This window comes from Bradyrhizobium sp. KBS0727, from assembly GCF_005937885.2.
Lineage (GTDB): Bacteria > Pseudomonadota > Alphaproteobacteria > Rhizobiales > Xanthobacteraceae > Bradyrhizobium.
In genome coordinates, this window is the sequence record NZ_CP042176.1 from 5021730 (window position 1) to 5079400 (window position 57671).

Consider the following 57671-nt stretch of genomic DNA (forward strand, 5'->3'; position numbering starts at 1 on the left):
GTGTTGCCGAGCGTCACGGCCTCGCCATCGGCGATCCCGAGCGCTGCAGCATCCGCGGGATGAATCATCACCGACGGGTTCCCCTCACGCGCGATCGACGACGGCGTTTCATTGAAACTGGTGTTGAGGAAGCTGCGCGACGGGCTGGTCGCGAGCCGGAACGGATGCGCCTCGTCCGCCTCCTCGATGATCCTCCAGTGGTCCGGCAGCGCGGGCATTTCCGCCCAGGGGCCCATGCCGGGCATACCGAAGGGCGGATGCGCCCAGTCGGCCTTGAAGTGGAATTTTTTGTCGGCATGCGCGAAGCCGTCGAGATAATGCGAGGTGCGAAAATCCGGCTGGATGTCGCGCCACAAATCCTTCTCCAGGCTTTCGATATCGCCGTGGCCGCTCTGCTTCAGCGTCGCGTCGATCAGTTCGCGCGGCGTCATCTCGAAGCCGGGATGCACCGCCTTGAGGCGGCGACCGAGACCTTGCAAAACCTCGTGGTTGGAGCGGCACTCGCCGGGCGGATCGATCAGCTTGGCGCCGACCGAAATATGCTGATGGCCGCCGCCGTAATAGAGATCGTCGTGCTCCATGAACATGGTGGCGGGCAGCACGATGTCGGCCATTTGGGCGGTCTCGGTCATGAACTGCTCGTGCACCACCATGAACAGGTCCTCGCGCGCAAAGCCCTGGCGTACCAGCGCCTGCTCCGGCGCCACCGTCATCGGGTTGGTGTTCTGGATCAGCATCGCCTTGACCGGCGGGCCATTTTTCAACGCCACGGCATCGCCGGTCAGGATGCGTCCGATCCTGGACTGGTCGAGCACCCGGACGGAGCTGTCGCGCGCGTCATGACCCTCGATGATGGACTCGTTGAACTTCCAGATCGCGAAATTGTTGAAGAACGCGCCGCCGCCCTCGTACTGCCAGGCACCGGTCACCGCCGGGATGCACAGCGCAGCGTGCATCTGCGCGGCGCCATTGCGGCTGCGGGTAAAGCCATAGCCGAGGCGGAAGAACGTACGCTGGGTCTGGCCGACCGCGCGCGCAAACGCCTCGATCTCCTCGACCGGCACGCCCGAGATCGCCGACGCCCATTCCGGCGTGCGGGTCGCCAGATGCGCCTCCAGTTCGTCGGGACAGTCGGTATACTCTGCGAGATAGGCCCGGTCGGCATAGCCCTCGCGGAACAGCACATGCATGACGGCGCAGGCGAAGGCGCCGTCGGTACCGGGCTTGAGCAGGATCTTGATATCGGCCTGCTTCATGGTTTCGTTGTTATAGACGTCGATCGCCGCGATCTTCGCGCCGCGCTCCTTGCGGGCGCGCATCGCATGCGTCATCACGTTGACCTGGGTGTTGACGGGATTGGTGCCCCAGATCACGATCAGGTCGGAGACACCCATCTCGCGCGGATCGACGCCGGCGATCTTGCCGGTGCCGATGGCAAATCCGACGCGCGCAATGTTGGCGCAGATGGTAGAGTAGAAGCGCGAATATTTCTTCACGTTGGCGAGGCGGTTGATGCCGTCGCGCATCACCAGTCCCATGGTGCCGGCGTAATAATACGGCCAGACCGATTCAGCGCCGAATTCGCGCTCGGCGGAATCGAAGCGGGCGGCGATTTCGTCCAGCGCCTCGTCCCAGGAAATTCGCGCGAACTGGCCCGAGCCCTTCGGTCCGGTGCGGCGCATCGGATAGAGCAGCCGGTCGGGATGATGAATGCGCTCGGCATAGCGCGCGACCTTGGCGCAGACCACGCCCGCGGTATAGGTCTGCTGCTTGGAGCCCCGCACCCGGCCAATGCTGCGGCCTTCGATCACCTCGATGTCGAGCGCGCAGGCCGACGGGCAATCGTGCGGACAGGTGGAATGGCGGATGTCGACCTTGGCGTGCTGGTTCATGTCACCATAGGTAACATCAAATGTTTCGGCCGCCGAAGGACTTTCTCAAGGAAGATTAAAAATCCTTCCGTATCAATATGTTAGACAAGTTTTGAGCCCCAAAATGATGCATTGAAACACAACGGGTATTTTCACGATTGGCAAACCTTCGCACGCTCAGTCGATCCAATCCATCATGGGGAAGTTTGAGCTAGGTCCAGCCAATGAAGGCCAACGAAATCTAAGTCGCACATCCCAACGGCAGCTTTGCGCCGATACTGTTCTCTAATTCCGGGTCTGGGTGTCAAGCTCTCTAGCGATCATCCTTGCCGGGCCCACTGTTCTCTCCGCGGTAGGGGTAAGCCCTCCGCATGATGGCGTAAGGTGACGCTGGCGGTTCAATGTTGAAATCGCGGTCGGCCTTTCGGATGCACGCAAAGAATCGGGCGAACTCACCATCGCCATCGTCCCGGCAGGGACGTCTTTTCCCGCCCGTTCGGCAGGATCTCGGTAATGCCTTCGCTAGGCAGCAATCTCCTTCGACCAGTTGAATTCGGTTCCATCGATCCACATGCGATGCAGAATGACCGCGAGCTTACGTGCGACTGCAACCTTAGCCTTGCGGAGCCCGTTGCGCTTGGCGAGCCTTACTCCCCAGGCCTTCACGGCGGACCACTTCGGGACGCGCGTCAGCAGAACCCCGGCTGCTTCAAACAGGTAACTTCGCAGCATGGCGTCACCGCATTTAGAGATTCGGCCCGACCAATCGACCTCCCCGGAGGCGTGGCGTCTACTGGTCAGCCCGACATAAGCACCGACGCTTCTCGACCGCGCAAAACGTGCCGGATCGTCAATCGTTGCCTTGAAGGCGAGCGCGGTGATCGGACCGATCCCAGGCACCGTCATGAACCGGCGGACCTGCGCATCATGGCGAGCCAGCTTCATAACCTTGCGGTCAAGTTCGCTGACCTGCTGCCCGACGGCATTGCGCGCTTCGAGCAGCGGTCTGATCGCAGCTATCAGCTCAGGACGGCCCTCGATCAACTCCTCGGCTCGCACGGCAAAGACATTGAACTTGGCACGGCCGATGACGAGACCGAGGTTCTTCAGAAGGCCGCGAACATGGTTCTCGAGATCACGCTTGATCTTGACCAGCAGCGCCCGGCTGGCCAGTAGCGCCCTGACCGAGTGGCTGTCGATATCCTTGACGTGCACCTCTTTGAACCAGCCGGTCTGCATGATGCGGGCGATCCCGATTGCATCGTTGCGGTCGCTTTTGTTGATCTGCATCTTGAGCACCGCCTTGGCATGGCGCGCGTCGATACAGATCACTGGGAGGCCAAGCTGCTTAAGCTCGGTCCATAGCCAGGTTGACGTCGGTCCGGTCTCGAGGCCGATGCGTACTGCATCCGGCGCCTTTGACCTCACGTAAACTGCGATCGCCTCAGGATCTGACTCGACCACGCCCTCTCGCACGACCGCCCCCGTCTGGTCCACCACGCAGATCGATGTCTGCTTCAACGATACGTCCAGTCCGACATAGTATTCCATTGCTGCCCTCCATCGTTGCGAGGCCACATGAGGCTGGCCTCATACGTTCCTGGAGAGCTGATTCCCTTGCCTTTGTCTGGCTCGATCCCGGAATTACCCCATGTTGAAAAAGTCGAAAGTTGCGTCAGTACGAATTTGTGATGCAATCCTAAAACGCGAAGCAATTGACGATTCGGGTATCTCCAGTCGCGCTACGGAAGTCGCCTATGAGTTTTGCGTCCTGCGATGAGGTCCCTCAAATCTCTACACGAAAACCGCGCCTGAACGACGCAGGCGCGACCGACTAGCCGGTAGTCGGCCATCGGTGTATAGGTATCTGCCATGAGTTGGGATGCAAAAGACCTCGCAACGCTGAAACAACTCTGGACCGCAGGACAGAGCGCCGCGCAAATCGCGCATCGCCTCGGATATAGCCGTAACGCTGTCTGCGCCAAGTTGCTGCGCATGGGTCTGAAGCGCGGTCACAAGCCGCCGACCGCCAATCCCAAGATCATAGCGAGGCCATCGTTGGCGGCATGTCACCGCCCGGTGGAAAAGGTGATGTCTTCACACAAGCCAAAGCCTAAGGAATTCACCAAGCGCCAGCTCTGCGAGATGCTGGCTGAGGCCGCCGCTAACACTGCGCGACTGCTTCGATGATGCCTTGCCTTGGGAGGAGCAAACAACATGACCCCACGCGTCCCCGAGGAATTTTCCACCAGGTTGATCGACTGGAGTCCCTTTGTGATCATGGGCAACACGATGCCGCCCCGAGATCATCCTGATGAAGACGACGAGGACGACGAGGATGAAGAGGAAGAGGACCGCGCCGACGAACCGCCGGTCGTGCGCGAGCCGGACGAAGACTAGAGCATGATTCCACACGCAAAAAGCCGCCAAGGTCTCCCTCGACGGCTCGTGCCGTTGCGTTTACGTAGAGGTACTGTGTCGAGCGGTACTCGAACGCAGCCCGTGCTCGCTCTTGTTTGGACGCACGCGACCTTCAATGAGGCGGTGGGTGCGTTGCCAGTGTGTCGGGCCAACGATCCCCGATCCTTATGACGTGTGACTGGGGGCGACGCTCTTCAAGCCAGCACTGCTGTCCCATTCGATGAAATGGCAAAGCGGGTTTTCAATTGAGCGCCCCGCGATCATGATCAGCGATCAAGATCACCAGCCGATCTGCCACGGCCTGCACGCGACCCTTGAATACCTTGTCCGGCCTGACATCGCCGCGCTCGACGGCCATTGCCAGGTCGCCGACAAGCCGCTCGATCTGATTGTTGCGCGGGGGACTGACAAGGAAGACCAGGCGGCGGCCTAAAACGCCCGTCATGCTCTTCGGGCCTGAATTATATTTCGGCTAGGCGGTTCCGGCGAATGATGGTTAGAATGTCGCTCCGGGGCTGAGAGTTCTCTGTTGTTTCGGAAACTATTTTGAGCCCGATCGGGCCGCTGTTGGCGGCCCTTTTCATGGCCGCACATCAACGGGCAAAGCTGCTTCATTTTAAAAGCGGCCGAAAACAATACCGCGCCGCGACAGCGTCGGCCTCTTTCATTCGTCGAAATCGTCGTCATCGTTCCTCGGCGCCATCGTGGTCGCATGCTGCAGAGAATGCGGCGTGTGATGGCGCGGTTCGCGCGGGGCCGGGCGCTCGGGCGGATCGCGGGCGATCTTCGACTGTAATTCCGCGAGGTCGGTGAAGACATCGGCCTGCCGCCGCAGTTCGTCGGCAATCATCGGCGGCTGGCTGGAAATGGTCGAGACCACGGTGACGAGGACGCCGCGGCGCTGCATCGCCTCTACCAGCGAGCGGAAGTTGCCGTCGCCGGAGAACAGCACCATCTGGTCGATGTGTTCGGCGAGTTCCATGGCGTCGACCGCAAGCTCGATGTCCATGTTACCCTTCACCTTGCGCCGGCCGCTAGCGTCGATGAATTCCTTGGTCGCCTTGGTGATGACGGTGTAGCCGTTGTAGTCCAGCCAGTCGATCAAGGGGCGGATCGACGAGAATTCCTGATCTTCGATGATTGCTGTGTAGTAGAACGCGCGCAACAGCGTTCCGCGACTTTGGAATTCCTTGAGCAGACGCTTGTAATCGATGTCGAAACCGAGCGCCTTGGATGTCGCGTAGAGATTGGCGCCATCGATGAACAATGCAATCTTGCTGGAGGAAGATGGCATACTGACCTTTTACAAGTAGATACCAGACAAGCCCCGCTAATTCAAACTCTGCTTGGATATTGGGAGAGACAAGAAAGTCGCGATTGAGGCGGTCTCTCAAGTGATGCTCGACAATCAAATCGCAAGTGAAGATTAAAGCATCCCAAATACGAACGAGCGAAGGCAAAAGCGCTCAAGCCCATTCTTCCGGGGTAACTCCAATTTGACCCCAGGCCCGGTTTCAAGATTGGAATCGGTCTACATCTAGATATTTTAAGTTTCAATTAGTCTTTGTATAAAGAAAAAGAGATGCTTGTATCTCGACGTCCATCAATACAAGTTCATCTGGTACATTTTGGCGCGCTTGCCGGTGCGATCCTGCCACCGCCGGATGGTGACGATTGCCACCAGCGCCGACCTTTCGATCGATACGGGGCGGACATCAGCAGCAGGAAGAGAGCCCTGTCAGCTTTGTATTTGGCAGCGGCTCGGCTGCTTTCCGAACCCAGCATGACGACATCCCCTTCGGTTGTGCACACGCGCCAGCTCCATGTTCGGCCGCGCCGATTCAAGACCACTTCAAAAACTTGAAATTGGTCAGACATCGCGATCGTGACTTCCGAAGCACTTACAAGGGTGTCTCGCTCGGGTCGTTTGGGACCCGAGTGATGCGAATGAAGGCAATATGTACTCTACAAAAGTTGCATGACGGCGATCTTGATGTAGCGCAAGCGGCCCTGCTCCCGGTCCTGCCTTCCGGCCCTGTGGCTTGTCCCGGCCCAAAGCCGTCCCAGTCGCCCAGAGCTGGCCGTCCAGCGCTGTTGGCCGGGCAAGGGGTCTTGTGACGTCGTAGACGAGGATGTACTCGAAATCGACTTGGTGAGAGCTAACATCGTCAAGGGGTTGGGCCAGACCAGCCCTGTTTTTCAGCTTCAGGCCGCTCTCGCCTTCGTCGCGGTAGGTGCAGACGATCGACAGATCGCGCAATTGCGCATAAGCCGCTATCGCAGCCGCCTGGTTTTCGATCGAGTAGCGCTGATAGTCCGTTGACATACGGACGTACTGCGCGGCGGGAAGGGCCTTTTGGGACGTTGGTAGTTGATTTTTTCGGACTACGAGCGCATTGGCCGCCATCGGTCTCGCTCCCGAGTGACGCAAAGGTGACGCGCTGGAGTTTTACTTGCCGAACCACCGGCCACGGTGACCGAATTGCGTTTGCCTACCCTTAGGAAATCTGAGCGACATTGCCCAAAATAATGCGATAGCTTTGCTCAATATTGGAGAGGCATCATGTCGGCCAACGCGATAGAAATTTTGATTACGAACGCAATTCACACGGCCTTTATCAAATACCCTGAGGGCGACGGCGGCCCGAACCTCGATTATGAGTGGATTGCGCCGGACCAAAGCACCCACATCGCCAAGGCCATCCCGCTGGATCTGGCGGCTAACGGATATCAGATCGTGAAGAAGGGCGGCACCTAAGTCGCTCGAAATCGACTGCGCTGACTACAGCGAGCCCGGTTCGCGACACGGTGCTCAGAAGTCGCGAATTCATAAACCATCAGCTTCTGTCAGCTTTGGTTTACCAGGCCCCTTAAGCTTTCACGGCGGAGCCCATGACATGGTGGCTCCCAGATCGGGGACGAACCTCGACAGGGAACGCGTCAGGGTCAGGCTGCCAAGCGGCCTGACCCGCCATCCTTCGGGGAATGCAATGGGTGCGAAGACAAGGCCACAAAAGGCGAAGCGCAAGAAATCCAGGAACAGCCCGGCGCCGGCCCACGCAGCATCAATGGCATCGGTGGCAACGCAAAATCTGATCAATATGGTCGCGGTCAGTGCAACCTCGGGCGCGGTTCTGCTCGCCCTTCTGGCCACAAGGCATTTTTAGGCCGGGCGGATTCGCGGATGCGTTGTTATGGAAGAAGTCGGCCAATGGGCTGCAAAACCGCTGGCGGTCGGGCCTGCCCGCCAGCGGCCAAAACTTCTTAAGATTTCCTTTAGTCCTAGGCATGATCATCGATGACCGCAGAGGGTCACGATCATGCAGGTCCAGCCATCGAACAGTATTGAACATATCGGTTCGCTTGAAGAAGAGACGAGCTGTCAACCACCGTCACCCCCCGCGGACGCGGATTTGTCGGACTACCTCAGTCCTATTCGGGCGGACGCGTTGCACCTTTTGAGGCCCAATGCCGGCCCGGTATACGTTCTTTGCTCTGCGGTTGCGGGCGCGCTTGCGCTGGGGTTTGGACTGGGATGGGCGAGCGGCTCGACTTGGTATGGCACGCCAACCGTCATCGCCTCTATAGCACAACCAAATACGTCTCCCCCTCGAACCGAAATGAAGTCAGCTCCCAAGTCTGAAAGCGCTCGAAAGCAGGCGGCGCTTGGTACGGCGTCCAATAGTTCGACCAAGGCTCCAAATTTATCGACAGGCTCCATGCTCCGCACTGATGGACAGGCTTCCAGAACGGCCGCTACGTCTCTTCCACTAGATCTGCCCACCGGCTCGATTTCCCCCCGCGAACCACTTTACCCGGCACCGGAGACGCGCCCGGCTACGATTGCGGGCTGGACAGTTCGCGACGTTCGAGGTGGAACAGCCATCCTCGAGGGACCGGATGGAATCCGGTCAGCAATGGTTGGTGACACCGTGCCGGGTGTTGGCCAAATTGAATCGATCGTGCGCTGGGGCAACCGCTGGATCGTCGCCACGGCCAATGGGCTGATCGCCACACCCTAGCCATACAGGCCAAATGTATTCCATTAACCTTGCTCAAAAGCCTTACGCGAGTGCATGATATTCTTAGCCCCATCGCCGCGAAGCTGCCTCACTGCATTGGAGAATTCATCAACTGGCGCTAGTCCTATGCGGGAGGACATCATGCTGAGAATGATTTTGTTAGGCATGCTGATCCCGTTGAGTGTAGGAGTCCTGGCGGCAATGGAACTCAGAACTCCGCCGCGCCGTGGAGCGGCGGTCAGTGAGCCCGGTATCGAGACAGTCGCCATTCCCGATTCACTTGGGGCGCTGGCGAAGACTGATCGACTTAACGTTGCCTATGCGAGCACCGACACACCGGCACCGCCCCCTCAAGTCGATGACCGCATTTCTACATCGCAGACCGCCACTAGCAATGCTCCTAAGACTTTGAAGCCAATCAGTCGCCATCCACCTGTTCAAAAATTGACGAAAGTTCCTGCCGCTGCTCTACCCAAGCCGAGGCCAACAACCCCCAATATTGGGCGAGCTGCCATCACCGAACGTCAAAAGGTTGGCACCGACACCATACCTTGCCGGCTGAGTGCGTTTGGGGGTCTGCGTAAGGCCCTAGACTTGTCCGGCTGCGAGATTTGATTCGGCGAGCCGCGACGACAATGTCTCTTTTCTTTCTGGGCGCGAAGCACCAGCGGATCTCTGCGCTGGAACTGGATCGGAAGACGGAGGAGTACTTGCAACCAAACAACTCCTGTACCCGGAACATCTACGAACGCTCTGACAGGAGCAGTTTCCTGAAAGCAGGATAGCCTCGTTCCAATCTCCAACTTTGACACATTTAGCAGCGAAGCTTTCTGTCGAATCATCGAACGATGGTGCGATAAGATGCCCCAAAATGAGCCCAATACATCCACTCCTGAACTGGTCAAGGATGAAAAGCCGGTCGACGATTTCTTTGCGTCCAAACTCGCTGATCGAATCCGAATAGACAGTTGGCGCAGGAGACTGACTTACATTCGGCAAGAAATTCTCGACATCGCCGAGCAAGGCTCGCAACAAGGTTTTGTGGGCTTGAAACGGGAAACCGTGAAGCTCGCTAAATCAATTGAGCGATTAGAGGCCTTACTGGGCCTAAAAACGATTCAGTAAGGCGCTTATCGCACTTCTTCTGTTGTAGCGCCGACGAACCAGATTGGTCGAGCTTCATTCGGACGGTACGAACTCCCATTGCGCCGCAAGATCTCGGATCTGCTCGAACTTGAGGATCGTCGGCTCGTTCTACCGAGCCGACGAGAAAAGCGAAGCTTTAACCGGGATGAATCTCCCGAAGCCTTTGCGGACTACCGGGAATGTCGATGACCGAATTCTAAAAAGAGAGGTTACGGAACAAGTCGGCCAATGACCGACCACCCTCACCACAAGGCAAAACGCTCTCGGAACTTTTCGATCGCCGACCGTCAGACTTTTACAAATTAGCATATGTGTATTTCAAGCTTTACTGTACCCGCATCAGATGAGCGTCTGCGACGTAGCCGATGGTTTTCCCGTCCTTGGCAACCAACGTCCAGCCTTGCTCTGCTGTGACGAGTGACAGCAGCGTGCCGGCGGGCAACTGCTGAAGCTTCGCGCCTTGTCCAGCGAGCCTTTCGAACACATCCGTCGGCGCGATCACGACGTGGGTCGGCTTGGTCGGGATAGGTCCAGCTGATGACGTCTTGTCCGGGGTGGACTTTTCAGCGGATTTTCGAGGCCAGACCCTCGCGGCATAATTGCGCGCTCAGCGCCGCTGACCGACGCCCGATGAATTTCGACATCGGCTTGTGATGGCTCGCGCCAGGAGAACGAACCCAGCAACGGCAGAGAAAAGGCGGATTGCCGGAACAACGACTGGCGACGGGAGGCGTGGACCGATCAGAAGACCGAACAGGCTTCCGATCACGGTCGCGGCGACCAACGGCACCGTTTGTGGCGCTGTTGCGATGGCGCTCCATACAGTTCGGCCCAGTAGGCCAAGCGCTATGCAGTAGGCGGCGAGCGAACCGGCCATAATGAGACCGAGCGCCATCACCGGACCCGGGGTGGCCGTCCACGACGTCGCTATTCCTGACGTCGCCCCCATCCCCGCGATGGTCTTCCAGCCCTCGTATCTCTGCGATGTCCATCCAGGTAACGAACTGACAAGCAATATGAGGCCATCGCGGCCGTTACAAATGATTCAGAGAGGTAAGGGAACGTCACGACTCCAATCAAAATTCCGACCAAGGTAGCCCCGATCGATTGACCGATCACCGCCCCCCATTTTCCACCCGAAAGCCAGACATGCCGATGCATGACACCACGACATTGAGCGCAAGCAGCGTTGGCACGGCGGCTTTCGCTCCAGACGTAAAGACCAGCATGGGACCGGCTACGACACTGAAGCCGACACCAATCGCGACTTGAATCAAGGCGCCCGCAAACGTTGCCAGCAAGGTAGCGGTGTCTGTCACGAAATCATGTCCTATCACACAGGCCTCCAACGCGGGCCGGCGAACCGGCGTCGGGGCACGGGGCCGGCGACCGTCTGACTGTTCACCTGTTCGCACCCGTGATGTCGAATCCGCGCTTGCGGTTATGATCTGCCGAGCCGACTCACCTTGCGGACTCCCCCGTGGGGCTGGGGCGCTTCGTGCTTCCGATATGTCGGCGGCGTCATTCCATAATCGCCCATTCCGCGAGTTAGACCCTCGGTAATTGGTCGGCGCGAATTCGCGGTTTACCGAATGAGATCATTCCGCTCCGGACATAGGCCCGTCGCGTCAACGAACTCCTGAAAGGAATGCTCTATCTTTCTCATCTCTTGTGCTCAATCTACTCAACCCTTCCAGGGGCGAGCCGGCCGAGATGTCCCGCGTCGAAGGCAGATCCAGCCGGTGTGTATCCGGGGCAGAAAGCTACTCAGCGGTCACCGGCTCCAGACAATAACGCTGCCGAGCAATCCACTACCGATGGCGGGACAGGCTCGCGGACGGAAACGACTATTCCACCAGAACGATTTCATCACCGCCGTGCACCGCTCCTTCAACCAAAACGGCTGCATAGATTCCTGCTTCCCTCGTGATTTTGTGTCACGCATTGGAGTATCTCGGGATTAGGTTCAGGGCTTCGGCGTCAACCGGTGTGAACTGGGTATCGACCACGGTCACTGGATTGGTGGAATTTCATGAGGCAATTCCTGTCTGTGTTGAAAGCGTCAACACCCCAGGATAGGCATGAGAACCGACTTGCTTGCCGAAGTCCGTTTTAGAATCGTAGGCTTCGCTATCACGGTCAAGCAGCGAGAACATCCGCGATACGGGCCCGAATGAGTTCTCGCTCCTTGGCGCTGGTCTCGGTCGTAAAGCTCACGTCATATGCAATCATTGCCGGACGCCTGAGAACGGCGATGCGATCGCCGATCTCCAGCGCTTCACTGATTGAATGCGTGATAAAAACAGCCGTTTTTCCATTCTCCTTGACGAGTTTCACGAATTCGGCGCGCAACCGTCCCGCAGTCATTTCGTCCAATGCCGAAAACGGCTCATCGCAAAGAAGGATACTTGAATTCGTCGCGAAAGCCCGGGCGATAGAAACGCGCTGACGCATGCCACCAGAGAGCGCGTGAGGAAAGTCATTCTCGTGACCGCCTAGCCCGAGTTTCGTCAGCCACATCTGCGCCGTCGCGCGCCGCTCGCCCGCCGGCGTATCGAGCATTTCGAGTCCCAGCTCGACGTTTTCAATCGCCGTTCGCCATGGAAGGAGCCGGTCGTTCTGGAAAACGATCGCGATCTTCCCGCGGAAAGAATCGAAATCAGCGAATGGATTGCGTCCACTGACGCGAACTTCGCCACTGCTGGGTTCGGTCAGGCCGGCGATCATGTTGAAGATCGTCGATTTTCCGCAGCCGGTCTTGCCGAGGATAGCCAGCATCTCCCCTTGGCGCACCTCGAGATTAATGTTGTCCACGGCCCGGTATGACCCGGCCGCCCCCGGCTTTCCGAAGACTTTCGACACACGATCCAGCTGAATTGCGGTTCCGACAGTCGGACCGTCGCTCATATCGCCCGCTCCGAAACTGCCCGATAGCGAAAGGCCACGGTCTCGATGAGAGTCAACGTCGCCTGGACGAGCAGCACGAAGAATACCAGTTGAAGCGTCCATGCGAGTGCACCTGCCATATCGAACAGCTGTTGCTGCTGCAGAAGTTGATAACCAACGCCGCCAGTAGCGCCGACGAGTTCCGCCACGACCACGACGCGCGATGCGTTTCCGAGATTCACTTTCCAGGCCGTTAGAATGTCCGGAAGGATTGCCGGTGCAATCATCACCCGGAACAGCTTCATTCGCGTGGGACGGAAGCTGAACACCATCTCGACCAGGTCCTTGGACATGCCGCGAAGCGCGCCAAGCACCTGAAAGGCGAATGCCGGCAGTGTCGTCATCACCATGATGAAGAAGATGCGGAATTCGACACCATGAAACCAGATGATGGCGAACACGACCCAAGAGAGCGCGGGAATGCCCTGGAACAGCGTGAGGATCGGCGACAGGAATTTATCCATCGCCTGCGAGCGCGCCATGAGCAGCGCAAGGGCACCGCCGACGACAAAGGCTCCCGCCAGCCCTACGAGAATCCGCAGTACCGTCGCGAGAACGTCAGCAAACAATACACCACTCGAGAGAATTTCCAGACAGCGCCAGAACACGTCGACGAGCGAAGGAAACAGGAAACGCGGAAAGAACAGCGACGCGAACTGCCACAGCGCGATGACGACGACGAACGGCAAGACAGACATGCCCAGCCGCTTTGCCGCCGAAAGTATCCGCGACGCGGGCGTCAAGGCGTCCGAGTTTAGAACCTGCTCGCTCACTTTTCCGGCCTCTTGTAGATGGTTGATGCCGCCGGATCGGCACCCAGGAAGGCGATCGACTTGCCGGCCGCATAGACCGAATTGATTTCCTTCTCGACGTCGAAGGCCCACTTGACGTTCATTCCGAGACGATCATTGGCGCGGATCAGTTCGCCAATCGCCGTTTGGTCCTCAGGCGTACCCTTGGCTGCGATCAGCTTGGCGGCCTCGCCCGGATGCCCCGCAACCCATTCGGCTGCCTCCTTATAGGCCGCGAACAGCTTCTTCACGAGTTCCGGATTCTTCTCTGCCCAGGCAACGTGCGCGGCGACGCCGAGATACGGAATATTGCGGCTGCCCGTGAATTTCTTCCAGCTCTCGGTGATGCCGATGTCGATGGTTTGAATACCGGGCTTCTTGGAGTGCAATGTGGTGTAAGCCGGCTCCCACAACTGAATAGCGGTCGCTCGATCGGCGAGCGCATATCCAATGAGACCGGGGGTGGCCGTGTTGACCACCGAGAATTTCGACGTGTCGGCACCGAGCTGGCGCGCAAACCAGTCGAACATCACATAATTGGTCGTGCCCTTGGCCGCAGCCAGATCCTTGCCTTCCAAGTCCTTCAACGTCTTGATGCCCGGGCGGGATGTTACGACCGCGCCCCAGAAATCGAACAGATTGAAAAGATACGTAACCCTCACGCCGCGCGTATCGGCAAGGCCGACGGTCAGCAGCGCGGCACTGCCGCCAAGCTGGAATTCGCCCGAATTGAACTGCGCCGTGTAAGCGTCTGGCGTCCGCTCTTCGAACTTGATCAGAAGGCCGTTCTTCTCATCCAGCTTCTGCGCCTTGATGACCGGTGGAAGAAATGCACCAAGTGACGGAGCGCCAAAGACCACAATGGAAAGCTCCACCGGCGCTTGCGCACGGACAGGGGCGGCAACAAGCAGCGTGGAGATGCACGCGACACTCGCGAGAATTCTGATCATCGTCATGATTGTCCCTCCCGACATTATCTCTTGATCTTTTGAACCTTACGAGCCGTCTTGGATAAGCGGTAAAAAGTCGCGCACAGCCGCAGCGAATTCGTTCGCCGCTTCGACTGCGGAAATATGGGCGGCATCCAGCGTGACGAGTCGCGCGCCCGGTATGACCGAAACAATTTCTTCACTTCGCGCCGGCGGCGTCGATGGATCGTGCCGTCCCGCAATGACGAGGGCGGGACATGCGACGCGCGGAAGCACCGGCAAGACGTCCGTCGCCGCCAAAACCTCGCAGCACCCCGCGTATCCGGCCGGAGACGTGCCCGCGATCATGGCGGCCAGTCCGTCAACCCGCGATGCGTGTTTTTCGCGGAAACCAGATGTCACCCAGCGTTCCAAGGATGGCTGCACAAAAGATCCGACGCCGCGGGTCCGTGCCGTCGCGGCGCGATCGTGCCACATGGTTTCGGGCGGGAAGTTCGCAGCAGTGTTGGCAAGAACCAGTCCGCTCATGCGGTCGGATGCATGAATCCCGAGCCACATCGCCGTCAGGCCGCCGAGCGAAACGCCGCATACAGCAGCGCGCGAGATCTTGAGCGCGTCCAGAACGGCGAGAACGTCTCCGCCCAGTCTTTCGATCGTGTAGAGACTTTCCGGCGCGTCGGACTGGCCATGTCCGCGGGTATCGTAGCGCACCAGATGGGCATGAGGCGCAAGCCGTTCTGCAACTTCGTCCCACATGCCAAACGAAGCCGCGAGCGAATTGCTGAAGACAATAGCTGGCTTGTCGGGCGTACCGGATACGCTGACGGCCAGGCGAACGCCGGGCTCGACTTCGATACGCTGCGCTCCGCGAACGGCGATTTTCATGTTGCTTATTCCGCCGCGCCCTGAACGCGCCCTTCGAATTGCTTACGGAGCACGGTGAAGAATTTGCCGACGAGATGCTTTGACACGCTGCCCAGAATGCGCTGCCCGACGCCTGCGACAAGGCCGCCGATTTCGCCAACGCCTTGATAGGTGAGTTTGGACACGCCAGGACCTTCCGGCGTAATTTGGAACCGCGCCGTGCCGTTTCCGTGGCCCAGCGTGCCGGCGCCCGACACTTTTATGTTACAGGTCTTCGGCGGCTCTTTGTCGGAAAGCGAAATCTCGCCCTCGAAAGACCCACCCACCGCAGCAACGCGCAACTGCATCTCGACCTTGTAAGTATCCGGCGAGATTTCAGTCATGGTTTTGCAGCCGGGAATGCAGCGCGTCAGCACCACGGGATCGTTCAACGCGTCCCAAAGCGTCTCAACGGAAGCCTGGATCGTTTCAGCGCCGCCAATATCGAGCTTCATAATGTGCCCTCACAATCCGAAGAGACGTTGCGCAAGTCCGCCATTGATGGCGGTTCGTTCAGCGTCCGAAAACGAGGTCTCGGCGACAATCTTGAGCGGGGCGAGATCGCCGATTGGGAACGGCATGTCCGATCCCATCATGACGTGGTCGGCGCCGACCACGTCAGCGAGAAAACGCAGCGTGCGCGGATCCTGGACGATGGTGTCGTAGTAAAGTGCAGCCAGCGCGGCATCCGGATCGCCGAGCTTGTCCTTATCGAGGGAATAGTTGCGCCGGAGGCGACCAATCACATAGGGCAACGCCGCGCCGCCGATCCCTGCAACGATCTTGGCCTTCGGATAGCGCGTCACCGCGCCCGAATAGATCAGCCGGGACATTGCAATCAACGTATCTGTGATGCGGCCGATCGCATTGGCCATGCCGTAATCATGGACGCGGTCATCGCCGCTCTCGAACACGGGATGAATGAAGATCACCGAGCCCAATTCATTCGCGGCTTCCCAGAACGGCACGAGATTCGCATCGTCGAGAACGCCGCCCTTCCCCTTCGGCTGCGTGCCGATCAGTGCGCCCTTGAACCCGGCCGAATGCGCTTCCCTCAAGACCGCCGCTGCGTGCGTTCCGTCCTGAAGCGGGACTGTCGCCAACGGGACAAACCGTGACTCATCCTTTGCTGTCAGCGCCAGATGCGTATTGATGAGCCGCGACCAGCGGGCACCTTCCTCGGCCGGAACTTCATAAGCGAACATATCGAGCCAGCCGCCAACCACCTGGCGCTCCACCTTCTGCGCGTCCATCCACTGCAGACGGGCCGGCAGATCGCTGAGCGGCTTGGAGACTGGACGCGTCGGCTTGCCGCCCGCGAATGAAAAGCCAAAGCTCCCACCCTCTTCGATCAAACGGATCGACGGAAAACTTGCCGCCTGCAACCGGATAGCGTCGAGCAGGCTTGGGGGAACGAGATGTGCGTGGCAATCGATAATCATCGAGTCTATCCTTGTTGTTGATTTTGCTTGGCCGACGCAACGGCGTCGCTGATGGCAGAGATGCGAATGGGCAACTTGGAGAACGAGATGCCGAGGCTGCGCACGGCATCATTGATGGCATTGGAAATAGCCGCGGGCGCGCCCAGATAACCGCTTTCGCCGGAGCCTTTTTGTCCAAACACCGTGTAGGGAGACGGCGTGCAGTGATGCACGATCTCGACCTTCGGCACCTCATGCGACGATGGAAGGAGGTAGTCCATGAAGCTTTGGGTCAGCATCTGTCCCTCGCCGTCATAGACGAACTCTTCGAGCAACGCTGCGCCGATTCCGTGAGCAATGCCGCCCAAGGTCATGCCCTTGACGATGTGCGGATTAATGACGGTGCCGCAGTCATGGCCGATGACGTAGCGGCGAATCTCCGGCTTTCCGAGAATGGGATCTAACGCGATCAGGACCACATGAAATTCGAACGAGTGGCACGGGTACATCTGGACCCGTCCATTTTCCGGCAGCTTGTCCCCGGTCGGCACTTGCATCACATGCGTGGTCTCAAGCCCCGGCTCCATGCCGGTTGGAAGCAGATGAAAATTGCGGTGAGCAATATTGACGAGTTCGCCCCATCCCAAATGATCGCGGCTCTGTCGAGCGGTCGTGCCACCGCCTGCGTATTCAACCTCATCTTCGCCACAGCCGAACTGGTGCGCGGCAATCTTGACCAGTTTGGCTTTGAGCTTCTGCGCGGCGTGAAACGCTGCGCCACCGAGCATGATCGCCATCCGGCTTCCGACCGGCGTATTAGACGGCAGGCATGCCAGCGAATCCGGCCGAACAATGCGAATAATGTCGGGATCGATTTCCAGAACTTCCCCGATCACCGTTGCGACCAGCGTCTCGTGCCCCTGCCCCGCCGACGTCGTATGGATTGCGACCGTGACGTACCCGGGTCCGTCCACATTGATGCGGCAGGAATCCATCCACGTGGTCGTGTTGTTCTTCTCGTTCAGCAAAGGCTCGAACGACGAGTTGCCTCCGCTGGGCTCCAGACACGCGGCAATGCCTATACCGGCGAGCATCCCGGACGCGCGTAAGCGGTCACGCTCCTTCTCCATCGCCGGGTAATCGATGTGGGCGAGAACCTTTTCGACGACCGTGTGATAGTCGCCGCTATCGTAGCGTGTGCCGCTCGGGATCAGATACGGAAATTCTTCCTTGCGGATGAAATTACGCCGGCGGATTTCGATCGGATCCAGCCTGACCGCGACCGCGACTTTATCGATCGCCGTCTCGATCGCATAATTCGTCGGCGACTGGCCGAAACCGCGCACCGCTTCCTGGACGGCCTTGTTCGACGTCACGGATTGCGCGCGATATTGCACGCTATTGATCTTGTACGGCCCGACGATCGCGCCGATTGGCTTGCCCAGTTGGAAAGGCGCGCGGCCGGCGTATCCGCCGGCATTGTCTAGCGCGCGCATTTTCATCGATCTGACGATGCCGTCATCGTTGAAGGCGATCTCAACATCGAAAATGCGCTCGGGACCGTGCGCGTCGCCGCCGCGCATGTTCTCGAGCCGATCCTCGATCAATCGCACGGGGCGGCACAGCCGTCGCGAAAGATGCGACACAAGAACCGTATGCTTGATACCGCGCTTGACGCCGTAGCTCCCGCCGACATCGACATCCTGATGCACACGAACATTGTTGGCGGGCAGACGCAGAGCGCGGGCAATCTGGTCGGGATATTTCGGCATCTGAATAGACGCCCAGACATCCAGCATCTCGCCCCACGCGTCCCAGGAGGCCGTGACACCGAACGTCTCGATCGGCACAGTCGAATTGCGCCCCCAAACGACGCGGAATGAAAGATGGCGCGGGCTCTCGGCAAAGTCCTTCTCGACCTCGCCCCAGACGAAAGTCTTGTCGAGCAGAACATTCGAGCCGTGAGCAGGATGGACTGGCGGGCTACTCGGCTGGAAGGCCTCTTCGGCGTCCGTGACAAACGGCAGCGGCTCATAATTGACGCGCAGCTTTTCGGTCGCGTCCTCGGCTTGCGCGCGCGTTTCAGCTACGACGGCGGCCACCCATTCACCCGCATACCGGGTCTGACCGACAGCGAGCGGATAGCGCTTCACATTCGGCGTATCGAGGCCGTTCATCAGGGGATCGACCGCGGCCGCCAGCTCCTCACCGGTGAGAACGTAGTGCACGCCCGGCATCGCCAAAGCAGCCGAACTGTCGATCGAGATGATGCGGGCAGACGGATGCTGCGACGGCAGGATCGCCACGTGAAGCATGCCCTCAAGGGCGATGTCGGCAATATATTTGCCACGTCCTGCAACGAAACGACGATCCTCGCGGACGCGCCGGTTGGCAGATACGAAACGGAGGGTGGATGGATCGGCGCTCATTTCGAGTTCTCCGCTGCCACCCTGAGGCCTCGCGGCGCATTCGATCTCTTTAGGCGATCAGCGGCAAACTCGATCGCTTCGACGATCTGCCCGTAGCCGGTACAACGGCAGATATTTCCCGAGATGGCTTCGACGATGTCCTCGCGGCTCGGCTCGTGCGTACGCTCGAGAAGCGCATGCGCGCTGAGAATCATGCCCGGCGTGCAATACCCGCATTGCAGCCCGTGAGTTTCGCAGAAGGCGTCCTGTATAACGCTCATTTCACCGGGCGCAGCCGCCAAGCCCTCGATGGTCGTGATCTCGTAGCCGTCGGCCTGAACTGCGAACATCAGGCACGAGCGCACCGGTTCGCCGTCGAGCAGCACCGTGCAGGCGCCACAAACGCCGTGCTCGCAGCCAGCATGCGTTCCGGTGAGAAGGAAGTCGTCGCGCAGCGCATCCAGCAACGTCTTGCGCGGCTCGACATCGCCGGCGCGACGTAACCCATTGACACTGAGTTCGATTTTCATCGGGCCTCTCCCCGGGATTTGCTACCGTTCGCACGATCTCGCGCATCTTCCAGCGCCCGCGTGCAAAGTGTAACGGCGACACGACGGCGGTAGTCCGCGCTCGCATGCAGATCATCCATCGCATCGAGATTAACAGCCGCCGCGCTTACAGCGCCTGACAATGATTTGGTTTCGAGACGGCTTCCGATCAGCGAAGACATCTCCAGCTTGAGAGCCCGATCGCCGACACCGCCAACACCGAGCGCGACTTCGAGGCAGCGGCCTTCATCGTCGATTGCAACCTGAGCCGCCGCGGCCACGAAGGCAAAATCGGAACGGCGCGCGCTGATTTCATGAAAGCCGACCCCAACCCGCTTGTGTGCCCAAACCGGGAAGCGAACCGCGCTGAGGCATTCGCCCTGGCCGATGGTGGTCAGCATGGGTCCGATGAAAAAGTCGTCCGCCGGTGTCGACATCGGGCCGTCCGGGGTTGCTGCTTCGATTTCAGCGCCGAGTGTCACCGCGACCAACGGAATTTCGGCGGAAGGATCGGCGTTCGCGATCGAGCCCCCGACAGTCCCGCGATTCCGGGTGGGGGGATGCCCAACCCAGGGCAGCGCGAGCGCGAGCAACGGAACTGATTTTCGGATGACTGGGTTGTCCAGCGCGAACGCCTGTCGCGTTGTCGCACCGATCACGACTGAGCCGTTGTCTTCGTGAATGCCTGCAAGCTCGGGCAGCCGCAGAATATCGATCAATCTGGCCGGCCGCGCGAGACGCATGGCGAGCATTGGAACGAGCGTCTGGCCGCCCGCGATCACACGTGCGTCTTCGTCTGCTGCGAGCAACGCGCACGCTTCGGCAAGCGAACCCGGTCTGACATAATCGAAGGGAGCAGGTTTCATGGTGCGTCAGCCGAGCAAAAGGCCAGCGATCGCTGGCGAGAGCACCGAGACGGTTTGATTCTTGAGCAAGGGTCCGTTGACCTCACTTGCCTTCTTGACCGCGGCCCATTCGCTGTCGGCTCCGAAGGCAGCCCATGCGGCCTTGCACGCCTCGTCGCTCGGAAAGCGGGTCACATATGTGAGGCGGCCGTCTTCCTCAGCGGCAACAAATGCGCCGACCAGTTCGATACCATGGCGCGGAAAGAACTTCGCAGCGACCTCGTCCTTGAAGCGCTTGCGCATCGCCACTGCGCAACCATCCGCAGCCTCATACACCCGAATTTCGTAAACCAAGACGCTCTCCCCGTGGTCGGTGGCCTGGATCCCACCGCCGTTTTGTGACGGTTCCGAAATAAGAATGCGCAGCGGCGATTGTCAAATACAAAATAAATCAATCATCGAATTTTTGCTCATATGAACTGATACAATTATTACATTGTTATATTTTGCGGCGAAATTCTCCAATAGTTTCGATATCAACACCAAAGATTTGCCTTCGTCAGGGAGGGATTGAAACGATTTCGGAATTGTACTATTCGACAATACCGCGACGATTTGTCGTTTAATAAGCTCGGCACGGGGGACAAAATGAGCGATTGGGTACCGATCCTCCCGTCGAACGGCGGGCCGCGTTATCTCGCATTCGTCGACTCCCTGGAGGAGGACATCGCGAGCGGGCAGATCAAGCCGGGCATGCGGCTGCTGCCCCAGCGTGAAATGGCGCAGAGACTCGGCCTCAGCATCGGAACGATCTCGAAGGCGTACGCCGAAGCGGAACAACGCGGCCTCATCTCCGGCGAGGTCGGGCGCGGCACCTTCGTGCAACGTCGCAAACCGGAGCAGCGTGGCGGCTACGGCTCATCCGATACCACGATCAATCTCGCACTGAACGTCCCCCCCTACACGGGCGAAGACGAAGTCATCGCATCGGCACTGACCGAGATCGCCACGCAAGGCGAGATGCCGAACCTGTTGGGCTATTTGCCGCATCAGGGAATGCGACGCCATCGGGAGGCGATGGTGATCTGGCTCTCAACGCTGGGCGTAAAGGCCCACCCGGATGAACTGTTCATCACCCACGGCGGTCAACACGCTCTCTCCGTCGCGCTCAATATGGTGACATCACCCGGCGACGTGGTGCTCACCGAGAGATTCACGTATTCCGGAATGACCGCCCTGTCTGCGCAGAACGGTTACCGGCTGCACGGCGTAGCGACCGACACCCACGGCCTGGTCCCTGAGGCGCTTGATCGAGCTTTCAGTGAAACCGGCGCCAAAGCCCTTTTCTGCATGCCAACCTTGCAGACCCCAACCGGCGTCGTGATGCCCGAAGACCGCCGCGATGCTATCGCAGAAATTGTGCGCGAGCACGGCGCCTATTTGCTTGAAGACGACGCCTACGCATTCCTTTTCGAGTACCCGCTCCGCCCGATCGCTGCGCGCATTCCCGACCGTAGCTTCTATGTCGTGAGCTTTGCAAAGTGTTTGGCGCCCGGCTTGCGCATCGCGGCGATGATCGCACCGCCGTCGTTCCGCGACAGATGCAACAACGCCATTCGTGCAACAGGCTGGATGGCTACGCCCGTCATGGCCGAAGTTGTCGCAAGGCTTATTCATAACGGCGACCTGCTCCGTCAGGTCAAGCGCAAGCGCGAGAAGGCCACGGTGAGGAATGAAATCGCAAGCAGGGTTCTCAGCACCTGGCTGCCGCCGATTTCATCCCCTCCAGGATTTCATCGTTGGCTCCCGCTTCCCGCAGGCCGCACCCTGAATGCACTCGTCACGCAGGCTGCCCACGCAGGAATCACGCTCGCGCCGCCCGGTGCCTTGCAGCAGGTCGATCGCGGAACGCTCGGAATTCGAATTTGCCTCGGGCACCCTTCTACAGAGGCAGAGCTTGAGAAAGCGATGGTCGAGATCAAGCGGATTCTTGAAATGACGGAAGCAATATCCTTTGTCTGACGCGCCGTGCGCCGTCCAAACGCAAACGGGTCAGAGTTCGCATCAGCCTAGAAGAAAAGTCGGCGAGTCCGGTGGACGCTGATCAGGAACACAAACCAATGGAACCGTTCGCTCCTGTCACGCTTGTGATGGCGGCGTTTCTTCTAGCGGGCCTCGTCAAGGGCATCATCGGGATGGGCTGCCAAACTTTTTAACAAAGCGAGATTGTGAAATGGGCGGCACCGATCAAATTCAGCGGCATTGCCGTTGATTGACGATCGCACTTCAAAAAATGCTTCTGCCGTGGAGCCCCACGGCAGGACGCATTCAATCGAGGAACCAGGCGATTTTATGATCCGTAAAGGCAAGGGACGGTGATTTCCTGCATTCCCTGCTCGAATGTCTATCAAACTCACGGGGCGGATATCACATGATCGAGCTTCGTCAATTTAGACAGTTCATCGCGGTTGCGGAGGAATTGAGCTTTCGACGCGCTGCCGAGCGGCTCAACATGGCCCAACCTCCCTTAACAGCCACCATAAAGCGCATCGAGGATGAAATTGGAGCGACTCTGATAGAGCGCACAAATCGCATAACACGCCTGACCGAGGCCGGTCGTGTTTTCCTCGAAGAGGCTCACAAAACCGTCAATCAGGCGGAGCGTGCCATGCTCGCGGCGCAACGCGCCGGCGCCGGCCTCACCGGAATGCTGCGAGTCACCTTTGTTGCAAGCGCCGCTCGTGAAATTCTGCCGTCAATCTTGCTGCGATTTCGAGAGCACTATCCAGCAGTTCAGCTCGAGCTTCGCGAGGCCATGACAGCCCAGCAGATCGTGTCGTTGGCGAACGACGAAAGCGATCTGGGTTTTGTAATCCCGCCCCTCCAGAATGCGGAAAACCTGAACATCGAGGTAATTGCCCGAAACCGGCTCGTCGCAGCGGTCCCCGAAGGACATCCCCTGGCGAAGGCTGATCAGATAGCGCTTTCAGACATGTCTCAGGATTCGTGGATCATGTTCGCGGCCCGCCAAGGCCCTGGCTTGCATCGGATCATCCACACGGCATGTGCCAGGGCAGGATTTTCACCCAGGATTGGGCAGGAAGCTCCTCAAATGGATACGATCGTTAGCCTTGTCGCAGGCGGAATGGGCGTCGCCCTCGTATCGAGGGCACTCGTGGTCGGCGGGCGCCAAGGTGTCGCCTTCCGCGAATTGGCAGGCCCCGGAACTCCGGTCGAATACGAACTGGCAATCGCCTACGGCAGTTCATCTCCCGTTCTAGACGCATTCGTCGCTGCAACCAGATTGCACGCCAAGTTGATCGCGCCAGAAGGCATGTGATCAACGGCATCCTAGGGCGGCGCAAATCATATTGCCGCCGTTTCGATGGATGCCGTCAACACTTGCAGTTATATCGCTCTACTGCCCCGAGAGGCTCCGAGGACCAAGACCATAGAGACGATCAGCAAACCAGCTACATAAAAGAGGCCGGCTGAAAAACTCCCTGTTAGGTCGCGCAAGACGCCAATGACTGCGGGGCTTACCGCCGAGCCCAGAAGTCCCACTGCGCTGATAAGGCCGATTCCTGCCGGACGCGCTTCCTCGGAAAGCAACGCTTGCGGCAGTGTCCAGAAGACACACATCGCACAGAACGCTCCCGAAACAGTGAAGACGAGACCGACGAGACGCAGGACAGGATCCGGGAAGAAAATCACGATCAGCCAACCTATCGTGGCCATCGCGAGAGCTGCAACGACATGCCCGGTCCGTTCCTGAGTTTTGTCGGAGTTGCGAGTCCATAGCGGCATCAAAATAAGAGCGCAGACCGCCGGGATGGCGGTTACAAAGCCGACGTACGAAAGCGAATAGGCCTTCAACACTTCCCGAACAATGGTCGGAATCCAAGTCGCATTCGCGTTGATGGTATTCACCAAGCAGAAGTAAGCGAATGCGAGCAGGAGAATTGTTGGCTCTGTGACCTGCTTCCAGACCGATGCAGTCGACCGGGGCTTTCCCGTCAATTCACCGCGAGCGATAAGCCCGGCCAGAGTGCTTTTGTCTGACTCATCCAGCCACGACGCGTCCTTTGGCTTGTCTGTGAGATAGAAGTACGCAGCTACACCGAGAAGAACCGCTGGAAGCCCCTCAAGAAGGAACATCCACCGCCAGCCTTGAAGGCCCAGAACGCCATTCATGTGCTCCAAAATGATTCCGGATATGCCGCCCCCAATCACCATTGCCACCGGCTGGGCCATCATCAAACGACCGTTCGCACGCGCCCGATGCGAGCTGGGAATCCAGTATGTCAGATACAACAAAACCCCGGGGACGAAACCCGCTTCGAGTACGCCGACAAGAAACCGGACAACATAAAGACTGTTTGGACCAGCCACCAACATGGTAGCGGCGGAGGCAAGCCCCCATGAAATCAAAATACGAGCGATCCAGACGCGGGCCCCGTAGCGGACCATAAGAAGATTGCTTGGTATCTCACAGGCAACATATCCAACATAAAAGATGGAATTCGCCAATCCAAAGACCGTAGCGGTCAACATCAGATCCTTATTCATCGACAGCGCCGCGAAGCCGATGTTGATGCGGTCAAGGTAGTTGATGATGTAGAGCACAAACAGAAATGGGATAATGCGCCGCCATACCTTTTTGATGGCCTCCCCGCCGTTCAATTGCTCGACTGCATAGTGCTCTGTTGCGATGGTGGTCACTGGTGCGTTCCAACTCTGTTCTGATTTATTGCGCCTAATCACTTTGAGTTTCAGGCGAGTTCTACGGCAGAAGACCTCACTCTCCCACCGCCTTAGAAGCTACTCCGGAGTGATGTTTGCGCGGGCCACAACCTCCGACCAACGTCGGATTTTGCTATCGACGAATCCCGTGAACTCCTCGCCAACAAGCTGGCTCGGCTCGACGCCAAGCTCCGCGAACTTTTCCCGAGTTACAGGTGATTCGTTGATTTCCTTCATCACCGCTACGAGCCGCTTGTACACCGGCGACCCGTTCGCTTGCGGCATGAAAACTGCGAACCAGACTTCGACATTGAACCCCTTGACGCCCGACTCATCGAGTGTCGGCACGTCCGGAAGCAGCGATGACCGCTTAAGGCCGGTCACTGCAAGGACCCGGACCAACCCGCCTTTGGCCGCGTTGATCACCGTCGGCAGGGAATCGAACAACAACGGAATGTGGCCGCCGATCAAATCGTTCATCGCCGGACCATTCCCCTTGTAAGGAACGTGAAAAATGTCGACGCCCGCCATCTGTTTGAACAATTCACCTGAGAGATGATTGGAGCCTCCCGTGCCCGACGATCCGAACGGATATTTTCCGGGCTCCTTCTTCAGCATCGCAATCAATTCCCCGACCGACTCGGCCGGGACACTATTGCTGACAAGAATCGCGTTCGGCGCAGCCGCCACCATGGCAATGGGGGAGAAATCCTTGCGCGTGTCATAAGGCAGGTTCTTGTAAATGCTCGGAGTGATGACATGATGGGTTGCCGTCAGCAGCAGAACCGTTCCGTCGGCGGGCGCCTTGGCTACTTGCTCAGTACCAACCATTCCGGACGCGCCCGGCTTATTCTCAACGTAAGTCCTTACGCCGAGTTTCTCGCCAAGAAGCCTCCCGACAACGCGGGCAAGCACTTCGGTTGGGCCACCCGCCGAGAACGGGACGATGATGCGGATCGCACCACCCGGTATCTCTGCCACCGAACTTCGCGACCCAACCGAGCCGAAAAGCAACAAAGCGATCGTCACAAGCACAAGTTTTCTCATTGCCATTCCTCCCGAGATCTTCTCCTATTTGTTGAAGTCTGGACGTCACGAAGCCGCATCAAGTCGCTTGAACAAGCTTCTTCACTGGCGTGGGGTCGAGATTGAAGAGACGCGCAGCATTGAGGCCAAGGATATTTCGCTTCGCCTGCTCGTTCAGGAAAGGCAGATCGCAGATCTCCTGCGGAAGGTCGAAATCGAAGTGCGGCCAATCCGACGAGAACATCAGCTGCGTTTCCGCTTTGATCATCTCGAAGGTGTTTTCAAGCGCCTTCGGATGCGTGGTTTCCATGGGCTGCGTTGTGTAGAAACAGTTGGTGTTCATATATTCGCTCGGCATGCGCTTGAGCTGCGGCGCCTCGGACGGCCGCATCAAATACTGGTCGTCAAGCCGTTGCATCAGGAACGGCACCCAGGCGAGCCCACTCTCGACCCACATGGTCTTGAGCTTCGGAAAGCGCTCGGGGATTCCGTTCAGGATCCAGTTCGTCATATGGACCATATTGCACCAGGCAAAACCCAGCGCGTGCATGCCGAGAAAACGATTGACGGTCGCCAGCGACGGATCCTGCCAGTGATAGCCGGCATGGAAAGCCAAAGGCTTTCCGGTCTCCTCGATCATCGAATAGAGACGCATGTAATCGTTGTGATGCACAGGCTTGTTACGAGTGCTCGTCACGCAGAAGCCGATCACACCTTTCTTATCACCGAACTCTTCCACCGCGCGTTCGGCCTCCTTCGGCGTATTGAACGGCAAGTAGATCAGGGTCTTGATCCGGTCTTCCGCGGACAGGATCTTGTCCGCCATCCATCGGTTATAGGCCCGGCCGAGCCAGACCTCCATTTCGGTTTGCGGGTGCATGCCGAGAAACAACATCGGGGTCGGAAACACGACCATGTTGTCTACTCCGAGTGAGTCCATCGCGCGCCGTGTCAAGGTGACGTCGCGGTGGACATCGGTTTCCTTCACGATCTCGCGCTGATCGTCCTGATGGGGGATTCGTCCCCCGACCGACTGATAACGCAGACCAAGATCGCCATTCAGGCCAAACGGCGGCGCGCCGATCCGCTCCGCCTGATAGCGCATCGCGTTATCGCGAATAACCGGATCCTCGATATAGGTAACGACTTCCTTCCAGGAAACCGTCTCCACATGATGCGCGTCGATATCCACGACGAACCAGTCCTGCAACCCGCGCTTAACCGCGTTGCGCTTTGCGTGCGCGAGCACGTCGCGCGTATCGGTATAAACGTCGATCTGCTGTGTTGCTGCGAACTGGGGATCGATTTTTTCTCTGATATTCATGATTTTTCCCCTGGATAATAAGTGTCTTCGTCCGGCCGCCGGCGATACCAGAGTGCAAGCTCCACCGGACCCAGATGTAGCGCGCGCAGCATTTCCGAGACGGCTGACAACAATTCGGTCGGCGTCATTTCGCTGTCGCGTTCACCAGCGATAGGCGGGAACGTCCGCTCCTCCCCATCTGATTTCGCGACATACAGGCGGATCGCGGCCGTCATTATTTGCGCGACGGATTCGTCGGAGACGCGGCTCGCTTCGCCCGCTTCAACGAGTTCGCGGGACGCGCTCAACAGGTCGGGAGCGAGAGAGTCGATCCACCCGTACTGATCGTTACGCCGATCGCTGTCAGACTCGGACATAGATCTCTCCATCCCTGATGGTTGTTTCCGCCTTGCGAAGCCGGATGCGCGGGTTGCCCTGATGGCAGCCGGTTTTGATGCTGTATTCGTAGCCATGCCAGGGACAGACGATGTTCGTTTCCGACTCATCGTACTCCATGGCACGCACGGTGCGATCTTCCGCGACAGGTTCGAGCACTCGCTTCATCATGCGCCCTTGGCAGATCGGCCCTGCCCGGTGGGCGCAGCGATTGTGCCAGGCATAAAACTCGCCCTCGATCTTAAAAACCGCGACTTCCATGTCGCCGCAGACAATTACCTTGCGATCGCCATCGGCGTAATCGGCCACCTTCCCTGCGTTGTATTCGAGCATTCCCTATTCTCCCTGTATTCCGCTTGGATTAATGGCAATGCGCCGGACACGCGATCGAGCAGTTTGTGCGGCGATACGCTCGGCTTCGACAATGACGTGGCGAGGTCTCGCGGTGCCCGCAGCAGGATCGATCGTCTCATTGCAGTACCGTGCCTCTATGCATTCTAGAGTTTCAACCCGCAATATCGCGTTTCAGAAGGAGTGATACGCTGCGCATATCATGAGAGCTGGCGGCTTTATGCCGCGCCGCAAACGTGCCGCCGCCCGCCAAGAGCCGAGTGGTTTGAGAGCATCGATAAACATCTGCACGCAACATCGATCGTGGCGGCACGCATGCGTATCGCAATCAGAAAATCAGAACTTGCGACAAAATGCTGGTGATGAGCCACCGCTTGGAGCCGTTTGGACAAACCGATGGTGCAAGGAAACTCTCCCGCGACACATCGGCCGCGGAAGATCCACTTTTCTCGAAAATCTGTCCTGATCAATCGATCGGAGAGATCGTCAGGATTCCGGGCTTCCTTGCGAGACGAACTTGGTGGTGAGATAGGCCTCCACGGCTTCAAGTCCGCCTTCGGAGCCGTAGCCTGAGTCCTTGACACCGCCGAACGGCAGCTCGGGCAACGCCAGTCCGTAATGGTTTATCGACAGCATTCCACTTTCGATACCGGCCGTCAGCGCCGTCGCGGTCTTCACGGACCGTGTATAGGCGTAAGACGCGAGTCCATAAGGAAGACGGTTCGCCTCCGTCATGACTTCGTCGAAATCCTTGAAGCGGGACATCAGCGCCACAGGACCGAACGGCTCCTCGTTCATGGCCCGCGCGGACTTCGGCACATCGACGAGTACGGTCGGCTCGAAGAAGTAGCCCTTGTTCTGGCTCCGCTTGCCGCCGGTCAGCGCCTTCGCGCCATTCTTGATCGCATCATCGACAAGCGTCCCGATCGCAGCCTGACGGCGATCGTTGGCGAGCGGCCCGACGGTCACTTCCTGATCGAGACCGTTGCCCACCTTCAGCGCCTTCGTCTTTGTGACGAACTCTTCGACAAACTGATCGTAGACGCCGTCCTGAATCAGAAAGCGCGTCGGCGCGATGCAAACCTGACCGGCGTTGCGGTATTTTCCGCCCGCCAGCACGGTCGCCGCGAACTTGACGTCGGCGTCGTTGAACACGATCGCCGGCGCGTGACCGCCAAGCTCCATGGTGATGCGCTTCATATGTGCGCCTGCCAGCGATGCAAGCTGCTTGCCGACCGGCGTGGATCCTGTGAAAGAAACCTTGCGAATTGCCGGGTGCGCGATCAGATAATCCGAAATCTCGGACGGCACACCATAAACCAGATTGACGACGCCCTTTGGCAAGCCGGCGTCGGCCAGCACGCGGATCAACTCCGCTGGAGAGGCCGGGGTTTCTTCCGGTGGCTTGATCACCACCGAGCAACCTGCCGAGAGCGCCGCGCCGAGCTTGCGCACTGCCTGACTCATCGGGAAATTCCATGGCGTAAACGCCGCCACCGGGCCGATCGGCTCCTTGATCACGAGATTGTAGACTCCCTCGCCGCGCGCCGGGATCATGCGCCCATAGGTGCGGCGGCCTTCTTCGGCGAACCAATCGAGGAAGTCGGCACAAGACAGAATCTCGCTCTTTGCTTCTGCGACGGGCTTGCCCTGCTCAAGGGTCATCATGGTCGCGATCGAATCCACACGTTGACGCAGCAAGTCCGCAGCCTTGCGCAAGATGCCGGAACGATCGAGCGGCGACATCTTGCGCCAGACCTGGAAGCCGCGCGCCGCGGCGTTCACCGCAAGTCCGAGGTCCTCGCGCTGGGCATGAGCGACTTCGCCGATCTTTTCTTCCGTCGCCGGATTGACGACCAGAATCGTTTTTCCGGACAGACTGTCGCACCACTCGCCGTTGATGAAGAGCTGAACTTTCGACATGGGACATTCACCCGTTTGTTGACTTTGGAAACTGTGGTCGCTGCATAACCGAGCCATCATCGAGCAGCAAGGTTCCAACCCGTGACGAAGTTGCTCTCCTGCGATGCAACAACATAGATGCCCGGCGAGCTGGCGCATCATATCGAAAGAGGCTTGACTTGCTCTCCTCGTAATCGCACGATCGTGCAAATAAATATGCCGACGGATTGTCACAGGGGGAGGGATAATTGTCATACTCTATCAATCGGAAGGCTTCATCCCTGCTGCGGTTTGCGTTTGCGGTCGTTGGCAGCATTCAGTTCCTGTCTGCGAGCGCTACCGCGCAGCCGCTTGAAGTCGTGAAAATCGGCTGGCCTGCCGGCTTTGCCTCCAACATGGCGCATCTGACGTTTGGCAATGAACTGGGTTTCTTCAAGGAGGAGGGCCTGGACTACGAGATCGTCTCCATGCAGGGGACCTTCCCCGTCATTCAGCAAATCCTGTCGGGCGGATTCCACACCGGCTATGTCGGGGTGGAAACCGTGGTCAATGCGCTGCAGCCCGGCGCAACGCCGATCCCTCTCCGGTTTGTGTTCAACTACACGCGGCAATCGATTTGGGAAATCGTCGTCCCCGAAAACAGTCCGATCAAGACTCTTGCCGACCTTAAGGGAAAGACGATCGGAATCGCCGGCCCGACGTTCGGAAACGTTCCGGTCACGAAGGCTGCTTTGGGGACTGTCGGCGTGCAGCCCAATCAGTATTCGCTCTTTACCGTCGGCACCGGCGGTCCGGCGTTCCGTGCGCTTACGACCGGACAGGTCGATGCCTTGAATCTTTGGGACACAATGCATGCGACGCTCGAAGCCAGTGGCCAGCAGCTGCGCGAGATAAGCTTTCCAACGGGGTTGCAGGGTAACCCCAGTCACGGATTTGCCGCAACCGAGGAGTTGATGAAAACTAGGCCGGAGTTCGTTGCTCGTTTCGGCCGCGCCATTGCAAAAGGCATCGTTGCTTGTGACACCAACCTGGAAGAGTGCATCCGATCGTTCTGGCGAGCTTATCCGGCGCAGAAGCCACAAGTGCCGGAAAGCGAAGCGATGGCGAAAGAAACCAAGATACTCGCGGCCCGCATGAAAAAGCTGTTGTACTTCGGGCCGGGAGAAAAGCCGCTGCTCGGAAGCTTTACGGATGACGAGTGGCGTGGCGTCATCAAATCACTCAAGCTCGGCGGTGTTATCTCCGTCACCGATCTGCCGATGGACAAGCTTTACACCAATCGTTTCGTCGCCGAGTTCAACAAATTCGATCGCGCGGACGTCATCAAGCGCGCGAAGGCCGCCACAAAGTAACTCCATCGCCGACAGCCTGGCATAAGAAAGCCGCCGACAATGTCGGCGGCTTCTTTGTTGGCATATTGGGATAAGCCAAACTTTATGCGGTCGGCTCGAACACCGGATAATTCGTGGTTCCCGCCTGCACCCAGACGACACGAACCGGCATGTCGATCTTCACGGATTTCGGGTCGCAATTGATGATATTGGTCAGGATCCGCACGCCCTCTTCCAGCTCCACACTCGCGATCAGGTATGGCTTGACGTCCTTGAATGGAGGCGGTGCCTTGTACGACAGCGAGAACGAATAGATTTTCCCTCGCCCGCTTGATTCACGCCATTCGAGCTTCCGCGAGCCGTTGTAGACGCTGATCGGCCGCGGATAGAACTGATATTTGCCTGACTGCGGACAGTATTGAAGCATGAGCTTCTTGTCCTTCGCGCCATCCCAGAATGGCTTGCTGAAGTTCAGAGGAATCGGAGCGGGACGCTGTCCCGCCAAGGGATCGAACTCGATCGACATTTATGCTGCCTCCAAAATCAATGCGGTGCTTGAGCCCCAGTTCCGCCCGTAGGGTATCCATCCAATGCCGGTCACGATGGCATTGGCGTTATTCTTCACCTGACGCGAACCCGCCTCTCCAAAGAGCTGACGCAATGCCTCAGACAAATTGTGAGCGCCGCCCGCCAATCCGGCCTGCCCTGCCGAGATCTGCCCACCGCCGGTGTTCAGTGGCAGATCGCCGCGATAGGTAAAGTCGTGCTCGTTGACGAACTGGCAGCCACGCCCGGTTTCGCAAAATCCGAGATGCTCAAGCTGCATAACGATGGCGATGAGAAAGTCATCGTAGGGATGAAACATCTTGATGTCGGAGGGCTTCATGCCGGCACGTTCAAACGCCCGCTTGCCGGCGGCGCGGTGGCCGCCTTCGGTGATATCCGGCGTCTGATTGGTCTCCAGGTAGTTCACCCGCTCGCCATAGCCGATCGGATGCACCATTTTCTTCGCGCCGAGTTTCTTCGCACGCTCGGTCGTCGTGACGATGAAAGCACTGGCGCCGTCGCATACCATGACGCAGTCGAGCATCCGGATCGGATCGGAAATCATCGGTGAGGCAAGATAGTCGTCGACCGTGATCGGCTTTTTAAGCTTTTCGCATGCGAGATCGTTCATCAGCGCGTGGTTGCGCTGCGTGACCGCGAGCTTGCCGAGCGCCTTGGGATCCAGACCGTACTGGTGGTCGTAGCGCTGACTGATTAGGGCAAAATATCCTGGAGGACCCATGATCCCCATCGGATACTGGAATTCGCCGCGGAATGCGCCGATGGCCTGTTTGTTTTCACTCGATTGCGGATCGGACGCGATGACAACAACGGTTTCGCAGAGGCCTGCCTTGATCGCGGCAGCGGCGCGGGCGATGTTGCCGGAGGCAGAAGCACCGCCGAGATCCGTCACCTGGCACCAGTTCAACTCAAGCCCGAGATAGGCCGACAGGATCGGCCCATAAAACGGATTGCCCGCGTCTGCGAAGCTGGAAGACACCGCCATGCCATCAATCTCGGACTTTTCAATCCCTGCGTGCGCGAGGGCGCCGGCCATAGCTTCGCCGGCCCAGTCATAAACGCTGCGGCCCGAACGAAATTCGATCTTCGTCTCGGCGCAGCCGATAATTGCGATATCGCGATTTACCATTGAGTGTTTCCTCGACTTTCTACTTGCCTGAAAAAGCGGCGGTGCGCTTTTCCGTGAATGCCTTGACGCCCTCGCGCATGTCGGCAGTGCCGAACATCAGCTGGTAGCCGCGCCGCTCCAGTCTCAATCCAGCATCGAGCGAGGTATCGAGGCCCGTGTTCACGACTTCCTTGATCTGCTGGGCGGCCAATGGCGCGAGGATTGCGATCTGCGCGGCGATCTCAAGGGCGCGCGGTTCGCAATTTCCTGGCACGACTTCGCTGACAAGGCCCATGCGATGCGCATCGTTGGCATTGATGAATGCGCCCGTGAGCAGCAGATAGAGCGCGTTGTACTTTCCGACTGTTCTCGGCAGTCGCTGCGTGCCGCCCGCACCGGGGATCAGCCCCAGCCTGATCTCGGGCTGGCCGAATTTGGCCTTGTCGTTTGCGATGATGATGTCGCACTGCATTGCGAATTCGCATCCGCCGCCCAGCGCAAAACCGTTAACCGCGGCAATAACCGGCTTTGGGAAGTCCATGACGGCGCGTGTTGTATAAGCCTCGATCGCGCCGACAACATCGCGGCCAGCCTGCTCCTGAATATCCGCGCCCGCGGCGAACGCCTGCTCGTTGCCCGTCAAAACGACGCAACGGACGTCAGGATCATCGGCCAATTCAGCGAAATGTCCGTGCAGAAGGCGGCGCACCTCCGTGTTCAGTGCATTGCGCACCTCCGGGCGGTTGAACCGCACTACGGCTATGTGACGGGAAGGTCTTTCGACGAGGATGACCGGCATGGCGGATTCTCTTTCCTTTGATCTTGCTATGTGCGACCCGCGACCGGTTAGCATAATTCGCACGATCGTGCAAATAATCTGCGAACGTAAAAAAACACCGGCTTTGCGAGCCGGCGTTCTCTATTATTGCGACGCTGAAGGGTTAGTTGATTTCGGACAATTCCCGGACGGACGATCTGGCAGCTTTGCCATTCGCTTCAGGCTTGGTCCTTTCCAGAACTTCGAAGTATTCCTCCAGAAGTCTTTCGCAATGCGCGCGATTCTCCGCGTCCGACCGCAAGATTTGCCGCATGACCAGCCCGTGGGCGAAGATCAGGAGATGCTCGGAGGCCCGCTGCGCCTGAAGATCGGCCGGCAATTCCCCGGCCTTGATCGCGTTTTCGATCAGTCGCGTCCAGAATCCGAGCTGCTTCTCGAAACGGCGATTCTGATGTTTCCGCAGTTCGGTGTTTCTGGTGCCGGCGGCGGCATAGTTCACCCAGAAGCGCCAAAACCGATCGTTCGACGACCTGAAGATATGGCTGAAGGCAAAGACTTTGAGCTGCGCCAATGGAGAGGAACTGGGCTTCTCCTCTGATGGAGTTTCATAGGCGGCCTGAAGTGCCGCCATGATCAGTTTCTGCTTGTTTCCAAAATGATAGTTGATGGTGCCGGTGCTGACCTCCGCACGGTCGGCAATTTGCCGCATGCTGGCGCCTTCGATACCGGACTCCGATATCACTTCGTAAACAGTGCCCAACAAATCCTTCCGCCTCTGAACTCGGCCAGGCCGCTTTCCGGCAAGGGCTTTCGACTTGCTTTTCATATTCTGGGAATCCGGTTTCGGGCGCTGTCCGTAATCCGACGCCGCAAATTATCGCGGTTTGCGCATACCTGCAATGATAGCAGTTTTGCTTTACAAAAGAATGCCCCCTCATCAAATTATTTGCACGATCGTGCGAATTGTGTAAAACAGACCATGCCTGCCGCTGGCCGACGAACAAGCCGGCAGACGGGCACAGACCCGTACCAGAAGCTGCCATTACAATCCGTGGCCGGGGGCCGCGGAAATCTCGCGAGAAGCCAAGGTCGCATCAATCATGTTGAAGCCCAATACAACAGCAGGCGTGTCCAGCGATTCACTGAATCCCGTACTGTCAATCAACCAGATGAACCTGACCTACAATTCGAGCCGCGGCCCGATTACAGCGATTCGCGATCTGTCGTTCTCGATCCGGAAGGGTGAGTTTGTCTCGATACTCGGGCCCTCCGGGTGCGGAAAATCGACCTTGCTTCGAATTGTCTCCGGTCTGCTGCGCCCAACGTCGGGCAAGGTTGTGCTGGCCGACGTCGAGGTCAAGGAGCCGCGGCCGGATATCGGAATCGTTTTTCAGCAACCGACGCTGCTGCCATGGAAAACCATTCTGGAGAACGTTCTGGTGCCGATCCGGGCCATGCGGATGCCGGTTGCCGACTACAAGGATCGTGCGCACGATCTTCTGCGGCTTGTGGGGTTGGGCGACTTCGTCAGTCACTATCCGTATGAACTTTCCGGTGGAATGCAGCAGCGGGTCGGCATCGCGCGCGGTCTCATTCACGATCCCGCGATGCTGCTAATGGATGAACCGTTTGCAGCGCTCGACGCGATGTCGCGTGAATTCATGATGGATGAATTGCAGCAGATATGGATGACGACCGGGAAATCCGTTCTTTTCATCACCCATTCGATCCCCGAGGCTGTGTATCTGTCAGATCGCGTCCTGACGTTGTCGCAGCGCCCCGGTCGCGTCATCGATGATCTCAAGATCGACCTTCCCCGCGCCCGGCACGTCGAAACCATGGGGGAATCCATGTTCGGCGAGTATGCAACCCATCTCCGGGCGCTATTCAAATCAAGCGGCGTGCAATCTGCGAGGACGGCGTCATGAAATTTCGCTGGCTGGAAATAGCAGTTTCGGTCTTCCTTTTCGTGGCGAGCCTGTTGCTCTGGGATATGGCGATCAGGCTGTTCAAGGTGCCCGCCTACCTTGTCCCCTCGCCGCTGTCCGTCGGTGCTGCCCTGATCGACGGCCTGGTCAACGGCACCTTCTATCCGCACATCGCCGCGACGCTTTATGCCGTGGTTGCCGGATATCTCGTTGGCTGTTTCCTCGCGGTTGTCATCGGCGCGCTTTTGGCGGAAGTTCCGCTGCTGGAGGGCGCATTGATGCCCTATATCGTCGCGCTCCAGTCGATGCCGAAGGTCGCGCTCGCCCCACTCATCATCGTCTGGTTCGGCTTCGGCATGTCCTCCAAAGTCGTGTTGGTCGCGCTGATCTGCTTCTTTCCGGTCTTCATCAACACCCTGGTCGGCGTACGCTCAGTCAACCCGGACATCGTGAATCTTTACCGGGCGTTTCGCGCCTCGCGATGGAACATCCTGTTGAACGTCAAGCTCCCTGCGGCCGCTTCGTCCATCTTCGCCGGACTTCAGATCAGCGTCGCCATGGCGCTGATCGGCGCGGTGGTTGGCGAGTTCATCGCGTCCAAGGCTGGGCTCGGGAATCTGCTGCAGGCTTCTTCAATGACGATGGACGTTGCAACGATGTTCGCGGTGGTGATCGTTCTCGCGGCGATCGGCGTGATCGGAAATGAGATTCTGCAATACCTGCATCGCAGGGTTGTCTTCTGGGAAAGCCGGACTCATGCCGTAGCGGAAAGTGCCTGACCGCTGCGCCTCAGGAGAGAATAATGTCGTCGATAACGAAAGCGGCCGCAATGCACCACACAACACCAGGCACGACCATCGATCCCGCGCGAGGGCATGTGTTTAGCGGTCGGAGCGCGGAGGCATTGCTCGCATCCATGCCGCCGCGACTCGCGAAGCTGGTTGAACGCTGGGCTGCCGCCACACCAAATCGGCCCGCGCTTATCGCAGGCAAGAAGACCGTCACATATACGGATTTCTGGCAGGCGATCGGCCGCGCCAAAGACCTGTTGACGGCTGCAGGCGTGGTCGGCGGCGACCGGGTGATGATCGTCAACGAGAACTCGATTGCCGCGGTGACGTTCATTTTCGCCGCAAGCGATCTCGATGCTTGGGCGAGCCCCATCAACGCGCGCATGTCGGCGCGGGAAATCGACGCCTGCCGCGCATACAGCGGCTGCCGTGTCGTCGTCTACACGGTGGGTGACTCCCCGCCCGCGGCTGGTCACGCGGCGAGAGTGCAAGCGCAGATTCACGAGGACCCGGTATTTGGCAAGGTAGCCTTCGGACCCGTGGACCCGGACGCGCAGCCCGAACCGGTCTATGCGGAAAAGGACCTCCAGACTGCCGTCCTGCTGTTCTCATCGGGCACCACAGGCGCGCCAAAGGGTGTGATGCTGAGCCATCAGGCCATCATGTACATGGGCGCAAACATGGCCGAACTCCGTAACATCACGCCGGACGATACGTTCTACAATATCACGCCGGTCAGTCATGTGATCGGTCTTGGCGCCATGCTGACGACAGCCATCTGGGCCGGAGGCACAACCGAACTCGTCTCCCAGTTCCGGCCCGACAATTTTGTATCGGCGCTCAAGGACAACCGCGTCACCTACGTCATGGGCGTACCCACGATCTTTGCGCGGGTGCTCGAATACGCCAGAAGCAACAACCTGTCGCTGCGATCCGACCGGTTGCGATTCATTGCCGTTGGCGGAATGCCGCTTGACTTGACTTTGAAGGCGCAAGTTGAAGAGGCATTTGGGCTTGAACTTGGTAATTCATACGGAATGACCGAAATCGCTCCGGTTACCCGCTCTCGCGGTGCGACCTTGGGCCGATCGGTTGGCGAGGTGCAGCCAGGAATCGAGGTTCGTATCATCCGCGAGGATGGCACAGATGCTTCGGCTGGCGAACCAGGTGAGATATGGGTCAAGGGCCCTAATCTCATGCTGGGATATTATAAAACCCAACTCGCGGATAACGAGATCCGACGGCCCGGCGGCTTCATCACGACGGGGGATATCGGATCGATGGATCAGGACGGCAACCTGTCTCTGGTCGGCCGAACCAAGGATGTCATCATCCGCAGCGGGTTCAACGTTTACCCCATCGAAGTCGAGGCGGTGTTATCGCAGGTTCCGGACGTTGCACTGGTGGCGGTCGTCGGCCGCGCCGTGGACGGCAATGAGGAAGTGGTGGCCTATGTTCAACCGGTGGCGGGCCGTCAGCTCGATGTGGCCGAACTCGATGCCTGGGCCCGGGAGAATCTCACCGCTTACAAGCGACCGAGCGAGATCATTCTCACCCATGAATTGCCTATCGGCCCCACAGGCAAGATTTTGAAGTCGAAGTTACGGCGTTGAGGGTTGTATCTGTCACCCAACCGACCGGCGACGATCATTCTCGGGAGTTGATGCGCCAGTTAATTGGCGTCTTCGATGAACATACTTCCCGCGAAATAAGTAAGAACACGAAGCGAGCAATGGTCGCGTCCGCCAAGCAGGGCTTTTGGAATGGGGCAACGCCACCACTGGTGGTATAAGATTGTTGAGGCCGAACGGCGCGGGCAAAAAATCAAGAAGAAGCTCGACATTGACCCGGTCGAGGCTGAGACGGTGAAGTTGATTGTTCGCCTCTACCTTGAAGGAGACGAGGCGACCGGGCCTCTAGGGGTGAAACAGACTACCGGCTGGCTGAATCGCCATGGTTACCGAACCCGCCGCGGATCGACCTTCGGCGTCGGACCTATTCACAAGATCCTGACCAACACCTGTTATTCAACGGGGCTTTGGCCCTACGGCAAGCGGGATTCCCGCAATGGCGGCCAGCAAGACGACGAACGGCGCGCTTCGCGCCAACAGCGGTCGATCCACAATCCTCTTTCCGTGAATTCAACCTCGGCAAGACCGGCTTCGACAATCGCCAGCTTGCCAGACAGGTCGCACCCTCTCGACACACCTGTCTGCGCTGACGCCGAGGCACTCGGTTCGGCGTGCTCACATTGGTTGTCTCCAGATTTTCTTTGATCTCTCGATGCACACATCGTGCACACGCGGCCCTCTAACCAATTGAAATTATTAAACTCTCGCTCCAATCCATCATGAGGAAATTTAAGCTAGGTCCAGCCAGCGAAAGCTAGCTAGGTCAAGTTTCACACATCTCAGCGGCCGCTTTGCGCCGATATTGTTGATTTAGTCGTCGCTTTGTTTCGGGGGCTCCGTTTTCGATGCGATCATCTATTTTTTGGGGTGTTGCCTCAGAATCGGGCCGGGCATCGGCGCCGATTTCTTCGGAGCCGTCATACCGGCACGGGACATGCGGCCGGCATCGCTCGAAGCTTTGCGAGCTTCCTCAGATTCTGTGCCGTGGCCGCGAGTAAGAACTCGTCTCGCGCGCCGCTCGGACCGCGTAATCTGAGGCGGCCGAGCCGCAGGATGCGTTTGAGGTGAGCGAACAGCATCTCGACCTTCTTCCGGCGATGACGCGAACGCTCGTAGGCCGGCGTGTTTGCCAAGCTTCGGGCAACATCCCGCGCATCTTCGTCGAGATCACGCGGCACTTTACGTTGTGGCGTGTTGGGACAGCACTTTGGCTTGAAGGCGCAGCCTTGGCAATCAGACTTGCTTGAGCGGTATAACCGCGTTCCTTCCTTGGTGATGCCCGAGCGCGGCGTCGCGAATGTCCGCCGGAACTGCACCAGTAGCTTGCCCTGCGGGCAGGTGTAATGGTTGCGTTCAGCATCGAACACGAAGTCGGATCGCGAGAAGGTCCCGTCGGTCCGGTTGGACTTGTCGAACACCGGAATATGCGGCTCGATCTGCCTCTCCTTGACCAGCCAGGCCAGGTTTGCGGCCGAGCCATAGGCGCTGTCAGCGGCAAGGTGCCGGGGCGTTATGCCAAAGCGTCTGGCGGTTCGATCGATCATGGTACGTGAGGCGCCGACCTCCGCCTGGCGGATGGCTCGGCTGGCTTCGACGTCGAGAATGACGGCGTTGTCGGTGTCGATCAGGTAGTTGGTGGCGTAGGCGAAGAAGGCGTGTCCTTTGTGGGCGCCAGTCCACTGTGCGGCCGGATCCGACGGAGAGATAAACTTCGGCCTCACCTCGCTGGCCGCGCCGAAGGCAGCATCGTCCAGCGTTGCCAGATATTCGCGAACGGCCCTGCCGGCATCGGCGCCCAGACTTGCGATCGGCCACTGGTCGCCGGGGACGGACCGCTGCTTGTTGGCGTCGGCAGCGATCAGGCTCGCGTCCACCGCAAACCCTTCCCCGCCGACAAGACCCTCGCGAAGGCACCGCTCCACCACCGTCTCGAACAAGTGCCGCAGGATATCGCTCTGCCGGAACCGACCATGCCGGTTGCGCGAGAATGTGGAGTGGTCCGGAACCCTTCCGTCGAGCCCGAGGTCACAAAACCAGCGATAGGCCAGGTTGAGATGGATCTCCTCGCACAGCCGCCGTTCGGACCGGATGCCCATGCAGTAGCCGACAATCAGCATCCGCATCATCAGTTCGGGATCAATCGAGGGCCGGCCGATGCTGCTGTAGAACGGCCTCAGCTCCGTGCGCACCTTGTCGAGATCGAGAAACCGGTCGATGCGTCGGAGCAGGTGACCTTCGGGGATGTGGTCATCGAGGCAGAAATCGTAAAATAGCTGCGCAGGCGCCGTCTGCATCCCCATCATCGTCCCGCTCCTCCGCAAATCAATACGAGGATGGAATCACGCCAGCCAATGCCGATCAACGGCAGACTAAATCAACAATATCCGCCAGAAGCGGCCAGTCGCAAATTGAATAATAACGATGTCTACTTTTCACTCGATACTGTTGCAAAACTCGACTGATCTCGATTGCCGGCCTTCGCCGTGAATTTTTTGGGCGGTTTGTTGTTTGGGTCCTCCTTTCTTGAGGTTGCGGTGTAGGTAGTGGCGCCCGAGGCGATGCCTACGCCGGGCAACTCGCTGCCTGGGATGGTGGGGCGCGACAGAGAAGCTTGGCGAGCCGTCTAAGGTTTTGTGCGGTTGCCGTGAGCAGGACTTCGTCTCTGACGCCACTCAAGCCGCGCAGCCGGAACCGGTCGAGCCTGAGAATGCGCTTCATGTGCGCAAATCGCATCTCAACCTTCTTACGCTCGCGGCGAGACTGTTCGAAGGCGTCGGTATTGGCCAATGCGCGGACACGATCACGCACGTCTTCGTTGAGGTCGCGAGTAACTTTGCGCACGGTTGCGGTCGTGCACTTCGGCTTTAGTGAGCAGCGCGAGCAATCGTTCTTGCTGGCCCTGTAGTAAACGATGTGACCTTGATCGATATTGCCTGTGCTGGTCAGTTCCGCTCCGCCTGGGCAAACATAGATGTTGCGCTCCTGATCAAAGACGAAGTCGGCACGGCTGAAGGTTCCATCGGGTCGTGCCGACTTGTCCCACACCGGTACGTGCGGTGCGATGTTGCGATCCACCAGCCATTTTAACAACCTGACCGCGCCATAGGCCGTGTCGCCCGCGAGCCTCCGGGGCCGTAGGTCAAAGCGTCGCTCAACACGCTCCACCATGGTTTGGGTGACAGCAATCTCCACGGCTCGGTTCGCCCGACTGCCGGCAGCATCGATGATGATGCCGGCTTTGTTGTCGATCAGGTAGTTCGCATCGTAGGCAAAGAATGGGTCGAGGCCCGGCCTCGCAACCCATGTCGCTTGCGGATCGGTGAGCGAGACTTCTTTGGGAGGCTTGCGTCGCTGGCCGCCTTCGCCCGAACCGTCGTCGCCACCACGATCCTCATGACCGCGAGCGGCATCGAGGGCTACGAGATACTCGCGAACCGCAAGCGATGCTTCCTCCGCCTTAGGCCACAAAAACGGTCGGTCGCCGGGGATCCGCTTCATCTTGTTCACATCCGCCTTGATCAGGCTCGCATCGATCGAGAACGCCTCGCCTCCAACCAGCCCGGCGGCAATGCACATCGCCACCACGCCCTCAAATACCTGGCGTAGGGCGTCGCTCTCTCGGAAGCGTTCGTTCCGGGCACGGCAGAACACAGAATGATCGGGGATGCGGTCCTCGATGCCGAGCTTGCAGAACCAGCGATATGCAAGGTTCACTTGAATCTCAGCGCAAATCTGCCGCTCGGAGCGGATCGCAAAAATATAACCGACAAGCAGCATCCGGATCATCAGTACCGGGTCAATCGAAGGCCGGCCCGTGTGCGAGTAATAAGGAGCTAACTCCGTGTGCACCCAGTCTAGATCGAGCAAACCGTCGATCTTCCGCACCAAATGATCAGGTGGGACTACCTTGTCGAGGTGAAACGAATAGAAAAACTGCCCTTGCTCGCCTTCCCGACGACCCATCATGCGCTGCTCCCGCAGATGCCTCTATCCAAAGGAATCACGGATCGCGAGTCGCCTCAACGGGAGTTTTGCAACAGTATCCACTCAGAAGCGGACATCGCCCGACAGATTAGCCATGTCCGAAAAGTGCCGATTTTGTTGCAAAAGTCGAAAATCGAATGACCGCAAAAATCTCGCAAGAGCTGATCTTTGGACTTCTCTGCTGCTGCGTCGCGTTTCAACGCCACTGCTGAGGCCCGCGATCGATTTTGGATGAAACGATATGGTCCCTCCCGTCGCCGCGCTTAAAACGCATCAGCGGCTCTAGGAATTTTCGTTCAGCACCCCAAAACGACTTTTGCAACAATATCTGCCAATACCGGAAATACCGGACGCGACGTTGCGGCGTAGGCAGAAGCAGCGAAGCTATTCTGGCGTTCAATCCGACAGAACGAGGAACGTGATGTATGGATGCGAGCGCACGGGATGTGAGGTAAAGACGTTGCAGCGTTCCTTGCCGGACGCGGCGCTAAGTATCGTCGCGCGCGGGCTTTGGCCGAGAATTCGACGAGACGATCGCCCTGCCGAACGGGTGCGATGCCTCCATGGCTTAGGCAACACCGCCAATGCGTTTTGGAGTTGCGCCGGCCGTTAGCCACCGGACCGATGCAAAAACGGATCCACGGACTCAGCTAACAGGGTAGCCAATTGGGTGGCGGCAGGCGCGGACTGCTTTTCGGGCGGCAGCGAGCCGACAGAATGGACCGCCAGTCCAGCACCAGCAGCAACTATCGCAATTGCAGCAAGATATTCAATCCTCATGGCGATGGTTCCTCCATCGGCCCCACGTACTAACCCGGCACTCTCTGAAATGGTTCCAGAGCGCATCTGATCATGTCTGCAATCGGGCCGTTGCTCTCCTCACTGTAGCAAGCACTATGCCGCGGTCGTACTCACCATCGACCACTGCCGGTGCGGTCATAGGTTCATTGCAAGAATTCCATAGCTTGGCCGGGACAAAAGCTTCCGAACTTGGGGGCCAATGACCCGATATTCTGCGCGGCAAGTTCCTCAATGCGTCGGCTTAGCGCTCCGATTGCTTCCCCTTCCGTCCTAACGGCGATCAGAAGTCAGGGAACAAAAGATCCGGTCAAGACTTTAGAAGTACGAGACCGTCGCTCGCCGTTAACTACACGGCGCATGTCGCGGATAGCCAAAGGTTCCTACTGCAGGGCCCGCTGTTGTCAAAAACAAGCGCTCGCGCAGATAGCCAAAAGCGGCGGTCTCCGGTTCCGTTGCCAGCCGTGCTCGCAAACGGGAGAGCTGCGGGAGGGGTGGACGCCAATCCTGGCGCGTTCTTACCCGAACGAGGCTTCGTTATGCGCAACCGCATTGACATAGACTCCAAACACAGCCGAGCAATCGTTCAAGAGATCGGGGAGAGACTACGCGCGTTCCTGCAAGAAGAGCCGGAACCCCCGGAGGGCCTTAGAACGCAAATCAACCGGCTCCGCGAACTGGAAGAGCAGTCGCCATCAATCATTCGCTGGGACAAACTTCGCTATTGAGCCGCCTGGGACAGCACAGACGGCCCATGGGCGCGCCATGCCATCAGTGAAGCGCCGAGCGTCAAAAATCTTGGATGAGTACGGTGCGGCGCAATCCGAATTGATCGGCAAGGCCGTCGTGCTCACCGACGGAAAGGCAGGCACGGTCGAGAACGTTTGGCTGGACGAATTGCACGGGCTTCGGATTTCCATCGCAGGCCATGAGGGAAGATGGCCTGTCTCAACGATCAAGTTTGTGGAGTCCTAGACCTCGCATCAGCTGCGCGCTGCCCACATCGCGCGTTCCTTTCAAAGCATTCCAATCAAAATGAAGAGCCCGACCTCGGTCAGGAAAGTGACGCTCATGATCGCGACCGTAAGGAACACGTCGCTCGCCGATAGAGGGTTCATGAATGCCTCGCATCTTGCGAAGCCCCGGGAGTAAATCATTCAGGCTGGAAAATGTTTCGGTTCCAAGCGCAGACGTCGCGAGATGCGAGCGGCGTCGGCATCCGTGGCGGCCTGAGACGAAGTCCGCTTAGGGTCCAGCCTGTGTGAAAATGGCCTTCGATGATATGATTCTCCTGCGATGCCTGGAGGATTCGATGACGCGCTTTGTCGTTGGCGATGACCGCCGTCAGAGCACGTTGTTTCCCGAGCGGCTGGATGACTACTTGGGCGAGGACAATCCGGTCCGGGCAATCGATGTCTTTGTCGATGAACTTGATCTGGCCAAGCTGGGCTTCGGCGGCGTCGAGCCGGAGGCGACAGGAAGGCCGGCCTACCACCCGGCGACGCTGTTGAAGATTTACGTTTACGGATACCTCAATCGGGTGCAGTCGAGCCGGCGTCTGGAGCGGGAGTGCCAGCGTAACATCGAGCTAGTTTGGCTGACCGGCCGGCTGATGCCGGACTTCAAGACCATAGCCGACTTCCGGAAGGACAATGGTGAGGCCCTCCGCAAGGTTTGCCGCGAGTTCGTGGTGCTGTGCCGCCGCCTTGAACTGTTTAGCGAAGCGAGCGTTGCGATCGACGGCAGCAAGTTCAAGGCCGTCAACACGAGGGATCGAAACTTCACCCAGGCCAAGATGCAGCGGAGGCTGGCGCAGATCGACGAGAGCATTTCCCGCTATCTCTCGCAGCTCGACAGCGCTGATCGCCAAGGGGAGACGGTGCCGGAGGCCAAGATCACCCGGCTTAACGAAAAGATTGCGACGCTGCGCCAAGAGATTCGACGCCTGAACGCTCTGAATAGTGAGATGATGCAGACCGAGGACAAGCAGATATCCCTGACCGATCCCGATGCGCGTTCGATGGCCACAAGTGGCCGAGGCAGCGGGATGGTCGGATACAATGTGCAAAGTGCCGTTGACACCGAGCATCATCTCATTGTTACCCATGAGGTGACCAACGTTGGGTCTGATCGGAGCCAACTATCCCGCATGTCCGAGCAGGCGCGTGCAGCGATTGGTTCTGAGGCCATCGAGGCTGTTGCCGACCGCGGGTACTATAGCGGTGAGGAAATTGTGGCCTGCGAGCAAGCTGGCATCACAGTTTATCTGCCGAAGCCGATGACCTCGGGCCTTCTTGCCAAAGGCCGCTTCGGCAAGCAGGACTTCGTCTATGTCGCCGCGGACGACGTTTATCTTTGCCCCGCCGGCGAGCAGCTAATCTATCACTACACCAACGAAGAGGATGGCAAGACACTACGTCGCTATTGGACCACGGGCTGTCAGGCCTGCGTGCTGAAGAGCAAGTGCACGACAGGCAAGGAGCGGCGGATCTCACGATGGGAGCACGAAGCCGTCCTTGAGGCCGTGCAAGCGCGGCTCGACCGAAACCCGGCTAAGATGCGGGAGCGTCGCCAAACCGTCGAGCATCCCTTCGGTACGATAAAGTCGTGGATGGGATCGACGCACTTCCAGATGAAAACGCTCAAGCACGTCGGGACCGAAATGGCGCTACATGTCCTGGCCTACAACATGAAAAGGGTAATCAGCATTCTGGGCGTTGGTGGTTTGATGGAGGCGATCCGGGCCTGAGCCAGGCCCGGCGTCACCATGTCGAGCTCGCCGGCCTGAAGCATCACGTTTTTACACAGCCTGGGTCAAAAACGGTCCTGACGCCCTTGAAATGGGATGTCTGTATTACACCCTGACAACGGACATAGGTGCACGTCCGCCAGGGAGGCCGCGAGGCTGGCGAGCGCGTGGTTCAGAGCGTAAGCTGTCAAAACCGGCCTGCAAGAAAGCCGGATATTCTGGGAGAACGCCAAGATGTCAACTAGACACGCCGTCGGATTATCGGTCGCAACCGCGATCCTTCTCAGTGCGAGCCTTTTCGGCTCTGCGTCTGCAAAGCCGTTCATGATCGTCGGCCTCGACGAGAAACTGCTATGGGACGATGACGGTAAACCGATCCTGTCTGCGCCAGGCAAAGACCAGGTTCTGATCGTCGACGTTGCAGACCCTGAAAGCCCGAAGATCGTCGCTTCCCTGCCGCTGAAGAACTCGGTTGTCGGCCCACCCGTCAATGTTGCGATCGACCCGAGCGGCACGGTGGCGCTGGCGGCGGACTCCATCGACGTAATCAAGGAGGGCGACGCGTTAAAACAGGTGCCGGACAACAAAGTCTATGTGATCGACCTCAGCGCCAATCCGCCTAAGCTTGCGGCCACGCTGACCGCCGGCAAACAGCCCTCTGGATTGAGTTTCAGTCCGGATGGCAAGATGGCGCTGGTGGCGAACCGCGGCGACAATTCAATCAGCGTACTTTCGGTTAATGGCAGCGATGTCAAGATTACGGATACTGTCGCGATGCCCGACAGCGTGGCGCATGTAACATTTACGCCCGACGGCAAACGCGCGTTGGTCGCCCGGTTTCCCGCTCACAAGATCTCCGTGCTGGATGTCGCTGGGGATAAGGTGACGTACAGCAAGATCGACCTGCCGACCGGCCCGTGGCCTTACAACGTCGCAGTTGCACCTGGGGGCAAGATCGCGCTTACCTCGGACAATGGCGGCGCAGGCTCCTCGGATGGCAGCGTCGATACAACAAGCGTGATCGATCTCGAAGCCAATCCGCCTCGCATCATCGATCGCGTAGTAGTGGGCGACGGGCCCGAGGGACTTGCGATCAGCCCGAAAGGCGATCTCGCCGTCTCGGTTATCCTGCGCGGCTCAAATATGAAGAATGCGTTCTTTTATGAAAAGAACGGCAGCGTCTCGGTGCTCAAGATCGACGGCAAGAAGGTCACCAAAATAAAGGATATCGAGGTCGGCGGATTGCCGGAAGCCGCGATGTTCACGCCTGACGGCAAATACATCCTCGTCGGCAACTACCTAAGCCAGGACTTCTCAATTCTTAAGGTCGATGGGACCAGTGTGACCGATACCGGCAAGCGCTTCCAGGTGCCGGGCCATCCGGCCTCGGCGCGGATGGGTCCGTAGCGCACGGTAGAGAACTTGGATAAAACATGAAGGCTTGGTTCCTCTCAGGCCTTCATTATTGCTGCTACCACCAAAAGTATCGTGCCGCCGCGCGAGCCGGAGCTAGTCGGCTCAGGGTCATTCTCGACCGAATTGGGCTGTCCGCATCATGTCCGGCTTACCCCCGATAGCGACCGAAGAGCGCACATCCCAGTTCGGCAGCTTCGTGCCAGGACCTGACTCATGCACCGCAGCAAACGACATTCGTCAGTCGATCACCTCGTCGGGCGCCGACCAGGTACGAGTTAGTGATCAACCTCGGGGCTGGTCGATGATGTCAGAGCCGTAGGAGATCAGGCAGCCGCTCCAACGAAATAGCGGAAGGGTAAACTGCGGGCAGGTCGTGCCCGGGCCGCAGACGCGACGATGACGTCGTAATGGCTAGGCTGGCGCCGCCGCTATACCTGTTAGCCTGCAACCCCTCAAGGCGTGATTTTGAGTGCACGGTCCCAATTTCAGATTTAAGATTCGACAATCCGGGGGATATCGGTCGAGGAGTCTGGAAGACGAGCCGCGGCTCGTGCCGCGCGTGAATTGCAACGGTAGGAGGACATCATGAGACGACGCCGCGTATTGCAACTCGGGCTCGGCGGGATCGCCGCGCTCGGCGTCCTTCCCCGGATTGGAGCGCAGAGGGCGATGGCTGCTGATGGCCACGAAACATTCGTCTACGTATCGAACGCTGGCACGAAGGACATCTATGTCCTCGGCATGAACCGCGAAACCGGTGAGCTCACCATGGTCGAGAATGTGCCGGTGCCCGGCGCGGAGAAGACGTCGCTGGTCAGCCTGCCGATGGCGCTGGCCCCAAACAAGCGCTTCATCTACGCGCAACTGCGCAGCGAGCCGTATCCGGTGTCGACGTTTTCCATCGACCACACCAATGGGAAGCTCACACATCTCGACGCGACGCCACTGGTCGATCAGATGGCCTACATCAACGTCGATAAGACTGGCAAACACCTGCTCGGCGCGTCCTATACCAGCGCCAAGGTGGCAGTCTACCCGATCGACGCGCGCTATATCGTCGAAGACAAGGCGACCCAGATCATCGACACCAAGCCGAAGGCGCATTGCGTCTTCATCGACGCCAGCAACAAGCATGTCTATGTGCCGGTGCTCGGGGCCGATTACGTCATGCAGTTCAAGTTCGATGCCAGCACCGGCATGCTGACGCCCAACTATCCGCCCACAGTCGCCACCAAGGCCGGCGCCGGCCCGCGCCATTTCACCATCCACCCGAACGGCAAACGGGGTTATCTCATCACTGAGACGACCGCGACGATCGGCACCTATTCGATCGACAAGGACACAGGTACCCTTACCGAGGTGGCATACGTCGACACCGGCGATTACAACCAAAAAGATTCGGCCTTCGCATCCGACATCCATATCACGCCGAACGGCAAATTCCTTTATGGCGCCGTGCGCACAACCAGCATGCTGCATGGGTACAAGATCGATCCCGAGAAGGGCACGCTGACCGGGATCGGCAAATGGCCGACCGAGAAGACCCCGCGGGGCTTCAACATCGATCCGCGCGGCAAGTTCTTGCTGGCCGTGGGGATGGATTCAGCGAGCCTGACCGTCCATGCGATCGACCAGGACAGCGGCGAGCTGAAGAACGTCAAGCAATATCCGATGGGCAAGCAGCCGAACTGGGTCGAGATCGTCGATAGGATCCACGACTAGCCGGCCGCGCTTGACCCGGCCAGCCGACAGACACGGGGTCAAATCCGGTCACGCACTGACTGCCCGCCTTCTGCGGCAATCGCGATCGAACCAGGTCTCCAGCCGCGGTCTCCCGAAAACGGGAATATTCGCCAATTAAGCCAGAGACCTTGGGCGACTGAAACCGTCCGCGCTGCTGATTGGCCCGACCCGTGCACTCATGGATGATCATGGTCGCTTTGGCCTGAAAACCGGTGCAAAAGCAGACATCGCCGGAGGTCTGAAACGGGTCAAGGTGAGAAGTCCGGGCGTTCAATCGGCAAGTCGGCTTTGCCCCCAACTCCGGACATGGCTTTGCACCGCGCAAACTGACGCTTTGTGCCATAACCGGTCATTACCGCAATGCGGCACCGGCTACTTAATCACCTCGTCGGCGAGGGCGCCCCCTATACGGTCGCCAAGAACGTATCGCACCTGGTACTGTGAAACGACGGCTGGCCGTTGCTCGTCAATCTATTGCGGCGGTGCCACGAAGCGCTTGAATCCGTAGTGATCGAGAATTTTGAATGCGTCGTCTGAGGTGACGAATGCAAACCACGCCCGCGCAGCCTCGGGATGAGGCGCGTCGGGCACCATCGCGGCACTGTAGTGGGCGATCACGTTCTGCTCGGGTGGGATATCGACGTGACCGATTGGATTGCCGATCTCTTCCTGGAAGATCGCCTCCGATTTCCAGGTCACTCCGGCCTCGACCAGGTGTTGCATCAGAAACAAAGGCGTCTGGCGATGGTGGATACGGGTCAACACCGCTTCGCCATCTCTCACCTTCTTGCCGTAGACCACCTCGGCGAGCGCCTCACCGCCGGCCTTCACCAAAGACGCTCTTATCTGCCGCGCAACTCCTTCAAATTCCGGATTCGGCATGGCAAGCGCCAATCCGGGTTGGCCGAGATCTGCCAACTTGCCGATCCGCGCCGGATTGCCGGTGGGCACCATGATCGTCAAGTCATTGGTTGCGAAGGTGACGACCGGCGCAACCAGTCGGCCGCTTTGCAAGAGCTCGTTGCTGGCAGCAAGTTCAGCCATATAAACGTCTGGTTTCACCGTCCACGTCATGTTGCCCGAGGTCACCGTGCCGCCGGCCGCCATCTGTTTGAGCAGCAGGCCCGGCGGCAACGTCTCGTAGAAGACATGGCCGCGATATTGCGGGTAGGCATCGCCGAAGGCCTTCACCATCAGCCCCAGGGCAAAGAAATAATTGCCTGACGCGAACAGCACGAGTTGCGGGTTATCGAGATTGCCGTGAAAGTCGGCGAGCACATCGGCCGGAGCTACCGTGAACTCAAGCCCGCGGTCGCTCACGTCGCTGCTGTCCCCCCGCTGCCACGGCGGGTAAATCGCCTCAACGGCCTTGAGGCGATCCGCCGGTGTCGCTTGCGCGCATGCGAACTGTGCGGCGAGCGAAGTCGTCAACACAATTGAAAGGGCGAACAGCAGTCGCGACATTTCATCACCTTTGGGCTCACCGGGAGTACGCGAAGCACTTGCCTCCGGTGCTCGGCTAGGAGAATAGCAGATCGACGATGTGACAGCAGCCTGCTGCAGTGCGGAATTTCAGCCGTTTCCCCGGGCGGGTTTAGGTCTCCTAATGGGATGGTCCGGCCGTGCTCCTGCCCCGCCAGCAAGCGAAGTTGGCAAGGGGCGCCACAGACAAGGAGCACGCCATGTCTGAGACACCCAATACCGCACTCGCCGTGATCGGCATCGATATTGGCAAGAACTCGTTCCACGTCGTGGGCCACGACGCGCGCGGCGCCATCGTGCTGCGGCAAAAGTGGTCGCGTGGCCAAGTGGAAGCGCGGCTCGCCAATATACCGCCCTGCCTGATCGGCATGGAAGCCTGCGTCGGCGCACATCACCTGAGCCGCAAACTCGCATCGCTTGGTCACGATACCAGGTTGATGCCGGCCAAATATGTTCGTCCCTATAGCAAGGGACAGAAGAACGACTTCAACGATGCCGAAGCGATTGCCGAAGCCGTGCAGCGCCCGACGATGAAGTTCGTGGCGACCAAGACCGCGGAGCAACTCGATCTGCAGGCGCTGCATCGGGTGCGCGAACGGCTGGTGTCACAACGCATCGGCATCATCAACCAGATTCGCGCCTTCATGCTGGAACGCGGAATCGCCGTGCGCCAGGGTATCGGCTTCCTGCGCACGGAACTGCCCACCATCCTTGCGACGCGCACCGATGCCCTGTCACCACGCATGTTGCGTGTCATCGAGGAGTTGGCAGGCGACTGGCGCCGGTTGGATCAGCGTATCGATGGCCTATCCGGCGAGATCGAAGCCCTGGCCCGTCAAGATCAGGCATGTTCGCGCCTGATGACGGTGCCCGGCATCGGGCCGATCATCTCCAGCGCCATGGTGGCTGCGATCGGCACTGGAGATGTATTCTCCAAAGGCCGCGACTTCGGCGCCTGGCTCGGACTGGTGCCCAAGCAGATCTCGACCGGAGACCGCACGATCCTCGGCAAAATCTCCAGACGCGGCAATCGCTACCTCCGCGTTCTGTTTGTGCAGGCGGCATGGGTTGTGCTGGTCAGGATCAAGAACTGGGAACGTTACGGGCTCAAATCCTGGATCGAAGCCGCCAAGAGGCGGTTGCACCACAACGTGCTCGCGATCGCGCTCGCCAACAAGCTTGCCCGCATCGCCTGGGCGGTGCTGGCTAAGGGACGCGCCTTCGAGCTGACGAGGACCGACGAGACAAGCGTCCGACCCGCCTGATCCTCGCGCCGTGCTCGGCTCGGTCAAGGCGCAGCCTGGCGACGCCAGAGCCCGCCGCAAGTCAGGCGCGACGGCCGGCCTTGACCGCCCCTGCGCGCGACGCGATCGACGTTCTGCAAGGTCGGGACGAAGGAACGGCCCCTGGCTCGAACAAAGGAACTCAGCAATTTGAGGAGCAAGCGATGACGTAACCTATCAACAGCTTCCAGCCGAGGTCTGCGAGAGGATGAGACGAGATGGAGGTTCGGTCTTCCGAGCGCGTGCGAACACTGGTGACCCGAATGGCCCGATCGAGGCCTGTCCGCTAACGAGAACGTACGCGCGCTGATATCCATGATGGCCCGGAGCACCACACGCTCCGATCAGAGGCCGGATACATTGATGCAAGACCGCTCATCGCCAGCTCGACCAAATCTTCTTGCAACGCGCGGCCGGACCATACATTTGGGTCAAAATGCGAAATACTCGCCCGGAGCACATGTCTTCCGGGTTACCACTTACAACGGACATGCCGCTGCACCGCAATAACTGACGCTATGTGCCATGTGTGGACGGCTCCGGGTTGACAAGGAGAATCTTCACGTCGCAGGCTTGGTCGGTGCTGCCATGTGTTCGGCCTTTAGGTGCGGTTCACATGACCGCTGGCCATAATGCCCTCCGCGGATCAGGTCCCGGTCAAAAGCACGCAACACGCATTCGACGATGCGGTGGCACAAGTGGGTTGTCCTGATCGCCGGATCGACCGGCTCTGCATTACGTGCTGTTCGCCCTCCCAACCTTCACATCGCGCCGGTTGCCCGGCGCGATCTCGTTTACCGGGCAAGTGCCGCGGGTTGTTTGTAACGCTCGCCCTTGGCCATCATAGCCCAGGCCATCCGCGCAATCTTGTTGGCAAGCGCAATGGCGGCAACCTTGGTCGGGCGCCGACCTAACAAGGCCGTGAGCCAGGGCCGATGCCCGGTGCCGTGGATCTTGGCATAGCGGATGACGGCAAGTGCTCCGGCCACGAACAGGCCGCGCAGATAACGGTCCCCCTGTTTAGTGATGCTGCCGAGCCGCTCCTTACCCCCACTTGAGTGCTGTTTGGGAACGAGCCCAATCCAGGCCGAGAAGTTACGTCCTGATCGGAAGGTCCTGGGGTCAGCAACACCCGCGACCAAGGCGGTCGCCAGCATCGACCCGACCCCGGGAATGTAATGAAGGCGCTTGCTTGTTTGGTTAGACCGGTGCCAGGCCATGATCATCCGATCGAACTCCAAGATCTGCTTCTTGAGACTGAGCAGTTGAGTACCGAGTGCGGCAAGGCACGCACGGGCAACCTCAGACACCCGCTGGTCGCTCGGGTCGGCAACAATCTGCAGCAGTTCCGTAACCCCTTTCCGCCCGACCGGGGCGACAATGCCGAACTCGGCGAGATGCGCCCGGATCGAATTAATCACTGCGGTTTGCTGCCGGATGAACAGATGACGGGTGCGGTGAAGCATCAGGCAGCTCTGCTGCTCAGGTGTCTTTGTTGGCACGAACCGCATGTTGGCTCTGCTGACCGCCTCGCAAATCGCTTCTGCGTCAGCCATGTCGTTCTTCTGCCGTTTGACGTAGGGCTTGACGTAAGCCGGCGGCATCAATCGCACGGTATGGCCCAGTGCCTGCAGTTCGCGCGACCAATGGTGAGACGAGGCGCAGGCCTCGATGCCAACCAGGCATGGTGGCAGCTTCTCAAAGAACGCTAGTACGTGGCGACACTTCAACTGGCGGCGGATGACCACCTGGCCACCAGCGTCAACTCCGTGGACTTGGAAAACCGACTTGGCGATGTCGAAACCGATTGTCGTAACCGTCTGCATGGCTCGCTCCTCTGAATCGTGGGAGCCTTAACAGCCCCCACATCCATGGCACTCTCGTGCCGGTGGAGGAGCCGTCCACAGCATCAATAGCGGAAGTGGCCCGCTGCGCAAACCAAACGTTTCAAAGTTCCTTCAGTGTCCCAGCACCCCTTTCAGTCCCGTATAAATCGACCCTCCGGCCGTTGCCACGAGTCCCGCGAGCGGACCGATCGTTTTCATGAGTTCCTGTATTCGCCGCGCGCGCCGGCGCATGACATCCGGCCCATGCTGGCCCAACATCCGCGCCAGCCGAACCGCCGTGGCGCTCGGGCGGCCCGAGGCTGTCATCGTAGTCGGCAGTAAACGCAGAATGAGCGTCGCCAGCAGATTTCCTGTCACGTACGCCAGCACGATGCTGAGCGCATATTCGATCGCCTCGCGCCATTCGCGGGCCGTGTCGGGTAGGATCGGTACCTTGTCGATATATCCGACAACGGCGAGCATGCCGGTCACGCTGATGAATGCGGTCGCGATTCCCAAAGCGACCGCCCCCCTAAGTCCGATCTTGTTGACACCGTAGAGCATCATCCCGAACGGAATCGGGATGAGTACCGAAGCAACACGCAGGTAGACCGCTGAAATGTCCAGCAGGACCGTGACGACGAAGTGCGCGGCAAGCAACAGCAGGAACGGGATCAGGATATAAAGCGCAGCGTGCCGCAGAACGAAGCGGACCGGGCGGTCGAAAAATGCGAGCTGCGTATTTATCCGGTCCAGCTCAAGCTGGAGTTGATCAAGCTCCGTCACGAGTTGCTGAGTTTCGATCGCGATCGGCCGCACGACGCGGAGATCCCGGCCGCAATGTCTGCAAACGAGAGCTTCGTCCTTGATCGTCTCGGCGCAGAAAGGGCATTCCATCGGGCAGCCAGTCAGTAAGAGGTCGCAAAAGCCGGGCGCAACTTTCAGGCGTTCGTCGGCTGCCGATGAGACTTGAGCCGTGCCTTTGCCTCGACGAGCTCCGCACGCAAGCGGTCTCTTTTCTGCGATAGTGCCTGATGTTCGGCGGCCAGCGCCGAAGGAACGGCCGTATCGCGACCGCATGCCGGACAGACGAGCGCGCACTCGTCCTTTTCCGTTTTGCAGAAGAAGCATATTTCCGGCATGCCTGACTTTCTATCTATCTATCTATCTATCTATCTATCTATCTATCTATCTATCTATCTATCTATCTATCTATCTATGGCGTTTTCGAGCGAAGTGGACACCGGTTCGCGTGACGAAAACGCGTCAAAACAAAATCTTAGGGTGCGACGATGAGCAAAAACGTAGTCACGGTGCGCCGTCCCTCCGAATCGTGGATTTCCACGCGGACAAGATGTTCGCCCGGCGGGGCTTCCGCGTCCGGAATTTCGATGCCGGTTGACTGAGCGTAAGGCCTCACTCTTAAAGTCAAGTCGATGTTTGGCTGCTTCAGGTAGGTCACGCGAAGCGAGTCCAAATCAATTTTGGCGCCGCCAAAACCCCGGAATTTAAGCTGCAGACGAAGCGGCGAACGCAACTCGCCGTTATCCGAGTCGGAAAGATCGATGCGTGGTCCGCGTGTAACCCCGCGGGCCGCAAAGACGTCCTTTGGCGTGGGAAGCTGGGCCTCTTCCGGTGTGATCAGCACCACGCCTGCTCTGGCGTCAGGCGGCTGTGCCGTCAACATGAATGCTGCCAATAGTCCGGCGCAAAGGACTTTCAACGTGGATATGGCCCTGGGTCCGCACATAAATAATCCTGCTGCAGCAATGAATATACATGTCAATGTTCTCAATGGGCTTTCGCCCTCGCATGTCGAGCCTGCAACCATTGGAACGACACCCAATCCGCATTGTCACTTTCGAGGCCTGCTCAGGCTTCACTCACATTACGGCCCGCCGAATTGCTCAACCGCTAAAGCGGCCTTTGTCACGGCTCCAGCCCTGCCAGTTACTCGGCCGAACCGCTCGTCAGCTACCAGATCAATCGACAACTCTCTGGGTGGAATCTTCCTCCGCTAGTGATCCGCGCCTTTGGGGCGCACTGCCAACAGGCGACATATTCACAGGCTGGCTCCTCAGTTGCACACTTCCTGCGGTGTACTCGTTCCCCGCCAAGTGTTGGCAACGTCAAGTCTGCACCCTTTTTTAACCGGACGGCAGCCGCCCGTTCCGCAAACAATCTGTCCCGATGCCTGCGGCTTTGCCGGTGCAGCCTCCGTCTTTGCGCGTTCTGGCCGTTCGCGCTTCGGCTCGTCGCGCTTTGCCGTCGCCTTCTTCACCTCAATCTTCTCGCAGGTGTTGTCGTCACCGACATCAAACCCTGCGCGGCAGGTGATCTTGACGCAGCGATCACTGTCGGCGCGATAGCCGGTCTCACAGATCAGCGGACAGATGCGCGCGGGTCTACTCTTGACGGCATCAAGCGCGTCGGCGCTGGCGACCTTCACGTCTAGCTTCATGCCCGCATTTTTGTTGAACAGGTCGAGCGACTTTTGCGCTGCTGCGTTCCAGTTGCCGTCAACGGAGCCGGTATTGCAGCCGACACGGCGAAGCTCAGTTTGCAGCAGACGTGGAATGTCAGACAGCGGAGGCTGGTTGGGTTTTGTCACAGCGGCGGGCGTTTGGTCCGCCGGTTGTAAAGCGGCAACAGGGCCGACCGCCTTGGCATCCTTGGCATTCGCGTCGGTGTCCACCGTGGTTTCCGCTCTTCTCGCCACAGCGGCGGTCTTCGCGCGCTCGGCTTCCGCTATCTTTGCCTCCTCGGCCTTCTTGACAAGCTCGGCTGTGGCACGTGCTTGCGCTCCTGCCCCGGCGTCTTCGGCAGCTTTCGCGATTGCTGCTGTCTTGGCAAGCTCGGCCTGGGCAACCTTCGCTTCCTCGGCCCTTTTGGCAAGCTCGGCTGCGACACGGGCCTTTTCGGTTGCTCTCGCCTGCTCGGCGGCCTTGGCCTGCTCCGCGGCCTTGGCACCCTCAATAGCAAGACGGGTCTGTTCTTCCTGCGCGGCCTTAGCTTTGTTTGTAGCTTCTATTCGGGCGGCTTCTGCCGCGAGCTTGTCGCGGTGCGCTTTGGCAAGCGCGGTAAAGAAACCAGACGGATATTTCTCGATGAAGGCGTCCCAAACAGGCTTGGAACCTATTTGTAGAGCGAACTCATAATCTCGTCGCATCGTGGCATCTTGCTCGACCGGCGCGGCGACAGCGGGTGCCGACACAGCCGGAACAAGCGTTACATCGTCGCCGCCCAGTGAGCCGTAGACAAACGGCTCTTGCGTGTTGTTAGTCGCTTTCAAAACATCGTCGCGCACGAAGCCAAACGCCTTGCGAAGATCAAGGCCCGGCTTGGCAAGGTGATTCACCAGCGCCGTGGCGAAAGGACTATTCTTGCTGTCACCATCCGACGCCGTCGAACCCGCCTTCGCAGCAAACGCAATCATCGTGTTTGGACTCGACGGTTCGACCTTGGCAAGCCCGCGCCCGATGGCCCGCGACCCAACGGTTCGCTTCATGGTTTTGGCGAACGGGTTATCACGGCAGGCGTCAAGAATGACGAGTCGGAGTTGCTTGGCTGGTTCCGCAGCCACCAGCACACGGTCCAACGCAAACGTCTCGTCAAGAACGTCGGTGTCCGTTTCGAGTTGGGCATCGACTGGAATGAGATAGTTGGTGCCATCCAGTTCGATGCCATGTCCGGCGTAGTAGATGACCGCGACGTCAGCATCACGTGTCTTGTTGCCGAACTCGCGCAAGGCGCGACGCATATCGGTGGCGCTCACATCCAGTCGTAAATCCACACTGTCAAACCCGGCCTTCTTGAACATCGCGACGACCGCTGCGGCATCGTTTGCGGGGTTTTTCAGGCGGGCGACGTTCTTGTAGGCAGAGTTGCCAATGACCAACGCCACGCGCTTCTCGGCGAAGGCTGGCTGACTGAAAAGCCAAGTCGACCAGACCGCTAAAACAATGGCCGCGATGGCTCGCATCAGAAATTCCAAATCGGCAGTGAACCGACCCTATCACTCAACCCATTGATCGCAATAGCGCGAACACGCGTCTGTGACGTTGCTCACAGATGGTCCTCAGAGCCGCCAGTTTCAGATGCGACGTCCGCTCGGGGGTCACAAGCCGACTTCACCCGGCGTTCCCTGCCCAAGTCGGGTTTGGGCCAAGCCCGATGTCCAATGCCGGTGGTCGACTTTGTCTACCGCTTGGCAAGACCCTCAAAGTTACTGTATTGGCTGCTCCATCGCCCAGTGCGCATGCATTCGGCGTACGTCTTGGCGCA

At 58.8% G+C, this 57671-nt stretch carries 54 protein-coding genes (2 of these 54 cut by a window edge); 20 read left to right on the forward strand and 34 right to left on the reverse strand.

Annotated features, from left to right (window positions below; translation table 11 throughout):
• Together FFI89_RS23625 and FFI89_RS23630 are read right to left on the reverse strand one after the other, a co-directional pair.
• Positions 1-1892: the 5' portion of a molybdopterin-dependent oxidoreductase gene (locus tag FFI89_RS23625; protein ID WP_138830003.1), read on the reverse strand. It extends 205 nt beyond the left edge of the window; only the first 1892 of its 2097 coding nucleotides appear in the window; the start codon lies at positions 1890-1892; its stop codon lies off the left edge, out of view.
• A 501-nt stretch (positions 1893-2393) separates the two neighbouring features.
• Positions 2394-3422 carry an IS110 family transposase gene (locus FFI89_RS23630; RefSeq protein WP_138830004.1) on the reverse strand — a complete coding sequence of 343 codons (1029 nt, stop codon included), beginning with the start codon at positions 3420-3422 and terminating at the stop codon, positions 2394-2396.
• A gap of 321 nt (positions 3423-3743) precedes the next feature.
• Between FFI89_RS23630 and FFI89_RS23635 the strand changes: the two genes are divergently transcribed.
• From FFI89_RS23635 to FFI89_RS34535, 3 genes are all read left to right on the forward strand, one after another.
• On the forward strand, positions 3744-4061 hold the full coding sequence (locus tag FFI89_RS23635; protein WP_138830005.1) for a GcrA family cell cycle regulator: 318 nt from the start codon (positions 3744-3746) through the stop codon (positions 4059-4061).
• A 27-nt stretch (positions 4062-4088) separates the two neighbouring features.
• Entirely contained in the window at positions 4089-4271 is a 183-nt protein-coding gene (locus FFI89_RS23640; RefSeq protein WP_138830006.1) for a hypothetical protein, read from the forward strand.
• A gap of 283 nt (positions 4272-4554) precedes the next feature.
• On the forward strand, positions 4555-4725 hold the full coding sequence (locus tag FFI89_RS34535) for a hypothetical protein (RefSeq protein WP_168213009.1): 171 nt from the start codon (positions 4555-4557) through the stop codon (positions 4723-4725).
• A gap of 231 nt (positions 4726-4956) precedes the next feature.
• On the opposite strand, the gene FFI89_RS23645 is transcribed toward FFI89_RS34535, so the two are convergent.
• Both FFI89_RS23645 and FFI89_RS23655 read right to left on the reverse strand, forming a co-directional pair.
• Positions 4957-5586: an NYN domain-containing protein gene (locus tag FFI89_RS23645; RefSeq protein WP_138830007.1), complete on the reverse strand. Its 630-nt coding sequence runs from the start codon at positions 5584-5586 to the stop codon at positions 4957-4959.
• Between the two features lie 576 nt (positions 5587-6162).
• Entirely contained in the window at positions 6163-6699 is a 537-nt protein-coding gene (locus FFI89_RS23655; RefSeq protein WP_138830009.1) for a recombinase family protein, read from the reverse strand.
• 156 nt (positions 6700-6855) lie between these two features.
• Between FFI89_RS23655 and FFI89_RS23660 the strand changes: the two genes are divergently transcribed.
• From FFI89_RS23660 to FFI89_RS23670, 4 genes are all read left to right on the forward strand, one after another.
• On the forward strand, positions 6856-7050 hold the full coding sequence (locus FFI89_RS23660; protein WP_138830010.1) for a hypothetical protein: 195 nt from the start codon (positions 6856-6858) through the stop codon (positions 7048-7050).
• A 232-nt stretch (positions 7051-7282) separates the two neighbouring features.
• On the forward strand, positions 7283-7459 hold the full coding sequence (locus tag FFI89_RS34540) for a hypothetical protein (protein WP_168213010.1): 177 nt from the start codon (positions 7283-7285) through the stop codon (positions 7457-7459).
• A gap of 996 nt (positions 7460-8455) precedes the next feature.
• Complete coding sequence (locus tag FFI89_RS23665) at positions 8456-8929, forward strand: hypothetical protein (RefSeq protein ID WP_138830011.1); 474 nt, start codon at positions 8456-8458, stop codon at positions 8927-8929.
• A gap of 246 nt (positions 8930-9175) precedes the next feature.
• Entirely contained in the window at positions 9176-9439 is a 264-nt protein-coding gene (locus FFI89_RS23670; protein ID WP_138830012.1) for a hypothetical protein, read from the forward strand.
• Positions 9440-9785: 346 nt separating this feature from the next.
• Here FFI89_RS23670 and FFI89_RS34545 read toward each other — a convergent pair whose 3' ends face one another.
• The 12 genes from FFI89_RS34545 to FFI89_RS23725 form a co-directional block, all read right to left on the reverse strand.
• Positions 9786-9962, reverse strand: a complete 177-nt coding sequence (locus FFI89_RS34545) for a hypothetical protein (RefSeq protein ID WP_168213011.1) — start codon at positions 9960-9962, stop codon at positions 9786-9788.
• Between the two features lie 613 nt (positions 9963-10575).
• Positions 10576-10779 (reverse strand): hypothetical protein, encoded by a 204-nt coding sequence (locus FFI89_RS23675; protein WP_138830013.1) that lies wholly within the window; start codon positions 10777-10779, stop codon positions 10576-10578.
• An 820-nt stretch (positions 10780-11599) separates the two neighbouring features.
• Entirely contained in the window at positions 11600-12367 is a 768-nt protein-coding gene (locus FFI89_RS23680) for an ABC transporter ATP-binding protein (RefSeq protein ID WP_168213012.1), read from the reverse strand.
• Positions 12364-13179: an ABC transporter permease gene (locus FFI89_RS23685; protein WP_138830015.1), complete on the reverse strand. Its 816-nt coding sequence runs from the start codon at positions 13177-13179 to the stop codon at positions 12364-12366. Before FFI89_RS23685 ends, FFI89_RS23680 begins: the two co-directional genes overlap by 4 nt.
• Positions 13176-14153, reverse strand: a complete 978-nt coding sequence (locus FFI89_RS23690; RefSeq protein WP_168213013.1) for an ABC transporter substrate-binding protein — start codon at positions 14151-14153, stop codon at positions 13176-13178. Before FFI89_RS23690 ends, FFI89_RS23685 begins: the two co-directional genes overlap by 4 nt.
• A gap of 39 nt (positions 14154-14192) precedes the next feature.
• Complete coding sequence (gene pcaD, locus FFI89_RS23695) at positions 14193-15011, reverse strand: 3-oxoadipate enol-lactonase (RefSeq protein WP_138830017.1); 819 nt, start codon at positions 15009-15011, stop codon at positions 14193-14195.
• A gap of 5 nt (positions 15012-15016) precedes the next feature.
• The gene (locus FFI89_RS23700; protein WP_138830018.1) at positions 15017-15484 is read right to left on the reverse strand and encodes a carbon monoxide dehydrogenase subunit G; all 468 of its coding nucleotides are present in this window, start codon (positions 15482-15484) and stop codon (positions 15017-15019) included.
• Between the two features lie 9 nt (positions 15485-15493).
• The gene (locus tag FFI89_RS23705; RefSeq protein ID WP_138830019.1) at positions 15494-16471 is read right to left on the reverse strand and encodes an amidohydrolase family protein; all 978 of its coding nucleotides are present in this window, start codon (positions 16469-16471) and stop codon (positions 15494-15496) included.
• A gap of 5 nt (positions 16472-16476) precedes the next feature.
• Complete coding sequence (locus FFI89_RS23710; RefSeq protein ID WP_138830020.1) at positions 16477-18879, reverse strand: xanthine dehydrogenase family protein molybdopterin-binding subunit; 2403 nt, start codon at positions 18877-18879, stop codon at positions 16477-16479.
• Entirely contained in the window at positions 18876-19388 is a 513-nt protein-coding gene (locus tag FFI89_RS23715; protein ID WP_138830021.1) for a (2Fe-2S)-binding protein, read from the reverse strand. Before FFI89_RS23715 ends, FFI89_RS23710 begins: the two co-directional genes overlap by 4 nt.
• Positions 19385-20272: a xanthine dehydrogenase family protein subunit M gene (locus FFI89_RS23720; RefSeq protein ID WP_138830022.1), complete on the reverse strand. Its 888-nt coding sequence runs from the start codon at positions 20270-20272 to the stop codon at positions 19385-19387. The genes FFI89_RS23715 and FFI89_RS23720 overlap by 4 nt, the downstream gene beginning before the upstream one ends.
• A 6-nt stretch (positions 20273-20278) precedes the next feature.
• On the reverse strand, positions 20279-20605 hold the full coding sequence (locus tag FFI89_RS23725; protein ID WP_138830023.1) for an NIPSNAP family protein: 327 nt from the start codon (positions 20603-20605) through the stop codon (positions 20279-20281).
• A gap of 294 nt (positions 20606-20899) precedes the next feature.
• Between FFI89_RS23725 and FFI89_RS23730 the strand changes: the two genes are divergently transcribed.
• On the forward strand, positions 20900-22273 hold the full coding sequence (locus tag FFI89_RS23730; protein ID WP_138830024.1) for a PLP-dependent aminotransferase family protein: 1374 nt from the start codon (positions 20900-20902) through the stop codon (positions 22271-22273).
• A 409-nt stretch (positions 22274-22682) separates the two neighbouring features.
• Positions 22683-23591: a LysR family transcriptional regulator gene (locus FFI89_RS23735; RefSeq protein ID WP_138830025.1), complete on the forward strand. Its 909-nt coding sequence runs from the start codon at positions 22683-22685 to the stop codon at positions 23589-23591.
• 68 nt (positions 23592-23659) lie between these two features.
• Here the strand turns inward: FFI89_RS23735 and FFI89_RS23740 are convergent, their stop codons facing one another.
• The 6 genes from FFI89_RS23740 to FFI89_RS23765 all read right to left on the reverse strand — a co-directional run bounded on the left by FFI89_RS23740 (position 23660) and on the right by FFI89_RS23765 (position 29993).
• A complete protein-coding gene (locus tag FFI89_RS23740; protein WP_168213014.1) occupies positions 23660-24973 on the reverse strand; it encodes an MFS transporter in 1314 nt (437 codons plus the stop codon).
• Between the two features lie 99 nt (positions 24974-25072).
• Positions 25073-26041 carry a tripartite tricarboxylate transporter substrate binding protein gene (locus FFI89_RS23745; RefSeq protein ID WP_138830027.1) on the reverse strand — a complete coding sequence of 323 codons (969 nt, stop codon included), beginning with the start codon at positions 26039-26041 and terminating at the stop codon, positions 25073-25075.
• Positions 26042-26099: 58 nt separating this feature from the next.
• The gene (locus FFI89_RS23750) at positions 26100-27344 is read right to left on the reverse strand and encodes an amidohydrolase family protein (RefSeq protein ID WP_138830028.1); all 1245 of its coding nucleotides are present in this window, start codon (positions 27342-27344) and stop codon (positions 26100-26102) included.
• On the reverse strand, positions 27341-27700 hold the full coding sequence (locus FFI89_RS23755) for a hypothetical protein (RefSeq protein ID WP_138830029.1): 360 nt from the start codon (positions 27698-27700) through the stop codon (positions 27341-27343). The genes FFI89_RS23750 and FFI89_RS23755 overlap by 4 nt, the downstream gene beginning before the upstream one ends.
• Positions 27687-28052 (reverse strand): Rieske 2Fe-2S domain-containing protein, encoded by a 366-nt coding sequence (locus FFI89_RS23760; RefSeq protein WP_138830030.1) that lies wholly within the window; start codon positions 28050-28052, stop codon positions 27687-27689. Before FFI89_RS23760 ends, FFI89_RS23755 begins: the two co-directional genes overlap by 14 nt.
• A gap of 504 nt (positions 28053-28556) precedes the next feature.
• Complete coding sequence (locus tag FFI89_RS23765; protein WP_138835611.1) at positions 28557-29993, reverse strand: NAD-dependent succinate-semialdehyde dehydrogenase; 1437 nt, start codon at positions 29991-29993, stop codon at positions 28557-28559.
• 227 nt (positions 29994-30220) lie between these two features.
• Between FFI89_RS23765 and FFI89_RS23770 the strand changes: the two genes are divergently transcribed.
• A complete protein-coding gene (locus FFI89_RS23770; protein WP_138830031.1) occupies positions 30221-31324 on the forward strand; it encodes an ABC transporter substrate-binding protein in 1104 nt (367 codons plus the stop codon).
• Between the two features lie 82 nt (positions 31325-31406).
• On the opposite strand, the gene FFI89_RS23775 is transcribed toward FFI89_RS23770, so the two are convergent.
• From FFI89_RS23775 to FFI89_RS23790, 4 genes are all read right to left on the reverse strand, one after another.
• On the reverse strand, positions 31407-31829 hold the full coding sequence (locus FFI89_RS23775; protein ID WP_138830032.1) for a Zn-ribbon domain-containing OB-fold protein: 423 nt from the start codon (positions 31827-31829) through the stop codon (positions 31407-31409).
• Positions 31830-32999 (reverse strand): thiolase family protein, encoded by a 1170-nt coding sequence (locus tag FFI89_RS23780; RefSeq protein WP_138830033.1) that lies wholly within the window; start codon positions 32997-32999, stop codon positions 31830-31832. It lies immediately after the preceding gene.
• Positions 33000-33018: 19 nt separating this feature from the next.
• Complete coding sequence (locus FFI89_RS23785) at positions 33019-33807, reverse strand: enoyl-CoA hydratase-related protein (protein WP_371722530.1); 789 nt, start codon at positions 33805-33807, stop codon at positions 33019-33021.
• Between the two features lie 112 nt (positions 33808-33919).
• Entirely contained in the window at positions 33920-34582 is a 663-nt protein-coding gene (locus tag FFI89_RS23790; protein ID WP_138830035.1) for a TetR/AcrR family transcriptional regulator, read from the reverse strand.
• A 301-nt stretch (positions 34583-34883) separates the two neighbouring features.
• Between FFI89_RS23790 and FFI89_RS23795 the strand changes: the two genes are divergently transcribed.
• Genes FFI89_RS23795 through FFI89_RS35015 form a run of 5 tightly spaced genes read left to right on the forward strand, consistent with a single transcriptional unit; the run spans position 34884 to position 38751 of the window.
• The gene (locus FFI89_RS23795) at positions 34884-35684 is read left to right on the forward strand and encodes an ABC transporter ATP-binding protein (RefSeq protein WP_246669234.1); all 801 of its coding nucleotides are present in this window, start codon (positions 34884-34886) and stop codon (positions 35682-35684) included.
• On the forward strand, positions 35681-36463 hold the full coding sequence (locus FFI89_RS23800; protein ID WP_138830037.1) for an ABC transporter permease: 783 nt from the start codon (positions 35681-35683) through the stop codon (positions 36461-36463). Before FFI89_RS23795 ends, FFI89_RS23800 begins: the two co-directional genes overlap by 4 nt.
• Before the next feature lie 23 nt (positions 36464-36486).
• Positions 36487-38088 (forward strand): class I adenylate-forming enzyme family protein, encoded by a 1602-nt coding sequence (locus FFI89_RS23805; protein ID WP_138830038.1) that lies wholly within the window; start codon positions 36487-36489, stop codon positions 38086-38088.
• A 50-nt stretch (positions 38089-38138) separates the two neighbouring features.
• Positions 38139-38267: a recombinase family protein gene (locus tag FFI89_RS35010; RefSeq protein ID WP_246669235.1), complete on the forward strand. Its 129-nt coding sequence runs from the start codon at positions 38139-38141 to the stop codon at positions 38265-38267.
• Positions 38239-38751, forward strand: coding sequence for a recombinase family protein (locus FFI89_RS35015; RefSeq protein WP_246669236.1), 513 nt, complete (start codon positions 38239-38241; stop codon positions 38749-38751). The genes FFI89_RS35010 and FFI89_RS35015 overlap by 29 nt, the downstream gene beginning before the upstream one ends.
• A gap of 272 nt (positions 38752-39023) precedes the next feature.
• On the opposite strand, the gene FFI89_RS23815 is transcribed toward FFI89_RS35015, so the two are convergent.
• Both FFI89_RS23815 and FFI89_RS23820 read right to left on the reverse strand, forming a co-directional pair.
• Positions 39024-40409: a transposase gene (locus FFI89_RS23815; protein WP_138830039.1), complete on the reverse strand. Its 1386-nt coding sequence runs from the start codon at positions 40407-40409 to the stop codon at positions 39024-39026.
• 259 nt (positions 40410-40668) lie between these two features.
• Positions 40669-42072 carry an IS1182 family transposase gene (locus FFI89_RS23820; protein WP_138830040.1) on the reverse strand — a complete coding sequence of 468 codons (1404 nt, stop codon included), beginning with the start codon at positions 42070-42072 and terminating at the stop codon, positions 40669-40671.
• 1581 nt (positions 42073-43653) lie between these two features.
• Between FFI89_RS23820 and FFI89_RS23825 the strand changes: the two genes are divergently transcribed.
• From FFI89_RS23825 to FFI89_RS23840, 4 genes are all read left to right on the forward strand, one after another.
• Positions 43654-43863 carry a PRC-barrel domain-containing protein gene (locus FFI89_RS23825; protein ID WP_138830041.1) on the forward strand — a complete coding sequence of 70 codons (210 nt, stop codon included), beginning with the start codon at positions 43654-43656 and terminating at the stop codon, positions 43861-43863.
• A gap of 337 nt (positions 43864-44200) precedes the next feature.
• Positions 44201-45637: an IS1182 family transposase gene (locus tag FFI89_RS23830; protein WP_138830042.1), complete on the forward strand. Its 1437-nt coding sequence runs from the start codon at positions 44201-44203 to the stop codon at positions 45635-45637.
• A gap of 324 nt (positions 45638-45961) precedes the next feature.
• A complete protein-coding gene (locus FFI89_RS23835; protein WP_138830043.1) occupies positions 45962-47044 on the forward strand; it encodes a YncE family protein in 1083 nt (360 codons plus the stop codon).
• A 594-nt stretch (positions 47045-47638) separates the two neighbouring features.
• Entirely contained in the window at positions 47639-48775 is a 1137-nt protein-coding gene (locus FFI89_RS23840) for a lactonase family protein (RefSeq protein ID WP_138830044.1), read from the forward strand.
• A 492-nt stretch (positions 48776-49267) separates the two neighbouring features.
• Here the strand turns inward: FFI89_RS23840 and FFI89_RS23845 are convergent, their stop codons facing one another.
• Complete coding sequence (locus FFI89_RS23845) at positions 49268-50260, reverse strand: substrate-binding domain-containing protein (protein ID WP_138830045.1); 993 nt, start codon at positions 50258-50260, stop codon at positions 49268-49270.
• 218 nt (positions 50261-50478) lie between these two features.
• On the opposite strand from FFI89_RS23845, the gene FFI89_RS23855 reads away from it, so the two are divergent.
• On the forward strand, positions 50479-51543 hold the full coding sequence (locus tag FFI89_RS23855) for an IS110 family transposase (protein ID WP_138830047.1): 1065 nt from the start codon (positions 50479-50481) through the stop codon (positions 51541-51543).
• Between the two features lie 812 nt (positions 51544-52355).
• Here the strand turns inward: FFI89_RS23855 and FFI89_RS23860 are convergent.
• From FFI89_RS23860 to FFI89_RS23880, 5 genes are all read right to left on the reverse strand, one after another.
• Positions 52356-53387, reverse strand: coding sequence for an IS110 family transposase (locus FFI89_RS23860; protein WP_138830048.1), 1032 nt, complete (start codon positions 53385-53387; stop codon positions 52356-52358).
• A gap of 132 nt (positions 53388-53519) precedes the next feature.
• Positions 53520-54206, reverse strand: coding sequence for a hypothetical protein (locus tag FFI89_RS23865; RefSeq protein ID WP_246669237.1), 687 nt, complete (start codon positions 54204-54206; stop codon positions 53520-53522).
• A gap of 460 nt (positions 54207-54666) precedes the next feature.
• Positions 54667-55074 carry a hypothetical protein gene (locus tag FFI89_RS23870; RefSeq protein WP_246669238.1) on the reverse strand — a complete coding sequence of 136 codons (408 nt, stop codon included), beginning with the start codon at positions 55072-55074 and terminating at the stop codon, positions 54667-54669.
• A gap of 390 nt (positions 55075-55464) precedes the next feature.
• Entirely contained in the window at positions 55465-57369 is a 1905-nt protein-coding gene (locus FFI89_RS23875) for a caspase family protein (protein ID WP_138830049.1), read from the reverse strand.
• 218 nt (positions 57370-57587) lie between these two features.
• Positions 57588-57671: the 3' portion of a caspase family protein gene (locus FFI89_RS23880; RefSeq protein WP_138830050.1), read on the reverse strand. Its footprint extends 1761 nt past the window's final position; the window shows 84 of its 1845 coding nt (coding positions 1762-1845); the start codon falls outside the window, past its right edge; it ends in the stop codon at positions 57588-57590.

Coding starts and splice junctions, on each gene's coding strand:
- FFI89_RS23820 (WP_138830040.1), bottom strand. CDS start 42,072: ATGATGGGTCGTCGGGAAGGCGAGCAAGGGCAGTTTTTCTATTCGTTT.
- FFI89_RS23665 (WP_138830011.1), top strand. CDS start 8,456: ATGCTGAGAATGATTTTGTTAGGCATGCTGATCCCGTTGAGTGTAGGA.
- FFI89_RS23735 (WP_138830025.1), top strand. CDS start 22,683: ATGATCGAGCTTCGTCAATTTAGACAGTTCATCGCGGTTGCGGAGGAA.
- FFI89_RS23815 (WP_138830039.1), bottom strand. CDS start 40,409: ATGATGGGGATGCAGACGGCGCCTGCGCAGCTATTTTACGATTTCTGC.
- FFI89_RS23660 (WP_138830010.1), top strand. CDS start 6,856: ATGTCGGCCAACGCGATAGAAATTTTGATTACGAACGCAATTCACACG.
- FFI89_RS23775 (WP_138830032.1), bottom strand. CDS start 31,829: ATGTCGATCGAGTTCGATCCCTTGGCGGGACAGCGTCCCGCTCCGATT.
- FFI89_RS23780 (WP_138830033.1), bottom strand. CDS start 32,999: ATGGTAAATCGCGATATCGCAATTATCGGCTGCGCCGAGACGAAGATC.
- FFI89_RS23875 (WP_138830049.1), bottom strand. CDS start 57,369: ATGCGAGCCATCGCGGCCATTGTTTTAGCGGTCTGGTCGACTTGGCTT.
- FFI89_RS35015 (WP_246669236.1), top strand. CDS start 38,239: ATGGGGCAACGCCACCACTGGTGGTATAAGATTGTTGAGGCCGAACGG.
- FFI89_RS23655 (WP_138830009.1), bottom strand. CDS start 6,699: ATGGCGGCCAATGCGCTCGTAGTCCGAAAAAATCAACTACCAACGTCC.
- FFI89_RS23800 (WP_138830037.1), top strand. CDS start 35,681: ATGAAATTTCGCTGGCTGGAAATAGCAGTTTCGGTCTTCCTTTTCGTG.
- FFI89_RS23730 (WP_138830024.1), top strand. CDS start 20,900: ATGAGCGATTGGGTACCGATCCTCCCGTCGAACGGCGGGCCGCGTTAT.
- FFI89_RS23860 (WP_138830048.1), bottom strand. CDS start 53,387: ATGCAGACGGTTACGACAATCGGTTTCGACATCGCCAAGTCGGTTTTC.
- FFI89_RS23640 (WP_138830006.1), top strand. CDS start 4,089: ATGACCCCACGCGTCCCCGAGGAATTTTCCACCAGGTTGATCGACTGG.
- FFI89_RS23680 (WP_168213012.1), bottom strand. CDS start 12,367: ATGAGCGACGGTCCGACTGTCGGAACCGCAATTCAGCTGGATCGTGTG.
- FFI89_RS23760 (WP_138830030.1), bottom strand. CDS start 28,052: ATGCTCGAATACAACGCAGGGAAGGTGGCCGATTACGCCGATGGCGAT.
- FFI89_RS23830 (WP_138830042.1), top strand. CDS start 44,201: ATGACGCGCTTTGTCGTTGGCGATGACCGCCGTCAGAGCACGTTGTTT.
- FFI89_RS35010 (WP_246669235.1), top strand. CDS start 38,139: ATGCGCCAGTTAATTGGCGTCTTCGATGAACATACTTCCCGCGAAATA.
- FFI89_RS23750 (WP_138830028.1), bottom strand. CDS start 27,344: ATGAATATCAGAGAAAAAATCGATCCCCAGTTCGCAGCAACACAGCAG.
- pcaD (WP_138830017.1), bottom strand. CDS start 15,011: ATGAAAATCGCCGTTCGCGGAGCGCAGCGTATCGAAGTCGAGCCCGGC.
- FFI89_RS23835 (WP_138830043.1), top strand. CDS start 45,962: ATGATCGTCGGCCTCGACGAGAAACTGCTATGGGACGATGACGGTAAA.
- FFI89_RS23870 (WP_246669238.1), bottom strand. CDS start 55,074: ATGTTGACGGCACAGCCGCCTGACGCCAGAGCAGGCGTGGTGCTGATC.
- FFI89_RS23720 (WP_138830022.1), bottom strand. CDS start 20,272: ATGAAACCTGCTCCCTTCGATTATGTCAGACCGGGTTCGCTTGCCGAA.
- FFI89_RS23825 (WP_138830041.1), top strand. CDS start 43,654: ATGCCATCAGTGAAGCGCCGAGCGTCAAAAATCTTGGATGAGTACGGT.
- FFI89_RS23630 (WP_138830004.1), bottom strand. CDS start 3,422: ATGGAATACTATGTCGGACTGGACGTATCGTTGAAGCAGACATCGATC.
- FFI89_RS34540 (WP_168213010.1), top strand. CDS start 7,283: ATGGGTGCGAAGACAAGGCCACAAAAGGCGAAGCGCAAGAAATCCAGG.
- FFI89_RS23690 (WP_168213013.1), bottom strand. CDS start 14,153: ATGACGATGATCAGAATTCTCGCGAGTGTCGCGTGCATCTCCACGCTG.
- FFI89_RS23855 (WP_138830047.1), top strand. CDS start 50,479: ATGTCTGAGACACCCAATACCGCACTCGCCGTGATCGGCATCGATATT.
- FFI89_RS23635 (WP_138830005.1), top strand. CDS start 3,744: ATGAGTTGGGATGCAAAAGACCTCGCAACGCTGAAACAACTCTGGACC.
- FFI89_RS23645 (WP_138830007.1), bottom strand. CDS start 5,586: ATGCCATCTTCCTCCAGCAAGATTGCATTGTTCATCGATGGCGCCAAT.
- FFI89_RS23790 (WP_138830035.1), bottom strand. CDS start 34,582: ATGAAAAGCAAGTCGAAAGCCCTTGCCGGAAAGCGGCCTGGCCGAGTT.
- FFI89_RS23705 (WP_138830019.1), bottom strand. CDS start 16,471: ATGATTATCGATTGCCACGCACATCTCGTTCCCCCAAGCCTGCTCGAC.
- FFI89_RS23765 (WP_138835611.1), bottom strand. CDS start 29,993: ATGTCGAAAGTTCAGCTCTTCATCAACGGCGAGTGGTGCGACAGTCTG.
- FFI89_RS23745 (WP_138830027.1), bottom strand. CDS start 26,041: ATGAGAAAACTTGTGCTTGTGACGATCGCTTTGTTGCTTTTCGGCTCG.
- FFI89_RS23700 (WP_138830018.1), bottom strand. CDS start 15,484: ATGAAGCTCGATATTGGCGGCGCTGAAACGATCCAGGCTTCCGTTGAG.
- FFI89_RS23845 (WP_138830045.1), bottom strand. CDS start 50,260: ATGTCGCGACTGCTGTTCGCCCTTTCAATTGTGTTGACGACTTCGCTC.
- FFI89_RS23755 (WP_138830029.1), bottom strand. CDS start 27,700: ATGTCCGAGTCTGACAGCGATCGGCGTAACGATCAGTACGGGTGGATC.
- FFI89_RS23840 (WP_138830044.1), top strand. CDS start 47,639: ATGAGACGACGCCGCGTATTGCAACTCGGGCTCGGCGGGATCGCCGCG.
- FFI89_RS34535 (WP_168213009.1), top strand. CDS start 4,555: ATGATCAGCGATCAAGATCACCAGCCGATCTGCCACGGCCTGCACGCG.
- FFI89_RS23715 (WP_138830021.1), bottom strand. CDS start 19,388: ATGAAAATCGAACTCAGTGTCAATGGGTTACGTCGCGCCGGCGATGTC.
- FFI89_RS23710 (WP_138830020.1), bottom strand. CDS start 18,879: ATGAGCGCCGATCCATCCACCCTCCGTTTCGTATCTGCCAACCGGCGC.
- FFI89_RS23805 (WP_138830038.1), top strand. CDS start 36,487: ATGTCGTCGATAACGAAAGCGGCCGCAATGCACCACACAACACCAGGC.
- FFI89_RS23670 (WP_138830012.1), top strand. CDS start 9,176: ATGCCCCAAAATGAGCCCAATACATCCACTCCTGAACTGGTCAAGGAT.